The 54,209-nt window shown below is 73.5% G+C and carries 62 protein-coding genes and 1 tRNA gene (1 of these 63 running past the window's edge); 19 read left to right on the top strand and 44 right to left on the bottom strand.

The features are described from left to right. From GA0070562_RS25505 to GA0070562_RS25440, 14 genes are all read right to left on the bottom strand, one after another. Positions 1-499, bottom strand: partial view of a globin domain-containing protein gene (locus tag GA0070562_RS25505; protein ID WP_091426886.1) — the start only. 677 nt of this gene lie to the left of the window's left edge; only the first 499 of its 1,176 coding nucleotides appear in the window; it begins with the start codon at positions 497-499; the stop codon falls past the left edge of the window. Between the two features lie 2 nt (positions 500-501). Next, positions 502-891: a group I truncated hemoglobin gene (locus GA0070562_RS25500; protein ID WP_091426885.1), complete on the bottom strand. Its 390-nt coding sequence runs from the start codon at positions 889-891 to the stop codon at positions 502-504. 435 nt (positions 892-1,326) lie between these two features. After that, a complete protein-coding gene (locus tag GA0070562_RS25495) occupies positions 1,327-1,914 on the bottom strand; it encodes a MerR family transcriptional regulator (protein WP_225853331.1) in 588 nt (195 codons plus the stop codon). A gap of 167 nt (positions 1,915-2,081) precedes the next feature. After that, the gene (locus GA0070562_RS25490) at positions 2,082-2,546 is read right to left on the bottom strand and encodes a bifunctional nuclease family protein (protein WP_091427077.1); all 465 of its coding nucleotides are present in this window, start codon (positions 2,544-2,546) and stop codon (positions 2,082-2,084) included. 209 nt (positions 2,547-2,755) lie between these two features. Further along, positions 2,756-3,457 carry a transcriptional regulator FtsR gene (ftsR, locus tag GA0070562_RS25485; RefSeq protein ID WP_175438873.1) on the bottom strand — a complete coding sequence of 234 codons (702 nt, stop codon included), beginning with the start codon at positions 3,455-3,457 and terminating at the stop codon, positions 2,756-2,758. 50 nt (positions 3,458-3,507) lie between these two features. Next, positions 3,508-3,960: an oxoglutarate dehydrogenase inhibitor Odhl gene (gene odhI, locus GA0070562_RS25480; RefSeq protein ID WP_007071101.1), complete on the bottom strand. Its 453-nt coding sequence runs from the start codon at positions 3,958-3,960 to the stop codon at positions 3,508-3,510. 216 nt (positions 3,961-4,176) lie between these two features. Next, the gene (gene gcvH / locus GA0070562_RS25475) at positions 4,177-4,557 is read right to left on the bottom strand and encodes a glycine cleavage system protein GcvH (RefSeq protein WP_091426882.1); all 381 of its coding nucleotides are present in this window, start codon (positions 4,555-4,557) and stop codon (positions 4,177-4,179) included. A 54-nt stretch (positions 4,558-4,611) separates the two neighbouring features. Continuing rightward, on the bottom strand, positions 4,612-5,559 hold the full coding sequence (locus GA0070562_RS25470) for a DUF881 domain-containing protein (protein ID WP_091426881.1): 948 nt from the start codon (positions 5,557-5,559) through the stop codon (positions 4,612-4,614). A 10-nt stretch (positions 5,560-5,569) separates the two neighbouring features. Beyond that, a complete protein-coding gene (locus tag GA0070562_RS25465; protein WP_091426880.1) occupies positions 5,570-5,902 on the bottom strand; it encodes a small basic family protein in 333 nt (110 codons plus the stop codon). Beyond that, the gene (locus GA0070562_RS25460) at positions 5,899-6,867 is read right to left on the bottom strand and encodes a DUF881 domain-containing protein (protein WP_091426879.1); all 969 of its coding nucleotides are present in this window, start codon (positions 6,865-6,867) and stop codon (positions 5,899-5,901) included. Before GA0070562_RS25460 ends, GA0070562_RS25465 begins: the two co-directional genes overlap by 4 nt. After that, positions 6,864-7,502 (bottom strand): cardiolipin synthase ClsA, encoded by a 639-nt coding sequence (gene clsA, locus GA0070562_RS25455; RefSeq protein ID WP_091426878.1) that lies wholly within the window; start codon positions 7,500-7,502, stop codon positions 6,864-6,866. The genes GA0070562_RS25460 and clsA overlap by 4 nt, the downstream gene beginning before the upstream one ends. Positions 7,503-7,809: 307 nt before the next feature. Beyond that, the gene (locus tag GA0070562_RS25450) at positions 7,810-8,280 is read right to left on the bottom strand and encodes a MarR family transcriptional regulator (protein WP_091426877.1); all 471 of its coding nucleotides are present in this window, start codon (positions 8,278-8,280) and stop codon (positions 7,810-7,812) included. Between the two features lie 48 nt (positions 8,281-8,328). Beyond that, positions 8,329-9,516: a PP2C family protein-serine/threonine phosphatase gene (locus GA0070562_RS25445; RefSeq protein WP_091426876.1), complete on the bottom strand. Its 1,188-nt coding sequence runs from the start codon at positions 9,514-9,516 to the stop codon at positions 8,329-8,331. Positions 9,517-9,614: 98 nt separating this feature from the next. Continuing rightward, positions 9,615-10,361: an SAM-dependent methyltransferase gene (locus tag GA0070562_RS25440; protein WP_091426875.1), complete on the bottom strand. Its 747-nt coding sequence runs from the start codon at positions 10,359-10,361 to the stop codon at positions 9,615-9,617. 128 nt (positions 10,362-10,489) lie between these two features. Between GA0070562_RS25440 and GA0070562_RS25435 the strand changes: the two genes are divergently transcribed. The 3 genes from GA0070562_RS25435 (at position 10,490) to GA0070562_RS25425 (ending at position 12,142) form a co-directional block, all read left to right on the top strand. Continuing rightward, positions 10,490-11,335 (top strand): universal stress protein, encoded by an 846-nt coding sequence (locus tag GA0070562_RS25435; protein WP_091426874.1) that lies wholly within the window; start codon positions 10,490-10,492, stop codon positions 11,333-11,335. Between the two features lie 127 nt (positions 11,336-11,462). After that, positions 11,463-11,672, top strand: a complete 210-nt coding sequence (locus tag GA0070562_RS25430; protein ID WP_013286381.1) for a hypothetical protein — start codon at positions 11,463-11,465, stop codon at positions 11,670-11,672. Then, the gene (locus GA0070562_RS25425; RefSeq protein ID WP_091426873.1) at positions 11,669-12,142 is read left to right on the top strand and encodes a hypothetical protein; all 474 of its coding nucleotides are present in this window, start codon (positions 11,669-11,671) and stop codon (positions 12,140-12,142) included. Before GA0070562_RS25430 ends, GA0070562_RS25425 begins: the two co-directional genes overlap by 4 nt. Here the strand turns inward: GA0070562_RS25425 and GA0070562_RS25420 are convergent. Continuing rightward, positions 12,139-12,345, bottom strand: coding sequence for a hypothetical protein (locus GA0070562_RS25420; protein ID WP_091426872.1), 207 nt, complete (start codon positions 12,343-12,345; stop codon positions 12,139-12,141). The genes GA0070562_RS25425 and GA0070562_RS25420 overlap by 4 nt on opposite strands. Positions 12,346-12,472: 127 nt before the next feature. Between GA0070562_RS25420 and GA0070562_RS25415 the strand changes: the two genes are divergently transcribed. Continuing rightward, positions 12,473-13,129, top strand: coding sequence for a hypothetical protein (locus GA0070562_RS25415; RefSeq protein ID WP_091426871.1), 657 nt, complete (start codon positions 12,473-12,475; stop codon positions 13,127-13,129). Positions 13,130-13,138: 9 nt separating this feature from the next. On the opposite strand, the gene GA0070562_RS25410 is transcribed toward GA0070562_RS25415, so the two are convergent. The 10 genes from GA0070562_RS25410 to GA0070562_RS25365 form a co-directional block, all read right to left on the bottom strand. Further along, the gene (locus tag GA0070562_RS25410) at positions 13,139-13,321 is read right to left on the bottom strand and encodes a hypothetical protein (protein WP_091426870.1); all 183 of its coding nucleotides are present in this window, start codon (positions 13,319-13,321) and stop codon (positions 13,139-13,141) included. A gap of 66 nt (positions 13,322-13,387) precedes the next feature. Continuing rightward, entirely contained in the window at positions 13,388-14,665 is a 1,278-nt protein-coding gene (locus GA0070562_RS25405; protein WP_091426869.1) for a hemolysin family protein, read from the bottom strand. Beyond that, positions 14,665-14,862: a hypothetical protein gene (locus tag GA0070562_RS25400; protein WP_013286387.1), complete on the bottom strand. Its 198-nt coding sequence runs from the start codon at positions 14,860-14,862 to the stop codon at positions 14,665-14,667. Before GA0070562_RS25400 ends, GA0070562_RS25405 begins: the two co-directional genes overlap by 1 nt. A gap of 45 nt (positions 14,863-14,907) precedes the next feature. Beyond that, positions 14,908-16,671, bottom strand: coding sequence for a selenocysteine-specific translation elongation factor (selB, locus tag GA0070562_RS25395; protein WP_091426868.1), 1,764 nt, complete (start codon positions 16,669-16,671; stop codon positions 14,908-14,910). Positions 16,672-16,676: 5 nt separating this feature from the next. Then, the gene (gene selA / locus GA0070562_RS25390) at positions 16,677-17,969 is read right to left on the bottom strand and encodes an L-seryl-tRNA(Sec) selenium transferase (RefSeq protein WP_091426867.1); all 1,293 of its coding nucleotides are present in this window, start codon (positions 17,967-17,969) and stop codon (positions 16,677-16,679) included. A 23-nt stretch (positions 17,970-17,992) separates the two neighbouring features. Beyond that, positions 17,993-18,088 (bottom strand) — tRNA-Sec (locus tag GA0070562_RS30390). Positions 18,089-18,133: 45 nt separating this feature from the next. Further along, positions 18,134-19,339, bottom strand: a complete 1,206-nt coding sequence (gene nrfD, locus GA0070562_RS25385) for an NrfD/PsrC family molybdoenzyme membrane anchor subunit (RefSeq protein ID WP_091426866.1) — start codon at positions 19,337-19,339, stop codon at positions 18,134-18,136. Then, positions 19,336-20,379, bottom strand: coding sequence for a 4Fe-4S dicluster domain-containing protein (locus GA0070562_RS25380; RefSeq protein ID WP_091426865.1), 1,044 nt, complete (start codon positions 20,377-20,379; stop codon positions 19,336-19,338). The genes nrfD and GA0070562_RS25380 overlap by 4 nt, the downstream gene beginning before the upstream one ends. Continuing rightward, on the bottom strand, positions 20,372-23,695 hold the full coding sequence (gene fdh, locus GA0070562_RS25375; protein ID WP_254663870.1) for a formate dehydrogenase: 3,324 nt from the start codon (positions 23,693-23,695) through the stop codon (positions 20,372-20,374). Before fdh ends, GA0070562_RS25380 begins: the two co-directional genes overlap by 8 nt. 299 nt (positions 23,696-23,994) lie before the next feature. Then, positions 23,995-24,576: a hypothetical protein gene (locus GA0070562_RS25365; RefSeq protein WP_091426860.1), complete on the bottom strand. Its 582-nt coding sequence runs from the start codon at positions 24,574-24,576 to the stop codon at positions 23,995-23,997. A gap of 881 nt (positions 24,577-25,457) precedes the next feature. Here GA0070562_RS25365 and GA0070562_RS25360 point away from each other — a divergent pair. Together GA0070562_RS25360 and GA0070562_RS25355 are read left to right on the top strand one after the other, a co-directional pair. After that, a complete protein-coding gene (locus GA0070562_RS25360; protein WP_091426857.1) occupies positions 25,458-25,784 on the top strand; it encodes a hypothetical protein in 327 nt (108 codons plus the stop codon). After that, positions 25,781-26,431, top strand: a complete 651-nt coding sequence (locus tag GA0070562_RS25355) for a nucleotidyl transferase AbiEii/AbiGii toxin family protein (RefSeq protein WP_091426856.1) — start codon at positions 25,781-25,783, stop codon at positions 26,429-26,431. The genes GA0070562_RS25360 and GA0070562_RS25355 overlap by 4 nt, the downstream gene beginning before the upstream one ends. Positions 26,432-26,529: 98 nt before the next feature. Here GA0070562_RS25355 and GA0070562_RS25350 read toward each other — a convergent pair whose 3' ends face one another. Further along, positions 26,530-27,432: an SDR family oxidoreductase gene (locus tag GA0070562_RS25350; RefSeq protein ID WP_091426854.1), complete on the bottom strand. Its 903-nt coding sequence runs from the start codon at positions 27,430-27,432 to the stop codon at positions 26,530-26,532. Between the two features lie 151 nt (positions 27,433-27,583). Here GA0070562_RS25350 and GA0070562_RS25345 point away from each other — a divergent pair, with 151 nt between their 5' ends. Then, positions 27,584-29,371, top strand: a complete 1,788-nt coding sequence (locus tag GA0070562_RS25345) for a bifunctional metallophosphatase/5'-nucleotidase (protein ID WP_091426851.1) — start codon at positions 27,584-27,586, stop codon at positions 29,369-29,371. Positions 29,372-29,410: 39 nt separating this feature from the next. Here GA0070562_RS25345 and GA0070562_RS25340 read toward each other — a convergent pair whose 3' ends face one another. Beyond that, entirely contained in the window at positions 29,411-29,596 is a 186-nt protein-coding gene (locus tag GA0070562_RS25340; RefSeq protein ID WP_244255402.1) for a hypothetical protein, read from the bottom strand. 95 nt (positions 29,597-29,691) lie between these two features. Between GA0070562_RS25340 and GA0070562_RS25335 the strand changes: the two genes are divergently transcribed. Continuing rightward, the gene (locus GA0070562_RS25335) at positions 29,692-30,726 is read left to right on the top strand and encodes an NAD(P)-dependent alcohol dehydrogenase (protein ID WP_091426846.1); all 1,035 of its coding nucleotides are present in this window, start codon (positions 29,692-29,694) and stop codon (positions 30,724-30,726) included. On the opposite strand, the gene GA0070562_RS25330 is transcribed toward GA0070562_RS25335, so the two are convergent. After that, entirely contained in the window at positions 30,713-31,840 is a 1,128-nt protein-coding gene (locus GA0070562_RS25330; RefSeq protein WP_091427076.1) for a geranylgeranyl reductase family protein, read from the bottom strand. The genes GA0070562_RS25335 and GA0070562_RS25330 overlap by 14 nt on opposite strands. Positions 31,841-31,983: 143 nt before the next feature. On the opposite strand from GA0070562_RS25330, the gene GA0070562_RS25325 reads away from it, so the two are divergent. Together GA0070562_RS25325 and GA0070562_RS25320 are read left to right on the top strand one after the other, a co-directional pair. Then, entirely contained in the window at positions 31,984-32,220 is a 237-nt protein-coding gene (locus tag GA0070562_RS25325; protein WP_013286401.1) for a hypothetical protein, read from the top strand. A gap of 71 nt (positions 32,221-32,291) precedes the next feature. Beyond that, entirely contained in the window at positions 32,292-33,746 is a 1,455-nt protein-coding gene (locus GA0070562_RS25320; RefSeq protein ID WP_091426844.1) for an MFS transporter, read from the top strand. On the opposite strand, the gene GA0070562_RS25315 is transcribed toward GA0070562_RS25320, so the two are convergent. Then, entirely contained in the window at positions 33,719-34,276 is a 558-nt protein-coding gene (locus GA0070562_RS25315) for a helix-turn-helix domain-containing protein (protein ID WP_091426842.1), read from the bottom strand. The two genes, GA0070562_RS25320 and GA0070562_RS25315, sit on opposite strands and share 28 nt — an antisense overlap. A 70-nt stretch (positions 34,277-34,346) precedes the next feature. Here GA0070562_RS25315 and GA0070562_RS25310 point away from each other — a divergent pair, with 70 nt between their 5' ends. Continuing rightward, the gene (locus GA0070562_RS25310) at positions 34,347-34,688 is read left to right on the top strand and encodes a hypothetical protein (protein WP_091426840.1); all 342 of its coding nucleotides are present in this window, start codon (positions 34,347-34,349) and stop codon (positions 34,686-34,688) included. Next, entirely contained in the window at positions 34,685-34,927 is a 243-nt protein-coding gene (locus tag GA0070562_RS25305) for a hypothetical protein (protein ID WP_244255400.1), read from the top strand. Before GA0070562_RS25310 ends, GA0070562_RS25305 begins: the two co-directional genes overlap by 4 nt. A gap of 51 nt (positions 34,928-34,978) precedes the next feature. Here GA0070562_RS25305 and GA0070562_RS25300 read toward each other — a convergent pair whose 3' ends face one another. The 5 genes from GA0070562_RS25300 to GA0070562_RS25280 form a co-directional block, all read right to left on the bottom strand. After that, positions 34,979-35,530 carry a hypothetical protein gene (locus tag GA0070562_RS25300; protein ID WP_091426838.1) on the bottom strand — a complete coding sequence of 184 codons (552 nt, stop codon included), beginning with the start codon at positions 35,528-35,530 and terminating at the stop codon, positions 34,979-34,981. A 396-nt stretch (positions 35,531-35,926) separates the two neighbouring features. Continuing rightward, the gene (locus GA0070562_RS25295; protein WP_175438871.1) at positions 35,927-36,652 is read right to left on the bottom strand and encodes a hypothetical protein; all 726 of its coding nucleotides are present in this window, start codon (positions 36,650-36,652) and stop codon (positions 35,927-35,929) included. 211 nt (positions 36,653-36,863) lie between these two features. After that, positions 36,864-37,949 carry a DUF3626 domain-containing protein gene (locus GA0070562_RS25290; protein ID WP_254663869.1) on the bottom strand — a complete coding sequence of 362 codons (1,086 nt, stop codon included), beginning with the start codon at positions 37,947-37,949 and terminating at the stop codon, positions 36,864-36,866. A gap of 133 nt (positions 37,950-38,082) precedes the next feature. Continuing rightward, positions 38,083-38,712: an MBL fold metallo-hydrolase gene (locus GA0070562_RS25285; RefSeq protein WP_091426833.1), complete on the bottom strand. Its 630-nt coding sequence runs from the start codon at positions 38,710-38,712 to the stop codon at positions 38,083-38,085. Beyond that, on the bottom strand, positions 38,709-39,797 hold the full coding sequence (locus tag GA0070562_RS25280; protein ID WP_091426831.1) for an S-(hydroxymethyl)mycothiol dehydrogenase: 1,089 nt from the start codon (positions 39,795-39,797) through the stop codon (positions 38,709-38,711). Before GA0070562_RS25280 ends, GA0070562_RS25285 begins: the two co-directional genes overlap by 4 nt. A gap of 139 nt (positions 39,798-39,936) precedes the next feature. On the opposite strand from GA0070562_RS25280, the gene GA0070562_RS25275 reads away from it, so the two are divergent. Beyond that, positions 39,937-40,350 carry a hypothetical protein gene (locus GA0070562_RS25275; RefSeq protein ID WP_091427075.1) on the top strand — a complete coding sequence of 138 codons (414 nt, stop codon included), beginning with the start codon at positions 39,937-39,939 and terminating at the stop codon, positions 40,348-40,350. Between the two features lie 76 nt (positions 40,351-40,426). On the opposite strand, the gene GA0070562_RS25270 is transcribed toward GA0070562_RS25275, so the two are convergent. From GA0070562_RS25270 to GA0070562_RS25250, 5 genes are all read right to left on the bottom strand, one after another. Continuing rightward, positions 40,427-41,710 (bottom strand): MFS transporter, encoded by a 1,284-nt coding sequence (locus GA0070562_RS25270; RefSeq protein WP_091426829.1) that lies wholly within the window; start codon positions 41,708-41,710, stop codon positions 40,427-40,429. Continuing rightward, entirely contained in the window at positions 41,707-42,357 is a 651-nt protein-coding gene (locus tag GA0070562_RS25265) for a GntR family transcriptional regulator (RefSeq protein WP_091426827.1), read from the bottom strand. The genes GA0070562_RS25270 and GA0070562_RS25265 overlap by 4 nt, the downstream gene beginning before the upstream one ends. Positions 42,358-42,426: 69 nt before the next feature. Continuing rightward, positions 42,427-43,266, bottom strand: a complete 840-nt coding sequence (locus GA0070562_RS25260) for an alpha/beta fold hydrolase (protein WP_091426823.1) — start codon at positions 43,264-43,266, stop codon at positions 42,427-42,429. Continuing rightward, positions 43,263-44,294 carry an SDR family NAD(P)-dependent oxidoreductase gene (locus tag GA0070562_RS25255; protein ID WP_091426821.1) on the bottom strand — a complete coding sequence of 344 codons (1,032 nt, stop codon included), beginning with the start codon at positions 44,292-44,294 and terminating at the stop codon, positions 43,263-43,265. Before GA0070562_RS25255 ends, GA0070562_RS25260 begins: the two co-directional genes overlap by 4 nt. After that, positions 44,287-45,792 carry a flavin-containing monooxygenase gene (locus GA0070562_RS25250; RefSeq protein WP_091426819.1) on the bottom strand — a complete coding sequence of 502 codons (1,506 nt, stop codon included), beginning with the start codon at positions 45,790-45,792 and terminating at the stop codon, positions 44,287-44,289. Before GA0070562_RS25250 ends, GA0070562_RS25255 begins: the two co-directional genes overlap by 8 nt. Before the next feature lie 115 nt (positions 45,793-45,907). On the opposite strand from GA0070562_RS25250, the gene GA0070562_RS25245 reads away from it, so the two are divergent. Further along, positions 45,908-46,588: a TetR/AcrR family transcriptional regulator gene (locus GA0070562_RS25245; RefSeq protein ID WP_091426818.1), complete on the top strand. Its 681-nt coding sequence runs from the start codon at positions 45,908-45,910 to the stop codon at positions 46,586-46,588. Here the strand turns inward: GA0070562_RS25245 and GA0070562_RS25240 are convergent. Then, on the bottom strand, positions 46,563-47,018 hold the full coding sequence (locus tag GA0070562_RS25240) for a hypothetical protein (protein WP_091426816.1): 456 nt from the start codon (positions 47,016-47,018) through the stop codon (positions 46,563-46,565). The two genes, GA0070562_RS25245 and GA0070562_RS25240, sit on opposite strands and share 26 nt — an antisense overlap. After that, positions 47,018-47,494 carry a hypothetical protein gene (locus GA0070562_RS25235; RefSeq protein ID WP_091426813.1) on the bottom strand — a complete coding sequence of 159 codons (477 nt, stop codon included), beginning with the start codon at positions 47,492-47,494 and terminating at the stop codon, positions 47,018-47,020. Before GA0070562_RS25235 ends, GA0070562_RS25240 begins: the two co-directional genes overlap by 1 nt. 44 nt (positions 47,495-47,538) lie before the next feature. Between GA0070562_RS25235 and GA0070562_RS25230 the strand changes: the two genes are divergently transcribed. Further along, the gene (locus GA0070562_RS25230; RefSeq protein ID WP_091426811.1) at positions 47,539-48,552 is read left to right on the top strand and encodes a helix-turn-helix transcriptional regulator; all 1,014 of its coding nucleotides are present in this window, start codon (positions 47,539-47,541) and stop codon (positions 48,550-48,552) included. A gap of 51 nt (positions 48,553-48,603) precedes the next feature. On the opposite strand, the gene pdxR is transcribed toward GA0070562_RS25230, so the two are convergent. Beyond that, a complete protein-coding gene (gene pdxR / locus GA0070562_RS25225) occupies positions 48,604-50,082 on the bottom strand; it encodes a MocR-like pyridoxine biosynthesis transcription factor PdxR (RefSeq protein ID WP_091426808.1) in 1,479 nt (492 codons plus the stop codon). Between the two features lie 29 nt (positions 50,083-50,111). Here pdxR and GA0070562_RS25220 point away from each other — a divergent pair, with 29 nt between their 5' ends. Together GA0070562_RS25220 and GA0070562_RS25215 are read left to right on the top strand one after the other, a co-directional pair. Continuing rightward, on the top strand, positions 50,112-50,720 hold the full coding sequence (locus tag GA0070562_RS25220) for a LysE family translocator (protein ID WP_091426806.1): 609 nt from the start codon (positions 50,112-50,114) through the stop codon (positions 50,718-50,720). Positions 50,721-50,751: 31 nt separating this feature from the next. Further along, positions 50,752-51,459 carry a B3/B4 domain-containing protein gene (locus GA0070562_RS25215; RefSeq protein ID WP_091426803.1) on the top strand — a complete coding sequence of 236 codons (708 nt, stop codon included), beginning with the start codon at positions 50,752-50,754 and terminating at the stop codon, positions 51,457-51,459. A 32-nt stretch (positions 51,460-51,491) separates the two neighbouring features. Here the strand turns inward: GA0070562_RS25215 and GA0070562_RS25210 are convergent, their stop codons facing one another. After that, the gene (locus tag GA0070562_RS25210; RefSeq protein WP_091426801.1) at positions 51,492-51,881 is read right to left on the bottom strand and encodes a hypothetical protein; all 390 of its coding nucleotides are present in this window, start codon (positions 51,879-51,881) and stop codon (positions 51,492-51,494) included. A gap of 93 nt (positions 51,882-51,974) precedes the next feature. On the opposite strand from GA0070562_RS25210, the gene GA0070562_RS25205 reads away from it, so the two are divergent. Together GA0070562_RS25205 and GA0070562_RS25200 are read left to right on the top strand one after the other, a co-directional pair. Next, positions 51,975-52,781 (top strand): SDR family oxidoreductase, encoded by an 807-nt coding sequence (locus GA0070562_RS25205; RefSeq protein ID WP_091426798.1) that lies wholly within the window; start codon positions 51,975-51,977, stop codon positions 52,779-52,781. A gap of 60 nt (positions 52,782-52,841) precedes the next feature. Beyond that, positions 52,842-53,411 carry a GNAT family N-acetyltransferase gene (locus GA0070562_RS25200; protein WP_091426796.1) on the top strand — a complete coding sequence of 190 codons (570 nt, stop codon included), beginning with the start codon at positions 52,842-52,844 and terminating at the stop codon, positions 53,409-53,411. A 61-nt stretch (positions 53,412-53,472) separates the two neighbouring features. On the opposite strand, the gene GA0070562_RS25195 is transcribed toward GA0070562_RS25200, so the two are convergent. After that, positions 53,473-54,209 (bottom strand): ABC transporter ATP-binding protein (locus GA0070562_RS25195; protein WP_091426793.1); only part of this gene is annotated, 737 nt, incomplete at its 5' end.

The following is a 54,209-nucleotide window of genomic DNA, read 5'->3' as shown; positions in this document are numbered from 1 at the left end:
GCAACAGATACTGCGGGCGGACCGTCAGCACCGCCACGTCGAACGTGCGCTGCTCGTGCGTCAGCACCTCCGCCACCCACCACGGCGGCGACTGCGACTCCGCGGTCTGCGCGCCCTCGGTCATCACCTGCGCGACCAGCCCGTACGCCGCGGTCCAGTCGGCGGCCAGCTCGTCGGTCCACGCCTCACCGCAGAAGTGCCGCAACGTCGCCAGCAGCGCCTCACCGACCGCCGGGTAGTGCTCGGCGCGCACCGCGAACTTCCGGTGATCCGCACCGAGATCCCGCAGGAACCCGACCAGCCGGTCCACCTGGTCCACGTGGGACACCACATGCCCCAGCGCGGCCACCAGACGGTCCCGCTGCCCGGCCATGTTCGTGGGGAACATCTGCCGGGTCTCCGGATGCGCCAGGAACAGCGTCGAATAGAAGTAGAGCGGCACCTGGTCGCCGTGCGCGGCGACCAGGGACCAGCTCTGCTTGAGCCGTGCGACGTCCACGCTCAGGCGTCCCCCGCCGACACGACCTGCTCCCGCACCTGCCCGAGCACGACCTGCACATCGGCGATCACGTCCGCCGGCACACCCAGCTCGACCAGCGTCGCCGTCAGGTGCTCACCGACCTTCGCGTAGTGCCCACCGGTGATGCTCAACGACTGGTGCGCCTCGGCCAGCCCACGGCCCGCGTACTCGTTGGGACCGCCGAGCACCACCGCCAGCATCAGAGCCAGGTGCCGCCGCTGCTCCACCATGTCCACGTCGGCGAAGTAGCCGGCCAGATCCGGATCGGCCAGCACCTTGTCGTAGAACAGCTCCACCGCGGCCTTCACCGCGGCCGCGCCGCCGATGCGCTCGTAGTGGGAGATCGGGGTGGTCTCGCTCGTCACCGTCATGCTCGGTCCTTCCACCAGGGGTCCGCGGGCAGCGCCGCGGCAGGGGCTCGCCGTCCGGCGCGGCGTCACACAGCGTTCCGCCGTGACGTCGACACGCCGACGACCGGAACGGACCATAGCGCGCCCGCCACGACACTTCACGCCCACCCTGTGCGGATCCCGAGAACTGTCAATCACGGACAGTCAGCAACACGGCCGCAGTTGGTGAACGCACCGCAGCCGCTCGCACACATGCCGTCAACGCGCACGACGTACCGTCCTTTTCGGACATCGCGTACACACATGCCGTGACCTGCGCCGACTCTCAGCCGGCCCGCTCCACACCGTCCACCCACGTCAGCCACCGGACGGAGACCACACCCCGTCACCAAAACACGAATCGCGCCGCACCCTTTTCGGGCGCGGCGCGATCCCGTCAACGAGACGCGACGCAGGTCACCCGGCCCGGCGGCGCGCCCGGCGCGCCGCCAGCTCGTCACCCACCGACTCCGCCTCCGGCTCCACCGCCGGCACGGCCGGCTCCTGCCCACCCACCGGCTCCGCCGGCAGATGCGACAACGAACCCTGGATCTCCTTGAACGCACCACCGATCGCGATGCCGAACACCCCCTGGCCGCCCTGCAACAGGTCGACCACCTCCTCCGGCGACCGGCACTCGTACACGGTCGTCCCGTCGGAGATCAACGTGATGCCCGCCAGATCGTCCACCCCACGCGAGCGCAACGCCTCAATCGCCTTACGGATGTTCTGCAACGACACCCCGGCGTCCAGCAGCCGCTTCACGACCTTCAACACCACCAGGTCGCGGAACGAGTACAACCGCGACGTCCCCGAACCCGACGCGTCGCGCACACTCGGCACCACCAACGCCGTACGCGCCCAGTAGTCCAACTGCCGGTAACTGATCCCCACCGCCGAACACGCGGTCACACCCCGGTAGCCGACCTCGCCGTCAGCGGCCGGATCGGCCCCCACACCCGCCTGCTGTTCCGCACTCGGACCAGGATCCCGCGGCTCGTGCATCCGGACCAACCTCCCCGCGCCCGTGGCGGTGCCGCGCCGACTCCCCGTACGCGCACCCCTCGACACGGCAACCCTAACGCCGCCCCCCGGACTTCACCCGCAGGAGACACCACGACACGCCGCGCCGGCCACCGCCGCGCCGACCCCGGCCACCCGGCCGGGACACCTCAACCCGCGAAGTCCTCCGGACGCACCTGCTCCAGGAACTCCCGGAACTTCTCCACCTCGTCCTCCTGCTCGTCCGGGATCACGATCCCCGCCTCGCTGAGGACCTGCTCCGCACAACGAATCGGAGCACCCACCCGCAACGCCAACGCGATGGAGTCACTCGGCCGCGCCGACACCCGCACACCGTCACCGAGGAGAAGATCCGCGTAGAACACGTTCTCCTTCAACTCGATGATCTCCACCGCCCGCAACGGCGCCTGCAACGCCGCCAGCACATCCCGCAGAAGATCGTGCGTCAACGGCCGGGCCGGCTTGACCCCCTGCTGCTCGTAAGCGATCGCCGTCGCCTCGACCGCACCGATCCAGATCGGCAGATAGCGGTCCCCTTCGACCTCCCGCAGCAGGACGATCGGCTGGTTGCTGGGCAACTCCACCCGAACTCCGACCACGCTCAGCTCGCGCACCGCCGCCTCCGTGTCGTCGTCACCTTGCACCGCGCCCTTCCCTGCACGGTACACGGACCAGGACACGGGAGTCCCACGCGCTACGTGCACCACGCCTCGCCGGACGGGCATACCCCGGCAAGCCTACGACACGCTCCACCGACCAGATCTTTCCGCGCCCACCCACCACGAAGGGCCGGGCGCCCACAGCACCCGGCCCTTCCACAACCTCACCGGCCCAACGTCGACCGCAGCCCCACCCGCACCAACGCCGCGTGCAACCGCTGCGACAACGCCACCAGCTCCCGCGCCGTCTCCGCCGCCCGAGCCCGCGCCGCCGGATCGCTCTGCCGCGCCAACGGCGCCACCAACTGCGCGAACAACCCGACCTCACGATCCGCCGCCGACCGGTACGCCCGCAGATGCCGAGGCTCCAACCCGTACGCCGCCAGACCCGCCACCGCACTCGCGATGATCAACGCGTCCGCGTCGTACCACCCCGGCGGATCCGACACCAGCACACCCAGCCGCTCCAACTCCGCGAGCGTCGACTCGTCCACACCACTACGAGCGATCAGACCCGCCCGGTCCAGCCGCACCTCCGACGACTCGACCGACTCCGCCGGCTCCCGGCCCGGAATCTCACCACCCGGACCCACAGCCACCAGATTCGGCCGCCCCCGCCCCGGCGACGGACCAGACCCGTCCCACTGGGCCAACTGCTCCCGGATCACCCGCAACGGCAGGTACTGATCCCGCTGCGCGGTCAACACGAACCGCAACCGCGCCACATCGTCCCAGCCGTACTTCCGATAACCCGCCGGCGTCCGCTGCGGCTCCACCAGGCCCTCGGCCTCCAGGAACCGCAACTTCGAGATCGTGACGTCCGGAAACTCCGGCCGCAACTGCGCCAGCACCTCGCCGATACTCATCAGCGCAGGCGCCCGCGCCGCCCCGGACGGCGTCGAAGCCGCAGGCTCGTTCACCCCCGGCCGGCCTCCTCCTCCGGGCGCGGACCGGCGATGAACACCACCCGGAACTTGCCGATCTGCACCTCGTCACCGTTGCTCAGCGTCGCCGCCTCGACCCGCTCACGATTCACGTACGTGCCGTTCAGGCTGCCCACATCCCGCACCGTGAACGTCCCACCGTCACGGTGGAACTCCGCGTGCCGACGCGACACCGTCACGTCGTCCAGGAAGATGTCACTGTCCGGGTGCCGCCCACTCGTCGTCACATCGTGGTCCAACAGGAACCGGGCACCCGCATTCGGGCCCCGGCGAACCACCAGCAACGCCATACCCGGCGGCAACGAGCCAGACATGCGGCTCGGCACCACATCGGTGTCCGGCCCCTCCAGCACTTCGTCGAGCGAACCGAGATTGAGCGTCGAAGTGACGTCGAGCGGGGGGAACTCGTCGTCTGGGCGCGTCATGGGACCACCTCACGGATCTGTTCGGTCGGCGTCAGGGAATGGCGGGTCTGGCCGCCGGGCAACACCACACCCGGCGGCTGGCTCCCCGTGCCCGGGAAGGCGCATTCCGCAACGCTCAAACTATTGGTTCTCGGTCGACTGGGCGAGCCTAGCCAGCGCCGAAATGCAGGGCAACCGGACGCGCGGAACCTCGCCGCCGCCCGGAACAGCACGAACTCAGCTCTCGGTGAGCTCGCGGTACGCATCGGCGGTCAGCAGACCCTCGACCGCCGCCGGATCGTCCGGAGTGATCTCCACCAACCACCCCGCACCGTACGGATCCGTGTTGATCACCTCAGGGGTGTCGGCCAACGCCTCGTTGCGCGCCGCCACCGCGCCGCTCAACGGCGCATAGATCTCCGACACGCTCTTCGTCGACTCGATCTCGCCCAGCGACTCACCCGCGGCCACCACCGCACCGGGCTCCGGCAGCTGCACGAACACGATGTCACCCAGGGCGTCCTGCGCGAAGTGCGTGATACCGACGCGGACGACACCACCGTCACCACCGACCACCCACTCGTGCTCGGCGGTGTACCGCAGATCCTCAGGAATCACCAACTGCGTCCTTCGTCATCGGTGCACCGGAGAAACCGGCGCGGCCGCGACCGGTCACGAGACCGGCCGTGCGTGGTCCAGCTTGATCGGCGCGTGCAGCTGCGAAACCTCCACAACCTCACGATCCTCGGAGGTCACGTTACCGCCGCCGTCCCGCACCGATGCGACCACCCCGCCGGGAATGTTCAACGCCGTACGCATCGTCGCCGGATCACCGATCACCATGATCGTGAACGGACCCGTCAACCGCCGCCCGTCCACCACCAGCGCACCCTCGGCCCCGTCCACGAAATACGTCGACGCGATGATCCGCGCCGCCGTACCGTCCGCGCCCTGGATCTGCATCGCCTCCGCGCCCGCACCCCGCAGCTCCTGCACCGCGTCCAGGATCCGCGTCGACGACACCGCCTTCGCCGGCCCCGAGAACCGCACCTCAAGACCCGGACCCACCGCCGGCAACGTACCCGCCAGGATGCCCAGCTCGTCCGCCCGCCGCGTCGCCTCCTCCAGCGCCGCCTGCCGACCCTGCTCACCCGACCGCAGCTGCCGCTGGCTCTCCTCCAGCAACTCGATCTCCTGGCGTAGCCGCCGCTCCCGCGAATCCAGATCCGACGAGATCCGCACCAGGTCCTCCTCCCGCGTCGCCGCGAGCGTCGGATCCGTCGACGTCGTCTTGAACTGCACCACGAGCGTGAAACCCAGCAGCGCCAGCAACACCGCGATCATCGCGCCCGCCGACGAGAACCGCCGCGCCGCCGACGGCGCCCCGGCACCAGCCGCCGCACCCGGCTCCGGCTCGGACTCCGGCACCGCCTCCCGCTCCGCGGGCTCCGCCACCTCGTCCGGCGCCGGCTCCACCGGCTCCACCGGCGCCAACGGGCTCAACTCGTCCGGATCGGGCGCGTCCGGGCGCGGATCCGGCTCACCCGCCGGACCCGACGGCCGCGCCGGCTCCCCCGGCCGCGGCCACCCGGTACCCGTCTCCCTGTGTTCCTCGCTCATCGCCACAAACCTACGCCCGGAACAGGTGCCGGCGGATCGCCGCCACATTTCCGAAGATGCGCACCCCGAGCACGACCACCACACCCGTGGACAACTGACCGCCCACGCCCAACTGGTCACCCAGGTACACGATCAGAGCCGCCACCAGCACATTCGAGATGAACGACACCACGAACTGCTTGTCGTCGAAGATCCGGTCCAGCTTCGCCCGCACCCCACCGAACACCGCGTCCAACGCGGCCACCACCGCGATCGGCAGATACGGCTGCAACGCCGCCGGCACCGTGGGGTCCAGATACACCCCGAGCACCACACCGGCGAGCAACGCCAGCACCGCGATCATCGGCCACCTCCCGAGGGGCTGGAAGAACCGCCCGGGCCGGACGGCCCGGGACTCGACGAACCGGCGCCACCCGAACCCGACGCACTCGCACTCGCGCTCGGACTGGGGCTCGCCGGAGGCTCGGCGTAGCGTAGCCGCGGCTGCGGCGCCGCCGGCAAGGTGAGGTCGTCGACCCGCTTCACCCCGAACGACAGACCCGTCGTCCGCGCCACCTCACGCATCAACGCCGCCGCCCGGCTCTCGTCGAACCGGTCCCGCATCGACCTCGGCCCGATCGCCTGCACCTCGTACGGACCCGTCACCGGCCGGTAGTCCACCAGGATCGCCTCACCCGCCGACCGGATCGTCGACGTCGCCGTCAACCGCTGGCCGTTCACCGCCACCGCCTCGGCGCCCGCAGCCCACAACGCGTTCGCGACCTTCTGCAGATCCGAGTACAGCACCCGGGACGGGCCCGCGTCGCCGCCGGTCACCCCGTCCTGGTCCGCCGCCGCGTCGGCCAGCCGCACCACCACGCCGTCCCCACGCACCCGGGCCAGGCCGGTCCCCGCCTCCAACGTGCGCAACCGGGACGCCTGCGAACCGCTCAACGCCGCGTCCCGCTGCCGGCTGACCTCCTCACGCAACTGCTCGGCGCGCTCGGTCAACCGGTCGGTCTCCGCCTCTCGCCCCTTGATCTCGGCGACCAGCCCCGCCCGCGCCGTCGCGCGGCTCGGCTCCTCCGCCATCGTCTCCCGGTACGCCACCGCGAACAGGAAACCGATCAGCGCCAGCACCACCAGGCTCACCGGCCGGCCCAGCACCTGCCGCACCCGCGACATCGAGCCCGTCGCCCGGCGCGCCGCCGCGTCCCCGTACCCCGGATCCAGCGGATTGCGGAACAGCTCGGTCAGGAAGTCCGGCGCGTACACCCGGTTCGACGGGTCGCGCTCCTTCTCCCCGTCCCGGGGCGGCGACGTGGTCATGCCGCCGCCCCGGGACGCCCCGCCCGCATGGCCCGCACGAGACGGCTCGCCTGCACCACGTACATCGCGCCGGCGACCCAGTAGAGGACCAGGCCCCACCAGGCCAGCCCCCAGCCGATCGCGCCGGCGGCGGTGCCGATGTCCGGCACCGCGTCGGCGAGCAGCAGGATCGGGAACGCCGCCAGCAGCAGGAACGTCGCGGTCTTGCCCACGTAGTGCACCGGCGGCGGGCCGTAGCCGTAGCGGCGCAGCACCCCGAGGGACACCAGCAGCAGCACTTCCCGGGCCAGCAGCGCGCCGGTGAACTGCCAAGGCACCACCTCGCGGGCGGTGAACGCGAGCAGCGTGGCGAGGATGTAGAGGCGGTCGGCCAGCGGGTCGAGCAGTTCCCCGAGCCGGCTCACCTGGCCCAGGCGGCGGGCGATCCAGCCGTCCACCCAGTCGCTGGTGCCGCCGACGGCGAGCACCGCGATGGCGGCGACGTCGGCCCGGACCACGAGGAACAGGTAGAGGAAGATCGGCACGCCGACGAGCCGGACGAAGCTGATCAGGTTGGGCAGGGTCAGGACGCGGTCTCCCACGACCGTGGCGGTCCCGGAATCCGGTTGCTCCGCTGGAGCCGGCCGACGCGACACCGAACCCTCCCTTCGCAGCACGGTCCGGCAGCCGGATGAGCGGCCGCTGGAGGGACGTGCGCGTTGCCGGCCGGTCAGACGCCGGCGCCCTCTGTGATCCCGGGCTGGGACCTCCCCGACGCGGCCCGCCATCGTCGTGATCACGGGCCGCCCAGTTGCGCTGCCACTATATCGGGCTCGCCGCTCTCCTCCGGGTGCCCGCTGCGCCGTTGCTTAGCGGTGTCACGGTGGTGACCGTCACAGCCGCTAAGGCATCCTAGGATACTAGTTGAGCGGTCGCCGGCAGGGCAGACACCGGCGCGCGAAATCAGGCGGTGCGGGCGGTCGAGTCCGACTCTGCCTGCGGGGCGGTGGTCGTCGCGGCCTGACTGAACGCCACCAGCGCCAGCAGCAGCTCGTGCTGCACCCGGTTGGGCATCCGGTCGAGCACGGCCTGCACCGCCCGGTGCCGTCTCTCCTGGAGGTCGCGCAGCAACGTATCCGCCGCCGCGGTCGGGATCAGCCGCACCTCCCGCCGGTCGCGCGGGTCGGCGACCCGACGCAGTAGGCCGACCGCCTCGAGGCGGTCGCACAGCCGGCTCGCCGACGACGGGACCACGTCCAGCAGCTCGGCCAGCCGGTTCACGTTGGTGTCCGGATGGGACACGATCAGTGACAGCACCCGCAGCTGGGTGGGCGAGACGCTGACGGTGTGCCGGGATGTGGCGGAGTCGAGCACACCGATGAGCGCCTCCGCAGCCGTTTCGATGGCCGCGGCAAGATTCGGAGGTCGCTCCACTCGCTGTCCCCTGCGATCGTCCCGCTCGTGTTCGCTCCGCCGCCCCGGTCACTGCCCCGTCACGTCGCCGGACCGGCTGGAGCCGCGCCAGTCCAGGCAGACGACGACCGCGTCGTCACGGAGATCCGCGTCGGCATGGTACGCATGCAGTTCGCGCATCACCGTACCAACTGCCTCGGTCGCCGGCTGCAGCCGAGTCGACCGCATCGCGCGCGCCATCGCCCGCACACCGTACGGCTCCTGCTCGTCGGGCTCCGCCCCGTACACCCCGTCGCTGACGACGAAGAGGCGATCGCCCGGCTCCAGAGTGAACTCCTGCACGTCGTAGCGGGTCTCGGCGAACATGCCCAGCGGCAGTTGCTGCTCCAGCGCGATCGGCGTGACCCGGCCCCCGCGCAGCCGCAGCAGTTGCGGTGAGCCGGCGTCGACCGCTCGCATCACGCCCCGGCGGCTGTCCAGCTCCAGCAGCAGCGTGGCCACGTGCCGGCTGCCCCGGTGCTGGTAGTAGATGGTGTCCGAGGCCAGCTCCGCCTGCTCCACGAGGCTGCCGCCGGACCGCCTTGCGTTGCGCATGGCGTTCACCGTCATCGCCGTGAGCATCGACGCGGCCAGCCCGCTGCCGGTGCCGTTGAGCACGGTGAGGGTGAGCCGGTCCCCGTCCACCGACCAGTCGAAGTGGTCACCGCCCACCGTGTACGCCGGTTCGAGCTGACCGGCGAGCAGCGCGTCACCGAGCCGTACGCTGCGCCCCGGCAGCAGGTCCCACTGCATCTCGGCGGCCATGCTCAGCCGCTCCCGGCGCCGGGCACGCCGGTAACGGTCGGTCTCCCGGTCGGCCGCCCGGATCGCGACGGCCAGCTCCCCCGCGGCGTCCCGGGCGGCCTCCACAGTGGCCGCGTCCGGGTCGCCGGGCAGCTCCACCATCAGCACGCCGAGCCGCTCCCCCCACACCGACAGCGGCAGGTAGGCCCGGCAACGGCCGTCCTCGACGATGTCCAGCACCGGCTCCTGGCTGCTGAAACAGCGCTGTGCGACGGTGTGGGCCAGCAGCGGGCCGCCGTCGGGCACGTCCGGGTCGAGCACCGGCCAGAGTCCGCTGGCGCGGTAGTCGGCGACGAACACCTCCGCCCGCGCGGCCCCGAGCGTCTGGCGGAGCACCGCGTCCGCGGTCTCCGCCAGCTGGTCGGGTGGCGCCGTGCGCAGGGCACGCGACACCGATCCGGACCCCTCCGGCATGCTCATCCTCCGATGACGACTATTGCTACAGGGCAAACATCATACGAAGGCCGCCCGAGGGCGAACGCCCCGCCTCGGCCGGGCGTGACGGGAGCGGCTCAGCCGGCCGGGCGGACCGCCAGCGCGCCGTGGAACGCGTCCGGCACCGGCTCGGGCTCACCCGCCGGCCGCCACCGCGCGACCGGCACGATGCCGTCCCCGGTCGGCTGCCAGCGGCCCAGCAGCGGCGCGAACCGCTCGGGCGCCCGCATCCGGAACGCCGGGCCCATCATGGCCAGCGCCTCGGGGTGCCCGGCCAGCTCCTCGGTGTCGAAGTCGATCGCCAGCCGGCTGCCGGGCGCCACCGCCTGGTACAGCTCGTCGAGCGTACGGGCGAGCGTGTCGTCGTCCAGGAACGCCGCCAGCCCGAGGAAGACCACCCCCACCGGCCGTCTCCCCCAGCCCGGCACGAACCGGTGCAACTGTGCCCGGTCGACGGTCCCGACGTCGGTGGCGTCGCCGTAGCCGTACCCGGCCCGGTCGCTGCCGGCGAGCAGGCTCCGGCCCAGCCGGACCGTCTCCGGGTCGACGTCGGTGTAGAGCACTGTCGCCTCCGGCGCGACCTCGTGCACGTTGCCGCAGGTGGGCACGCCCGCGCCGAAGACCAGGAAGCCGTCGACCCCGTCGGCGGCCATGGCCTGTACGGTGCGGCCGAGGAAACCGCGCAGCGACCGGAAGATCGCCGCGCAGGGCCCGTACGCCGCCTCGAACGCGGCGGCCGCTGCGACGTCCACCGGGCGGTGGTGCCGGCCGCCGAGCCAGTAGTCGATCATGCGGGCGGTGCTCGGTCCGTCCGGCTGATCCATCGACGGGGCTCCCTCCCCTGGGCGCTGCACGCCAGCGTACCCACCGGGCGACCCCGGCGGTATCGGCCCCGGCCCGCCCGCCCGGGCCGCGATACTGGCCGCGGAGCGCCGGCCACGAGGAGGTACGGGTGAACTCGGCGAACGGGGCCGCGGTGGTGGTCGGGGTGGACGGCTCCGAGCCCGCGACGCGGGCGGTGCGCCTGGCCGCCCGGGAGGCGCGGCGGCGCAACCGCCCGCTGCGGGTGGTGCACGGCTTCATCTGGCCGCTGCTGCGCGTACCGGTCTCCGCGCCGGCCGGGTCGCCACCCGGCGCCGGGCTGCGCAACCAGGCCGAGCAACTGGTCTCCGACGCGGTCGCGGTGGCCGAGGCGGAGTCACCCGGGCTGCGCATCACCGGCGAGATCATCGACGGGGAGGCGGCAGCGGTGCTGCTCGGCGAGTCCCCCACCGCCGCCGTGATCGTGCTCGGCGACCGGGGCCTGGGCGGATTCGCCGCGCTCGTGGTCGGCTCGGTCGCGGTCCAGGTCGCCTCGTACGCCGACTGCCCGGTGCTGATCGCGCGCGGCACCGCCCGGGCGGACGGCCCGGTCGTGGCCGGCGTGGACGGCTCCACGCTGTCACGCGCCGCCGTCGAGTTCGCCGCCGAGACCGCGTCCACGCGGGGCGCGCCGCTGCACATGGTGCACGCCCGTCCGGCCCCGCGCGGGCGGGACGACGGGGCCGAGGAGGACGAGCGGGTACTCACCGAGGCGCTGGCCGGGATCGGCGAACGGTGGCCGGACCTCACGGTGCACGCCGAGGCGGTACGCGCCAAACCGGTCGCGGCGCTGACCACGGCGTCGGCCGGCGCCCAGCTGCTCGTGGTGGGCCGGCAGGGCCGGGGCGCCCTGGGCGGGCTGCTTCTCGGCTCGGTGAGCCAGGGGATCCTGCACCGCTCCGCCTGCCCGGTCGCGGTGGTCCGAACCCTGGACTGAGTCGCCGTGGTCCGAGCCCCGGACCGAGCGGCGGCCCGGCCCGGCGGGGACCCGCCCGCAACGGTTGGTCCCGGCCCGGACGGGTAGACGCCTACGGTCAGCCGACAGCGATCCGGAGGAGGCAGAGATGCCAGGACCACGGCCGGGCAGCAACGCGTACGACAAGCAGCGGGCACGCCTTCGCGACCTCGTCGAGCAGTCCGGACGGGCGTCCGACAAGGAGGCCAACCAGGTCGCGAACCGGATCCTGCAGGACGACCGGGGGCAACGGGGTGTGGTCCGGGGCGAACGGACCTACGGCCCCAAGGGCAACCGGGAACCGGGTGACCCGAAGTGAGGACGGCAGCGGCTGTCGACGGCGCCATCGCGGGCGCCGTCGGCAGCGCCGTCCTCAACGCGGTCTCCTACCTGGACGTGGCGTTGCGGGCCCGGCCGGCCAGCAGCACCCCGGAATCGGTCGCCGGACGGCTGGCCGACGTGACGCACGTCGACCTGGGCCCCGGCGACGAGGCGGCGAACCGCCGCTCCGGTCTGGGGCCGTTCCTGGGGTACGCCATGGGCATCGCCGCCGGGGCCGGGTTCGGCGTCCTCGCCGCACGCCGGCGGATTCCGCTGCCGCTGGCCACGGTGCTGCTCGGCGGCGGCGTGATGGCCACCTCCGACGGCTCGATGACGGTGCTCGGCGTGACCGACCCGCGTACCTGGCGGCGCAGCGACTGGGTCTCCGACCTGATCCCGCACCTGGCGTACGGCCTGTCGGCCGCAGCCACCTGGCGGCGACTGCGGCCGACGTCGGCTCGCGGCTAGCTGTCGCTCTCGTCGTCGGCCACCGGCTCACCGGCCGGGCCGTACGGCGACACCTGCCCCTTGGGGACGGGACGTCCCGCGTCGGCGTTGGACGTGCCCCCGCCTCGCGAACGGCTGCCCGCCTGGGTGGCCGTCTTGCGGCTGTCCTGGCTGGTGGCGCCGAGATCGTTCCGGCGCAGTTCCTCCTGCTGCGGCTTGACCACGGGTCTCTCCTTCCCGGTGGAGCACACGGCCGTCGACCGCGCACCCGGCCCGCGTACCCGTCGCCGCCCCGCGCATTCCGCATCGGCCCGGAGGTCTGGCCGGGGCCGGGGCGGGTAACCCGGACGGATGCCAGACGATCGCAACGTCGCGCGTGCCCTGCTGGACCGGCAGTCCCGCACGTACGCGGAGGAGGCCGGCATCGCCCTCGCGGACCGGCCCGGCCCGCTCTACCAGTTGCTGGTGCTCACCACGCTGCTGAGCACCCGGATCCGGGCCTCGGTGGCGGTGGCCGCCGCCCGGGAGTTGTTCGCCGCCGGCTACCGCACCCCGCAGGCGATGGAGGCGGCGAGCTGGCAGGACCGGGTCGACGCGCTGGGCCGGGGCCACTACCGGCGCTACGACGAGCGGACGGCCACCATGCTCGGCACCGGCGCCCGGCTGTGCCTCGACCGCTGGCACGGCGACCTGCGCCGGCTGCACAACGAGGCCGGCTCCGAACCGGCCGTGCTGCGCCGGCTGCTCACCGAGTTCCCCGGCATCGGCCCCACCGGTGCGGACATCTTCCTGCGGGAGGCGCAGTCGGTGTGGCCGGACGTGTGCCCGTACGCCGACCGGCGCACGCTCGCCGGGGCGCGGCGGCTGGGCCTGCCGGCGAGCCCCGGTGACCTGGTCGGGCTGGTCGGCGAGGGCGACTTCGGCCGGCTGGCGTCGGCGCTGGTGCGGGTGGCCCTGGGCGAGGAGTCGGCGGGCGAGGTGAGCCGCAGCGCCGCGACGGCACACTGAGCCGGGCGGCTACTTGGCCGGGCCGGGCTTGGTCAGGTTCCAGGCCAGCAGCGACGCGAGCAGCGCCAGCAGCACCACGCCACCGGAGACGCCGCCCTCCCCGCCGCTGTCGCGGCTGCCGCTGAAGCCGAAGTAGATCACGGCCAGTCCGGCCAGCACGGTGACGAACGTACGCATTCCTCGGTCCTTCACGCCCGCACCGTACGACCGGCGGCGGGGCCGGGGACGGGGATCGGGCGGTTGTCCCCCGTCCGGGTGTCAGTCCGGCGTACGGCCGACAGCGGGGCCGCGCAGCCGGACCCGGCGGATCGCCCGTCCCGCCACCTCGACCACTTCGACGGTGAGGCCGGGCAGCCGCACCCGCTCCCCCGTGCCCTCGGGCAGCCGGCCCAGCCCGGCCAGCACCAGCCCGGCCACCGTGGTGTACTCGCGCGACAGCGGAAACGTCACGCGGACGCCCACGTCGGGTAGGTCGTGCAGCGGGAAGTCGCCGGGCAGCAGCAGCGCCCCGTCGGGTTCCCGGACGGCGCGGTGCACATCCCGGTCGGTCTCGTCGTACAGCTCACCGACGACCTCCTCGAGCAGGTCCTCCATGGTGACCAGGCCGTCCACGCCGCCGTACTCGTCGACCACCAGGGCGAGCTGCTCGTGCCGCTGGCGTAGCTGCCGCATCGCGTCGGCCACCGGCAACGTGCCGGGCAGCAGCAACGGCGGGCGGGCGAGGTCGCCGACACGCGCGCCGTCGGCGTCCACCAGGTCGCGGATGTGCACGGTGCCGCACACGTCGTCGAGCCCGCCGGGGCCGATCACCGGTGCCCGGGACCGGCCGGTAGCGGCCAGCCGGCGCATCGCCTCGGCCGCCGGCAGGTCGGCGGGCAACGTGGTCACGTCGCGGCGCGCGACGATGATCTCCCGCAGCGTACGGCCGGCGATGTCGAACGCCCCGGCGAGGATCTCGCGCTGCTGGGCGGACAGGCCGCGCTGGCTGACCAGCATCTCCCGCAGCTCCTCCTCGGTCACCTCCTGCCGGCTGGCGCGCGGGTCGCCGCCGGCGAGCCGGACCAGCAGGTCGGTGGAGCGGCCGAGCAGCCACACCGCCGGCCGGGACAGCCGGGCGAGCAGGTCCAGCGGCCCGGCGCTGATCAGCGCCCACCGCTCCGCCGTCTGCATGGCCAGCCGCTTGGGCGCCAGCTCCCCCACCACGAGCGTGAGGAACGTCAGCAGCAGCGTCACCAGGAACACCGCCACCGGGCGGGCGGCCCCGCCGAGGAAGCCCAGCGGGCCGACCAGCGGCTCGGCCAGCGTCACCGCGGCGGCGGCCGAGGCGAGGAACCCGGCGAGTGTGATGCCGAGCTGGATGGTGGCCAGATAGCGGTTCGGTTCGCGGGTGAGGCGGCTCAGCCGCGCCCCGGCCCGCCCGGAACGCGCCAGCCGCCGCAGCTGCCCCTCCCGCAGGCTCACCAGCGCCATCTCGCTGCCAGACAGGGCGGCGTTGACGAGGATCAGCACCAGCACCAGCGCGACCTGCACGCCCATCAGTCGGTCTCCAGGTCGTCCAGCGAGATCGCGTGGGTCATCAGCCAGCGGGCCAGCGCGGCCATCCCGAACAGCCACAGCGGCGCCGACTCGGTGGGGCCGTTCGTGGCGAAGATGGCGAATCGCAGGTCCGGGGCGCGGTACGCCTCGATCCGCCACTTGTGGTTCTTGTCCCGCCAGACCGCGGAAGGGTCCATGGCGTCACGGTAGGTGACCGGGACGGGCGGGCGACGCCGGTTGACTCAGCCCGGCGGGCGGACCACCTCGCGGGCGTCGTCGGGCAGCCGCCGGGTGGCCCCGCGCCGGTCCAGCAGTTCCAGCAGCGGCACCGCCACCCGCCGGGTGGTGCCGAGCGCCTGTCGGGCGGCGCTGAGCGTGAACGGCTGCGGCAGCGCGGCGAGCACGCGCACCGCGTCGTCCGGGGCGCCGGGCAGCAGCACCACGTTCTCGGCCAGCTTCAGCAACGCGCCGGCCCGTACCGCGGCGCCGATCTCGCGGGGGCCGAGCCCGAGGTCGGCCAGGTGGTGCGCCTCGGGGGCCTGGAACGGCCGGTCGCCGTACTCGGCCCGGACCCGGTCCACCGCCCGGGCCACCGGGTCCGGCAGGGTCCGCTCGGGGGCGGCGGTGACCAGGCCGTCGCGCAGCCGCAGCGGCGGGCGCAGCAACGCCGTGACCAGGGCACGGTCGGGCAGGTCGAGCCGGTGGCGCAGCACGTCGGCGGGTACGCCCGCGGCGAGCGGATGCTCGGCGGCGTACCGGGTCACCTCCTCGGTGAGGCGGCGGCCCAGATCCCGCCAGTGATCCGGGTCGGCCAGCCACTGCCCGGCCACCGGCGTCGCGGTCGGCGGCACGCCCATCCGGGTCAGGTCACCGGCCCGGGCGAGCCGTCGGCGGCGCAGCTCCCCGGCCAGGTCCGGCCGCCCGTCCAGGCCGGCGAGCACGGCCGCGCGGGCGGCCGCCGCGCCCCGGCGGCGCAGCGGCGGCGGGTCCACGTCCAGCACCGTCACGCCGCCCGCCACGTGGTGCCGGCCGGGGTCGCGCAGCAGCGCACGGTCCCCGATCAGCAGCGGCAACGGGCGGGCCAGGCGCAGCCGTACCGTGTCCGGGCCCAGCGGCCGGACCTGGGCGGGCACCGCCGCGGAGCCCACGTGCAGGGTGAGCGTGGCCGGCAGGTCGGCGGCCGGATCGCCGGACAGCCGCACGTCGAGCAGGTCGGTACGCCCGAACCGGCCGGGCGTGAGCAGCGCGTCGCCGCGCCCGACCCGGTCGCGGGACAGCCCGCGCAGGTTCACCGCGACCCGGGCCACCGCCTCGACCTCGGTCCGGGCCGTGCCGAGCGAGTGCAGTCCGCGTACCCGCACCGCCTCGCCGTCGGCGGCCAGCTCCAGCTCGTCGCCGGTGCGAAGCCGGCCACCGCCGAGTGTGCCGGTGACCACCGTGCCGCTGCCTCGGACGGTGAACGCCCGGTCCACCCAGAGCCGCACCGGCGCGTCCCGCGCCGGGTCGGGCAGCCGGGCGGTCAGGCGGTCCAGTGCGGCGCGCAGCTCGGGGAGCCCGGCGCCGGTGACCGCGGAGACCGGCACCGCCTCCACCTCACCCAGCGAGGTCGCGGCGATCTCCGTCCGGGCCCGCGCCGCCGCCGGCCCCGGGTCGGCCAGGTCCGCGCGGGTGACAACGAGCAGCCCGTACGACACGCCCAGCGCGTCCAGCGCGGCCAGGTGCTCGGCGGACTGCGGCATCCAGCCCTCGTCGGCTGCCACGACGATCAGCGCGGCCGGGACCGGGCCGACACCGGCCAGCATGTTCGGCACGAACCGCTCGTGTCCCGGTACGTCGACGAAGGCGATCGTGCCGCCCGACGGCAGTGTGGTCCAGGCGAAGCCGAGGTCGATGGTCATGCCGCGGCGGCGTTCCTCCGCCCACCGGTCCGGTTCCATCCCGGTCAGCGCCCGCACCAGCGTGGACTTGCCGTGGTCGACGTGCCCGGCGGTCGCCACCACCCACATGCCGGTCAGTCCCCCACGCTCAGCACGGCCGCGCGGACCCGGTCGTCGGCGTCCTCCGGCACGGCGCGCAGGTCCAGCAGGAGCCGGCCGTGCAGCACCCGGCCGAGGACCGCCGGGTCGCCGGTGCGCAGCGGCTCGGCGTACCGCTCGGGCAGGCTCAGCGCCCACGAGTCCAGCTCCACGCCGGGTGCCCCGCCGCCGCCGACGACCGCAGCCGACGGCACCACCTCGGCCTTGCAGCCGTCCTCGCCGAGCCGGTCCCGTAGCCGTTCCAGCCGCTCCCGCAGCCGGGCCGGGTCGGCGTGCAGCGCGTCCCGGGTGGGCGTGGTCGGCGCGTACAGGGTGGCGGCGAGCGCGGCGAGGGTGAGCTTGTCGACCCGCAGCGCCCGCGCCAGCGGGTGCCGGCGCAGCCGGTGCACCAGGTCGGCGTCGCCGAGCAGCAGGCCGGCCTGCGGGCCGCCGAGCAGCTTGTCGCCGCTCGCGGTGACCAGGTGCGCGCCCGCGCGCAGCGTGGTGGCCGCGTCCGGCTCGGCGGGCAGCAGCGGATCAGGCGCGAGCAGGCCCGACCCGATGTCGACCACCACCGGTACGCCGAGCGTCGCCAGCTCGGCCACCGGCACCGCCGAGGTGAAGCCGGTGACCACGAAGTTCGACGGATGCACCTTGAGCACGAACCCGGTCCGCTCGCCGATCGCCGCTTCGTAGTCGGCGCGGGTGGTTCGGTTGGTGGTGCCCACCTCGCGCAGCCGCGCACCGGTGCTGGCCAGCAGGTCGGGCAGGCGGAACCCGTCGCCGATCTCGACCAGCTCACCGCGACTCACCACGATCTCCCGGCCGGCGGCCAGCGCGGTCGCGGCGAGCGCCAGCGCGGCGGCGCCGTTGTTCACCACGTGCACCGCCCCGGCGTCGGGCACGGCCGCGGCGAGCGCGTCGAGCGCCTCCCGGCCGCGCCGGGCCCGCAGCCCGGTACGCAGGTCCAGCTCCACGTCGGTGTGCCCGGCGGCGGCGACCAGCGCGTCCACGGCGGACGGGGCGAGCGGGGCGCGACCCAGGTTGGTGTGCAGCACGACGCCGGTGGCGTTGAGCACCGCCCGTGGCGTACGGCCGGGCAGGTCGGCCAGCGCCGCGCCGCGTACCTGATCGGGGGTCAGCTCGCCGCGGCGGGCGCGGTCCTGCGCGCGGACGATCGCGGCCTTGACCCGGTCGCGGCCGAGAGTGCCGGCGGCGGCGGCCAGCGCGGGATCGGCGAGCAGCGCGTCGGTGCGCGGCACCCGCCGTCGCGGGTCGACCTCACGCATCGGCGCACTCCCGGGGAACGGTTTGGCGGAGACGGACGGGAATCGAACCCGCCTGGCCCGGGTCCCGGACCACACCGGTTTTGAAGACCGGGAGGGGCACCAGCCGCCTGAACGCCTCCACGAAGCAGTCAACCACAGCGGACGGAAGGCCGCCCGGGGAGGTGTCAGTCCTGGTCGGCGGCCCGCCGGTCGGCGCGTTCGCGCTGCGGCACCACCGTGTACCGCGGATCCCGGGCGGACGCGACCCCGCCGTGGAAGATGCCGAACCGGGTGCACGCCGACGCGGCGATCAGCGCGCCGCCGGACAGCGCGGACAGCACCCGGCTGCGCCGGCCGATCAGCGCGCCCGCCACACCGGCGGCGGTCAGCGCCCGGCCCGCGCGAAGCAGCTTCCCCGGCGTGCCCTGCGTGTAGGGCTCACTGAGCAGGCCGAGCCGGTTCTCCACCCGGTGCGAACCCCACAACTCCATCGCCGCGCCCGCGACCGCCATGCGCCGCGCCGGGCCGGCCTGCGCGCAGGGCGCGGCCACCAGCCCGACACCGGCGCCGCTGGCCAGCGCGCTGCCCGCGAAGATGGCGGGCAGTTCCGGGTACGCCTCGTGCCACGACGGCACCGCCGTGTCCGCCAGCAGCACCCCGGTGTACGTGGCCAGCGCAGGCGCGGTGACGGCGGCGACCACACCGGCGGCGTGCCCGGCCGGGGGCAGCAGCCGGCGGCCGAGCCCCAGCACGCCGCGCCCGGGCAGCAGCGGGGCCGCCTCGGCGACCGCGGCGACCCCGGCGGCCGGGCCGAACACGCTGAGGATCCAGGTGCCCACCGACATCGGCGAGGTCACCTTCGCCACCCGCAGCATGTGGTGGAAACGCGACGGCCGGCCCAGGTCGTTGACCAGGAAGTACGTGCTGGCGCCGACGCCCGCGAGCGCGGCGACCCGGCCGGCGCGGCGCAGCGCGGGGCGGCCGGTGAACTGGCCGCCCGCGGCGAGCAGCGACGACCCGGCGGCGAGACCGCCGGTGAACAGGTACGCGGCGATGTCCCACCGCCACACGGGCGGCTTGAGGATGGGCCGGCCGTAGTAGGAGGTGAACTCGGCCGGCGGGACGTTCAGCTGCTCCCCGCCGCCCTTGCCGCCCTTGCCGCGGCGCCGGCGCGGTGCCGCGTCGCGGGGCGGGTGCGGGGCCAGCCCGGCGTCGCGGGAGCCCGCGTCGGTGCGGCCCACCCCGGGACCGGCGGCGGTGGCCCGGCTGCCGCTCTCCCGCCCGGCGGCGCTGCGGCTCTCCCGCCCGGCGGCGCTGCCGTTCTCGCGTTCCGCGGACAGGCGCTCGCGGAAACGGCGGAACAGGTCACCGACCGGTCGGTCCGGGCTCACGACGATCCTCCGGCGAACGCGGCGACGGCAGCCGCCGCCATGGCCAGCGCGGCCAGCCCGGCCCGCTTCCACATCTTCGGCAGGTCCCGGGTGGTGACCACCGGGTCCGGCGGCAACCCGTACACCTCGGGTTCGTCCAGCAGCAGGAAGAACGCGCCGTCGCCGCCGACGCCGTCGGTCGGGTCATGGCCGTACAGTCGTGCCTCCGGCACCCCCCGCTCGTGCAGCGCGGCGACCCGCGTGGCGGCGCGTTCCCGCAGCTCGTCGAGCGGGCCGTACTGGATCGACTCGGTCGGGCAGGCCTGCGCGCAGGCGGGTGTCATGCCCGCGCCGATCCGGTCGTAGCAGAGCGTGCACTTCCACGCCCGGCCGTCGCCCTTGCGCTGGTCGATCACGCCGTACGGGCAGGCGGAGATGCAGTAGCCGCAGCCGTTGCAGATGTCCTCCTGCACCACCACCGTGCCGAACTCGGTGCGGAACAGCGAACCGGTCGGGCACACGTCCAGGCAGGCCGCGTGCGTGCAGTGCTTGCACACGTCGGACATCATCAGCCAGCGGAAGTCGGTGCGGCTCTCCACGCCGGTGCCCCGCCCGGGCGGGGCAGTGCCGGGCATGCCGAGGAACTCCGGCCCGGCAGCCATCCGCGCCGCCGCCTCCGGCTGCCCCGGTGGCAGGCCGGGGTTCGTACCGGTGTCGGGTGCCGTCACCGCGCCGACGGCCGCGGACGCCGGGCTGGTCGCCGGGCCGGTCGGGTCACCCGCGAACGGCGGCGTGCGGTGCCCGGCCGGGCGGGGCTGCTCGATGAACGCCACGTGCCGCCACGAGTTCGCGGTGAGCGCGCCGGTGTTGTCGTACGACATGCCGAGCAGGTCGAAGCCCGAGTCGGGGACGTCGTTCCACTCCTTGCAGGCGACCTCGCACGCCTTGCAGCCGATGCAGACGCTGGTGTCGGTGAAGAAGCCCATCCGGGGCGGCGCGTCGACCCAGCCCGCGTCCGGGGCCGGGTCGAGCGGGCCGTACAGGCTGTTGGCGTCAGGCATGCGGTTCCCCGTCCTGGTGCGCGGCGGGCGACTGCTCGTCGGTGCTGCCGGCGGCGTCGTCCCCGCCGGCCGCGTCGGTGGTCACCATCGGCACCTTGCGGTCCGCCGTCATGGCGGCCCGCCGCTGGTAGTCGCCGACCAGATCGAGCAACGGAGGGCCGGTGGGGCGACGGCCGGGCCGGATGTCGCAGGTGCCGACCTTGCTCTCCTGGATGAGGACGTTCGGGTCCAGCGTGATGCCGAACAGGTCGTTCGCCGAGTCGCCGGTGACCAGACCCTCGGTGCCGAAGTGGTACGGCAGCCAGACCTGGTGGATGATCCGGCCGTCCACCCGCAGCGGGGTGAGCCGGTCGGTGACGAGAACCCGCGCCTCGATCACCGCCCGGCCGCTGATCAGGTGCGCCCAGCCCAGATGCGCCAGCCCGACCTCGCCGGCCAGCTCCGGGGACACCTCGACGAACATCTCCGGTTGCAGCTCGGCCAGGCGCGACACGGTACGGCTCATCCCGCCGGCGGTGTGGTGCTCGGTGAGGCGGCTGACCGTGAACACGTACGGGAAGACCTGGCTGTGCGGCTCCGGCGGACTCGGGTTCATCCGGTTGATCGGGTGCTCGTAGATCTTACGGGTCGGGTTGGCCTGCTGACCGTAGAGCGGGTTGCGCATCGGCGACTCGGCCGGCTCGTAGTGCGTCGGCAGCGGCCCGTCGAGGACGCCGCTCGGCGCGTACAGCCACGCCTTGCCGTCGCCCTGCATGACGAACGGGTCGTCACCGGCGAGCGCGGCCGGGCCCGAGGCGCCCTCGGGCGGCCGGTACGACGGCGGCTTCGTCTTCTCGAAGTCCGGCACGTCGTACCCGGTCCACTCGCCGGCGTCCGCATCCCACCAGACGTACTTCTTGCGCTCGCTCCACGGGCGGCCGTCCGGGTCGGCGGAGGCGCGGTTGTAGAGCGTGCGGCGGTTCGCCGGCCACGCCCAGCCCCACTCGGCCGCCACCCAGTCCTGCTCGTGCCGGGACCGGCGGCGGGCCGCCTGGTTCACCCCGTCGGCGTAGACGCCGGAGTAGATCCAGCAGCCGATCGCCGTGGAGCCGTCGTCGCGGGCCTCGCCGAAGGCGTTGAGCGGGCGGCCGGTGGCCACCTCGTACCCGTTGATCTCCTTGAGCACCGCCTCGGCGCTCGGCTCCGCGTGCGGACCGTGCGTCGGGTAGTCCCAGGCCAGGTCCAGCAGCGCGCGGTCGCGGCGCTCGGTGGAGGCGGCCAGCTTCTCCCGCAGCACCCGGCCCAGGTGGTAGAAGAACCACAGCTCGGAGCGGGCGTCGCCCGGCGGGTCGACGGCCTTCTCCCGCCACTGCAGCAGCCGCTGCGTCTGGGTGAACGTGCCCTCCTTCTCCACGTGCGAGGCCGCCGGCAGGAAGAACACCTCGGTGCGGCACTCCTCCGGCACGATCTCGCCGGTGGCGACCTCCGGGCTGTTCTTCCAGAACGTGGCGCTCTCGATCATGAACAGGTCGCGGACGACGAGCCAGTCCAGGTTGGCCATGCCCAGGCGCTGGGCCCGGCCGTGCGCCGACCCGACCGCCGGGTTCTGGCCGAGCAGGAAGTAGCCCTTCACCCTGCCGTCGATCATGTTCAGGACCTGCTGGTACGTGCCGTGGTCGCCGGTCATCCGGGGCATGTACCCGTAGCAGAAGTCGTTCTCCGGCGTCGCCGCGTCACCCCAGTACGCCTTGAGCAGGCTCGCCGCGAAAGCCCGCGAGTTGCCCCAGAAGCCCTTCTGGCCCGGGTGCCGGATGCTGTCCACCCACTCGTCGAACGTCGGGTGGTCGGCGTGGTGCGGCATCGGCAGGTAGCCGGGCAGCAGGTTGAACAGCGTCGGGATGTCGGTGGAGCCCTGGATGCTGGCGTGGCCGCGCAGCGCCAGGATGCCACCGCCCGGCCGGCCCATGTTGCCCAGCAGCGTCTGGATGATCGAGCCGGTCCGGATGTACTGCACGCCGACGCTGTGCTGCGTCCAGCCGACCGAGTAGACGAGCGCTCCGGTGCGCTCCCGCCCCGAGTTCTCCGTCCAGGCGCGGGCCAGCTCGAGGAACTTCTCCTCCGGGATGCCGCACACGCGGGCCACCATCTCCGGGGTGTAGCGGGAGAAGTGGCGCTTCAGGATCTGGTAGACGCAGCGCGGGTGCTGCAACGTCTCGTCCCGTGGCGCCTGCGCCGGCACCGGCTCGCCGTGCGACTCGTGCTCCAGCCCGGAGGCCGAGTCGCGTTCCTTACCGGTGCCCCGGATCTTGGCGTTGTCCTCCTGCCCCTCGTACTGCCAGCTCGCGTGGTCGTACGAGCCGGTGTCCGGGTTGTAGCCGGAGAACAGGCCGTCCAGGTCCTCGGTGTCGACGAACTGCTCGCTGACGATGTTGGCCGCGTTGGTGTACGCCAGCACGTACTCCCGGAAGTCGAGCTCGTTCTCCAGGATGTAGCGCACCACGCCGCCGAGCAGCGCGATGTCCGTGCCCGCCCGGATCGGCAGGTACGTGTCGGCGAGCGCGCTGGTACGCGTGAACCGCGGGTCGACGTGGAAGACCTTCGCGCCGCGCTTCTTCGCCTCCATCACCCACTGGAAGCCCACCGGGTGAGCCTCGGCCATGTTCGAGCCCTGGATGACGATGACGTCAGCGTTGACGAGGTCCTGCTGGAAGTCCGTGGCGCCGCCACGACCGAAGCTGGTCCCCAGACCGGGGACGGTGGCGGAGTGTCAAATACGGGCCTGGTTCTCGATCTGGAGTGCCCCCATCGCCGTGAACAGCTTCTTGATGAGGTAGTTCTCCTCGTTGTCCAGCGTCGCGCCGCCGAGGCTGGAGATGCCGAGCGTCCGGTTCAGCGGGCGGCCCTCGTCGTCGACGTCCTCCCAGGTCTCCGCGCGGGCGGCGAGGATCCGGTCGGCGATCATGTCGAGCGCGACGTCGAGATCCAGGTCTTCCCACTCGGTCGCGTACGGCCGGCGGTAGCGGACCTTGGTCTGGCGCAGCGGGCTGGTCACCAGGCTCTTGCTGGCCGAGCCCTTCGGGCAGAGCCGGCCGCGCGAGATCGGGCTGTCCGGGTCGCCCTCGATCTGGGTGACCTTGCCGTCGGAGTGGAAGACGCGCTGCCCGCAGCCGACCGCGCAGTACGGGCAGACGGAGCGGGCCATGCCGTCGGCGGTCTCGGTGCGGGGAGCCAGCTCGGCGGAGCGCGCCGACTGGGCGGCGGCGCCGCGACCGAGCGGGTCGGTGCCGGTGAGTTGCCGGTAGACCGGCCACCCCTGGATGAACGTCTTGAAACCCATCCGGGCACCCCCTCTCCGTCGAGAACGGCTCACCTCTGCCTGTAACCCTAGGCCAGCGGTGCGGGGCGTGCGACTCGAGCCCGAAGACAGAGCCGCCCCGGCCGGATGGCCGGGGCGGCTCTGGGCGTCGGTGTGCATGTCGCCTCTCGGCGAGTGGCGCGACGCGGCTCCAGCCGAACGGTATTCCGCGAAGGCAATTTAGGTGAGGCCCGGGGACACTGGACACACCGACGCTCTGCACAACGGTACCGGGGTCACGGTTCTTCCGCTCGTTCGTCGTGACCCCGGTCACCGCCGGGTCAGCTGTTCCAGTGCTCGGCCACCAGGTCGGCGGCCTGCTGCTCCCACTGGGCGTAGTGGTCGGGGTAGGCGCTCACCTGGACGGTCTGGGCGGCGACGGTCAGCGGCATGTCCTGCCAGCCGTCGACCTGCTTCAGACCCTTCAGGAACGCGGTCGTGGAGTACTCGGGGTCGGTGATCTGCTCGACCGTGCCCCACCCGCTGGACGGACGCTGCTGGAACAGGCCCTGCGAGTCGTGGTCGTTGCGGTCGCCGAGGTGGCCGAGGTTCTCCAGCTTCGACTCCTGCAACGCCGTCGCGATCGACACGACCGCGGCACGCTCGTCCATGCCGGCCTTCTTCGTGGCGGCGATGATGGCCTTCACGTTCTTGGTCTGCTCGTCGTCGAGGTCGATGTGGGACTGGGTGCCCTGCACGCCGTGCGGGATGAGCGCGGCGGTGTCGAGCTTCGCGGCCTGGGTGGTGACGGCCGTGTCCCGTACCGGGGTGGTGGTGTCGTGGTTGAGGGGGCCGGCGGCGAGGCCACCGGCGACGGTCAGACCGGCGATACCGAGGATGCTCTTACGCAGGATGCTGTTCATGGTGGGCTCCGTTCGGGGGTCGACGCACCCGGGGGTGGGCGCGTGGGCACCGTCAGGCGCACAGAAGTCTTCGGGGGATCCGGCGCCTGCTCACGCGGCCCGCGGACGCCGGGGGTGGCGTTTCGGGGCTCACTGGTCGCGCCGGAGACATGTCCAACGACCGCCGGCCCGGGATCATTCCCGGACGCTGCCGCCCGCGTTCTCGAGGTGCGGGGGGCGCTGCTGCGGTCGTTCACCAGGTATAACGCCCCGACCCCGCCACCGATTCCGCCGCCCGGGTGTCGCCGACCACCCCGAAACCGGACACCGACGCATCCCCGGACACGCCGCGTCGATCATGAGGTTGACCGCACACGATGTCCGGTTCGTCACCGTCAACCTCATGGTCAGTTGGGAGGTCGGGCCGCCGACGGCAGACCCGCCCGCAAAGCAGGTCCCCAAGCGGATGTCGCCGGAGTCGGTGGAGCGCCCCGCGAGAGTCTTGGTGCCGAACGGCCCCCATAAGGGCGGGGACGCACCAAGATCGCCATCCGGCGGCGGCAAAGAGCAAGCACAGGGCGGACCCCGGCGCGAGGGGCGCCCGGCGAACCTCCCAGGTCCCGCGCACGCGCCACCACGCGGAGATCTTGGAAGGAAACGGCCCTCATGGGGGCCGACATCTTCCAAGATCTCCGGTGGGTGCCGCCCGAGGTGAACAAGGCGAGCGATTGCGACGGGCGATCATGAAGTTGGCGCCACAAGCTGACCGGTTTGTCCGGTCCAACTTCATGATCGACGGGGCGGGGGTGGGGCGGGTGGGTGGGTGGGGTCGGGCGGGTGCTGGGGGGCGCTGGGCGGGACGGTTGGGGGGAAAGGGGCCGGGTTGGGGTTACCCTGATGCCATGTCGGTCACCGCGCACGCGTACCTCGCCCGCCCCGGGCGACCCGCCGTGGTGGCGCGCACCCTCGACGAGCTGACCGGCCCCACCACCGGCATCGTCGAACTGCCGGTACGCCTGATGTGGAGCAGCGAACGCGCGTTCGACCTGGGCGATCCGGACGAGTTGCTCTGGATGTACGAGAACGTGCTGCGCGAGACCTCCCGGGTGGAGGACCTGCGCGAGCTGATCCACGCGGGCACGCTGCGCCGGTTGTGGCCCCTGCTCAACCTGCCCCGGGGCGTACGCCTGGCCTGGGAGGGCCGGCACCGGAGCCTGCGCCCGGCGTGACCCACCCGCACGACTTCTACCGGCAGGTGGCCCGGGTGGCGCTGACCGCCGCCGGCCCGCACCGCTTCGTGCTCGGCGGCGGGGTGGCGTGGGCCGCGCACGGTCTGGTCACCCGCCCCACCGAGGACGTCGACCTGTTCGCCGACGTGGAGGGCGCCGCCGCGGCGGCGGCCGACGGGGTACGCGCGGCGCTGGAACGGGCCGGCTACCGGGTGGCCGAGGTGGACCCGGGCGGGCTGGGCGAGGTGTTCGACGGATTCGACCGGGACCTGCGGGACTTCGTGGTGAGCCGGGACGGCCGGCAGATCCGGCTCAGCCTGGCCCGCCTGGACCGGCACCGCAGCCCGGTGGTGATGGACCTCGGCCCGGTCATGGACGTCCGCGACCTGATCGCCAACAAGACCGCCGCGCTGGTGAACCGGCGGGAGGTACGCGACTACATCGACGTGTCCGCCGCGCTGGACCGGTACACGGTCGCGGAGCTGCTGGAGCTGGCCCAGCAGGTCGACCCGGCCCTCGACGACGAGGACGTGCGCGCGGCGGGCCGCTACCTCGACGGGCTGGCCGACCGCCGGTTCACCCGCTACGGCCTGGACGCGCCGCGGATCGCCGAGGTACGCCGCCGGATGGCCGCCTGGCCCCGCTGACCGGGGTCGCCCACGAATCGGAACGACCCCGGCAGGTGCCGGGGACCAGACGGACAGCGGCCAGAACGGACGGCGGCCAGCAGGGACCGGGCGGCCCCTCACTTCGTCGGGCGGCCACCCGTGACGCCGAGGATCTCGCCGGTGACGTAGCTGGACTCCTGCGAGGCGAAGTAGACGTACGCGGGCGCCAGCTCGGCCGGCTGACCGGGACGGCCCAGCGGCGTGTCGGTGCCGAACTGCTTGACCTTCTCCTGCGGCATGGTGGCCGGGATCAGCGGAGTCCAGATCGGGCCGGGCGCGACCGCGTTGACCCGGATGCCGCGCTCGGCCAGGTTCTGCGCGAGCGCCTTGGTGAAGTTGGCGATGGCGGCCTTGGTGGTGGCGTAGTCGAGCAGTTGCGGCGACGGGTCGAACGCCTGGATCGACGAGGTGTTGATGATCGTCGAGCCTTCCTTCATGTGCGGCACCGCGAACTTGCAGAGCCAGAACATGGCGTACACGTTGGTCTTGAAGACCCGGTCGAACTGCTCGGTGGTGATGTCGAGCAGACCGTTGTCCTGCGACATCTGGAAGGCCGCGTTGTTGACCAGGATGTCGACGCCGCCGAGGTCGCGTACCGCCTGGTCGACGAGCGCGCGGCAGTTGGCCTCCTCGCGCAGGTCGTACTGGACGGCGACGCCCTTGCGTCCGGCCTGCTCGATCTGGCTGACCGTCTCCCGCGCGTCCTTCTCCTCCTCGTCGCCGAGGTAGGTGACGAGGACGTCGGCGCCCTCGCGGGCGAAGGCGATCGCGACGGCCCGGCCGATGCCGGAGTCGCCGCCGGTGATGATCGCCCGCTTGCCGGTGAGCCGGTCGCTGCCCCGGTACGACTCCTCGCCGTGATCGGGCTTCGGCCCCATCTCCTGCTCGCTGCCGGGCGGCGTCTGCTGCTGCGCCGGCTGTCCCTCGCTCTGTCCGTACTGCTCGGCCGGGTGCTGCTGGGTGAACTGGTCCTCGCTCATGGATGCGCCCCTACCCCGGTGACCGGCGCGAAAACAGCAGCCTGTGACCGGAAGGGAAACAATTCGGGCCGGTGTGGCGCACGCGACATCTGGTGGTTATGGTGCGCAACGGCGCCCACGAGGCGCGTACCCCCATTCGGAAAGGCACCTCATGACCTCCTCCTCCGGCGCCTCCCGGCGCCAGGTGCTGGCAGTTGCGGCCGCCGCCGCAACCGCTCCCCTGCTGGCCGGCGCGCCCGCCGAGGCGAAGCCGAAGCCGAAGACCTGGGACCTGACGATCCTCGGCACGTCGGACACCCACGGCAACGTCTACAACTGGGACTACTACAAAGACGCCGAGTTCGACGACAGCAAGCACAACGACGTCGGCGTCGCGAAGCTCGCCACCCTCGTCAACCAGATCCGCGCCGAGCGCAAGGGCAGGGCCACGCTGGTCCTGGACGCCGGCGACACGATCCAGGGCACGCCGCTGGCCACCTACTACGCCAAGCAGGAGCCGATCACCAGCACCGGTGAGACGCACCCGATGGCCCGCGCCATGAACGTGCTCAGGTACGACGCCGTGACGCTCGGCAACCACGAGTTCAACTACGGCCTGCCGCTGCTGGCGACCTGGATCGAGCAGCTCGGCTTCCCGGCGCTGGCCGCGAACGCGCTCAACGCCAGGACCGGCAAGCCGGCGTTCCTCCCGTACGTGATCAAGGAGGTCAAGCTCGGCGGGCACGGCGCGCCGAAGCTGCGCGTGGGCATCCTCGGCCTGACCAACCCCGGCGTGGCCATCTGGGACAAGGGCAACGTCGAGGGCCGCCTGGTCTTCGCCGACATGGTCGCCACCGCCGCGAAGTGGGTGCCGGAGATGCGCCGCCGCGGTGCCGACCTGGTCGTCATCTCCGCCCACGGCGGGGACAGCGGCACCTCCAGCTACGGCCCGGAGCTGCCGAACGAGAACCCGACCGCGCTGATCGCCGAGCAGGTGCCCGGCATCGACGCGATCCTGTTCGGCCACGCGCACAACGAGGTGCCGGAGAAGTTCGTCACCAACCTCACCACCGGCGAGCGGGTCCTCACCTCCGAGCCGTCGAAGTGGGGCCAGCGGCTGACCCGGATGGACTTCACGCTGGCCCGGGAGAAGGGCCGCTGGACGGTCACCGCCAAGTCGGCCACCACGCTCAACACCAACACTGTGGTCGAGGACCCGGCGGTGCTCGCGGCCGTGCGCGGCCAGCACGCCAAGACCGTCGAGTACGTCAACCGGGTCGTCGCCCGGTCCAGCGTGGAGCTGTCCGCCGCCGAGTCGCGGTACAAGGACACGCCGATCCTGGACTTCATCAACCACGTCCAGACCGAGGTGGTCACCGAGGCCCTCGCGGGCGGCGAGTACGCGGGCCTGCCGGTGCTGTCCATCGCCGCGCCGTTCAGCCGTACCGCGGTGTTCCCGCAGGGCGACGTGCGGATCCGCGACGTGGCGGGCCTCTACGTGTACGACAACACGCTGGAGGCGGTCGTGCTGACCGGCGCCGAGGTGAAGGCGTACCTGGAGTACTCCGCGAAGTACTTCGTCACGCTGCCGGCGGGCGCGCCGGTGAACCCGGAGACGATCAGCGACCCGGCGGTGCCGGACTACAACTATGACGTGTTCTCCGGCGTCGACTACGACATCGACATCGCCAAGCCGGTCGGCCAGCGGATCACCCGCCTGGTGCTGGCCGGCACCGACACCCCGGTCGCGGCGGACGCCCGGTTCGTGGTGGCGGTGAACAACTACCGGCGCAGCGGCGGCGGCAACTTCCCGGGCATCGTGAAGACCCAGGTCTACAACGCCCAGCAGGAGATCCGCCAGCTGCTCATCGACTGGGCGCAGGCCAAGGGCGTCATCGACCCGGCCGACTTCTTCGTGCCCAACTGGAAGCTGGTACGCGAGGGCGTGCCGGTCTTCTGACCGTGACGCGACGGGGTCCGGGCCGGTGTCCGGGCCCCGTCAGCCGCCGGCGCGCAGGTGCCACTCCGACTCCCCGCCGACCGGATCCGGGCGGTCCGGCGGGAACTCGGTCTCGGCGGCCTCGATCCGCTCCTCCGGGCGTACCCGGGCCGGCAGTTCGCCGAAGCGGACGTGCCGCAGGAACGCGTACTCCTGGTCGGTGAACGACTCTGCCGGTTCGCTCATGACCGCATTGTGCGCCTGCCCGGCCCGTCTCCGCATCAACCGCCAGGGCACGGGTATGCCGCCGCGACGACCGTCGGCGACGAGGTGGAGGAGACATGCGCGCAGTACGGATGACCGCACCCGGTGTGCTGGAGCACGCGGAGGTGCCCACGCCGCAGGCCGGCCCCGGTGAGGTGCTGCTGCGCGTCGGCGCGGTCGGCGCCTGCCACTCCGACCTGCACATCCTCGACGCGCCGGAGGGCGTGTTCCCGATTCCGATGACGCTCGGGCACGAGATCGCCGGCACCGTCGACACGGTCGGCGCCGGGGTGGACGGCTGGTCGCCCGGGGACCGGGCCGCGGTCTACGGCATCATCGGCTGCGGCCGTTGCCGGGCCTGCCTGCGGGGTGAGGAGAACCGCTGCCGGGTCATCCCGGTCGGCGGCATCGGGCTCAGCCGTGACGGCGGGCTGGCCGAGTACGTGGTGGTGCCCGCGTCCCGGCTGCTGCCGGTCGGCGACATGGACATGACCCAGGCGGCGCCGCTGACCGACGCCGGGCTGACCCCGTACCACGCGGTGGAGCTGGCCCGGCCCCGGCTGCGACCCGGCACCTCCTGCGTGGTGATCGGCATCGGCGGGCTGGGGCACATGGGGTTGCAGATCCTGCTCGCCACCACCGCGGTCCGGATCATCGCGGTGGACACGAACACCGCCGCGCTGGACCTGGCCGGGCGCCTCGGCGCCCACCACGTGGTGCAGGCCGGCCCGGACGCGGTGGACAAGATCCGCGAGCTGGTCGGGCCGGCGCCGGACGGCGCGGACGTGGTGCTCGACTTCGTCGGCGCGCAGCCCACGCTGGACACCGCCCGGCAGGTGGTCGCCACCGGCGGTCAGATCCTGCTGGTGGGCCTGGCCGGCGGCACGCTGCCGGTGCGGCCGGTCGCCGACGAGCCGCCGCCGGTGCCGCTGGAGACCGGTGTGGTGGTGCCGTTCTGGGGCACCCGGGCCGAACTGCACGAGGTGATCGCGCTGGCCCGCGCCGGCCGGCTGCACGCCGACGTGCAGACGTTCCCCCTCGCGGAGGCGCCGCAGGCGTACGAGGCGCTGCGCCGGGGCGACGTACGGGGGCGGGCCGTCATCGTCCCCTGAGCGGGGGCAGCCGGTCGAGCATCGCCAGGCCGGCGCGTACGGGCCGCCGGTCGAGCACCTCGGCGAAGCTCGCCCGGCCCTGGCAGAACCGGACGAACATCCGCCAGCCGGGCGGGCTCGCGAGCATCGCGTGGAACACGTCGGGCCGCCGCTCGAACGTCTCCAGCAGCCGGTGCCCGGCGCGCATCTCCGGTACGAGCCGCCGGTCGACCTCCCGGGCGTACGCGTCGAGGTCACCGGCGGCCACCGCCTCCCCGGCCAGCCGGCCCGAGCGCAGCGCGTAGCTGATCCCCTCCCGGCTCCACGGTTCCAGCAGCCCGGCGGCGTCCCCGGCGACCAGCACCCGGCCGTGCCGCAGCGGGGAGTCCCCGGTGCGGCAGCGGGTCAGGTGACCGGAGTCGTGCTCCGGGGTCACCCCGGACAGGCCGAGCCGGTCGGTGAAATCGCGCAGGTAGGCGCGGGTCCGCTCGCCGTCCCCTCGGGCGGAGATGACACCGACGGTGAGGCGGTCGCCCTTGGGGAAGACCCACGCGTAGGAGCCGGGCAGCGGCCCCCAGTCGAGCAGCACCCGGCCGCGCCAGCGGTCCCGTTCGGCGCCGTCCACCGGCAGTTCCAGTTCCAGGCCGAGGTCGACCTGGCGGAAGCGGACACCGACGTGCCGTGCCGTCACGCCGGACGAGCCGTCCGCGCCGATCACGGCCCGGGCGCGTACCGTCTCACCGCCGGCCAGGCGCAGGCGTACCTCGTCGGGGTCCTGCTCGATCGCGCGGACCGCGACGCCCTCGCGGACCTGCGCCCCGGCGGCGACGGCGGCGGCGCGCAGCCGGTCGTCGAACTCCTCCCGGCGGATCATGGTGACCAGCGGCGCCGGGTGCCGCCGGGTGAACGCGCGTCGCCCGTCGCGGGTGAACGTGACCCGGTCGACCCGGTCGTGGGCGGGCACCTCCACGCGGTCGTCGATCTCGGCCAACGAGGCGCCGATCAGGCCGCCGCCGCAGGTCTTGTACCGGGGATGGGTGGCCCGTTCGACCACGAGCGTGCGCACACCGGCCCGGGCCGCGGCATGGGCGGCGGAGAGTCCGGCGGGCCCGCCGCCGACCACGACGAGATCCATGATCACGGGTGCAGCCTAGGGCACCGCCGTGCCGCACCGCCCGGTACGACAGTCGTTCGGGTGAGCATCATCGCCGGCCGTCCGGGTAACCGCGGATCGTCGGCCGTCCGCGGGTCGGGCGGTCCACGCCGAGGAGGGAAGCGATGCCTCAGGTCCAGCTGTCTGCGGTCGAGGAACGGGTCTACCAGGCGGTGTCCGCGCTGGAGGTGCAGGGGCACGTCCCCTACCCGGACCTGATCGCCCAGGAGACCGGGATGACCGAGGAGGAGCTGCGCGAGCCGCTGCACTCGCTGACCGAGCGGGGGCTGCTGCACCGCGAGGACTCCCCGATGTCCGGCCTGGACTTCGGACCCCGCTGGTGCGCGCGCCAGATGGCGTGATCGGGTCGTTTGCCCCACCGGGCACCGGGTAGCGATCGGAGTCGGGTGATCGACGGTCAGTGGGGGGCACGATGAGCGAGGGCCGGTCGTCGACGCCGGTGCAGGACACCGGGTACGACGGCCGGCGCCGCTGGCGCGCGCTGAGCGTCGGCCTGATCGCGGCGTTCATGACGCTGCTGGACGTCAGCATCGTCAACGTCGCGGTGCCGTCGATCGACCGTGCGTTGCAGGCCACGCCGAGCGACCTGCAGTGGGTGCTGTCCGGGTACGCGCTGACGTTCGGTCTGGTGCTCGTGCCGGCCGGGCGGTTCGGCGACGCGCGCGGGCGGCGTACGGCGTTCGTGGTCGGGGTGGGCCTGTTCACGCTCACCAGCGCGCTCGCCGGGCTGGCCCGTTCGCCGGAGTGGCTGGTCGTCGCCCGGCTCGTCCAGGGTGCCGCCGCAGGTGTGGTGAACCCCCAGGTCAGCGGCATGATCCAGGAGTTGTTCCGGGGCGCGGACCGGGGCCGGGCGTTCGGGCTGCTGGGCGCGACGATCGGCATCTCCACCGCCGTGGGTCCGCTGCTCGGCGGGCTGCTCATCCAGCTCGGCGGCGCCGAGCACGGCTGGCGGTGGGTGTTCTTCGTGAACATCCCGGTCGGGATCGTGGCGATGCTGCTCGGCTGGCGGCTGATGCCGACCCGGCCGACCAACCCCGCCGGACGCGGCCGGCTCGACCCGCTCGGCGTGCTGCTGCTCGGCGCCGGGGTGACGGTGATCCTGCTGCCCCTGGTGCAGCGGGAGCAGTGGCGGGGCCCGGGCAAGTGGCTGCTGATCCCCGCCGGCCTGCTGCTGCTCGCCGGGTTCGCGCTCTGGGAGCACCGGTACGCCCGGCGCGCCCAGCCCTTGTTCGACCTGCGGCTGTTCACGGTGCGCTCGTACACGCTGGGCGCGCTGATCGGCCTGATCTACTTCGCCGGGTTCACCGCGATCTTCTTCATCTTCACGCTCTATCTCCAGATGGGGCTCGGCTACAGCGCGCTCGTGGCGGGCCTGGCGATCACCCCGTTCGCGCTCGGTTCGGCGCTCGCCTCCGCGCTCGGCGGCCGGGTGGTCACCCGCTACGGCCGTCCGCTCGTCGCGATCGGGCTGCTGGCCGTGGTGGCCGGGCTGGTCGCGACAGACCTGGTGCTGGCCGGCGGGCCGCACGAGAACGTACCGCTGCGGACCGCGCTGCCGTTGCTCGTCGCCGGGCTGGGCAGCGGCCTGGTGATCGCGCCGAACCAGACGCTCACGCTGTCCGAGGTGCCGGTGCCGATGGCCGGCAGCGGCGCCGGGATGCTCCAGACCGGCCAGCGCATCGGGTCGGCCGCCGGCATCGCCGCGGTGGGCGCGCTGTTCTTCTCGACGCTCGCCGCCGACCGCGGCGACTGGAGTACGGCATTCCGCCACTCACTGCTGCTCGCCGCCGGGATCGTCGTGCTGGCGCTCGGCGCCGCCGTGGCGGACATCGCGCTCGGTCACCGGCGCTCTGCGGGCCGCTCCTGATCGGCGGCGGGCAGCAGGACGGTGGTGAGCAGCCGCCGGGTGCGGCCGGGGCCGGGGCCGAGCGCCGCGTACTCGGCGAACAGGTCGCGGAACCGGGTGACGAACTCGGCGGTCTCGGCGCCGGTGGCGTGGAACGCGTTCTGCCGGTAGCCGGCCACGTCGCGGGCCAGGTCGGTGTCGCCGCGGTCGAGGTAGCCGTCGAAGTCGGCAAGCAGGCCCGCCACGAAGGTGAGGAACGCCTGGCGGTGCCGCTGCGGACTCATGGCCCGGGCCTCGTCCGGGTCCACCGACGCGGCGGCCTCGTGGAGCCGGTAGCTGCGCTCGACGGCGCCGCGGGCCCGCCGCTCCCCCACCGTGTGCAGCACGCCGTGGTCGGCGAGCGTGGCGACCTGCCGGTAGAGCGTGGCCGGTGGCACGTCGCTCAGCTCGGTGCGCAGGTCGGTGGTGGTGAGCGTGCGGCCGCCCAGGAACGCCTGGACGATGCGCAGCCGGACCGGGTGCATCAGCAGCTCCACGGTGTCGAGTGCCACTGTGGCTCCCCTTTTGTTATCGCCCCCGGTAATGTTCTCAGCAACGATAACAGAACTGAGGAGTTCGCCGATGGCCACCATCGACCTCACCCCCGACCGCATCGACGTCCGGCTCACCACCGCCGAGAAGGTCTGGGCCCTGCGCGGCGACCTGTCGTTCCCCCGCTCCGCCGTCAGCGGCGCCGTCGTCGTACCGGACGGCGCCCGCGCCACCCGCGGCATCCGGGCGCCCGGACTCGGCGTGCCCCGCACGCGCAACGTCGGCACCTGGCGCGGCAAGGCCGGCAAGGAGTTCGTCAGCGTCCGCGGCGGCCAGCCGGCCGTCCGCATCACCCTCACCGGCCAGGCGTACGACTCCCTGCTCATCGGCGCCGACGACGCAACCGCCCTGGCCGCCGCGGTGCTGCGGTGACCGTCGACCGCGCGCTCACCGTCGACAAGGACCTCCAGACCGACCCGGCGGACCTGCCGGTCGTCGCCGCGCACGCGGGCGGACCGGTACATACCCGGGTGCTGCCGGATGTCACCCACGTGCTGCGCCGCCAGCCCGGCCCGCCGTCGCTGCGGGCGTGCCGGGACGAGGCGAAGCAGCCGCTGGACCCGTCGGTGGTCGAACCGGCGCTGTCGTGGCTCGCCGGGCACCGCGGCTGAGGGCACACGAGAGGCCGGCACCCGATCCGGGTGCCGGCCTCTCGTCAGGTCTTACTTGTTCCAGTGCTCGGCGACGATCTCGGCGGCCTGCTTCTCCCACTGCGCGTACGCGTCGGGGTAGGCGCTGACCTGCACGGTCTGCGCGGCCTCGGTCAGCGGCATGTCCTGCCAGCCGTCGACCTGCTTGAGGCCCTTGAGGAACGCCAGCGTCGAGTACTCGGGGTCGGTGATCTGCTCCGGCGTGCCCCAGCCGCTGGACGGCCGCTGCTGGAACAGGCCCAGCGAGTCGTGGTCGTTGCGGTCACCCAGGTGACCCAGGTTCTCCAGCTTCGACTCCTGGAGCGCGGTGGCGATCGAGACGACCGCGGCGCGCTCGGGCAGGCCCGCCTTCTTGGTGGCCGCGATGATCGCCTTGGCGTTGGCGAGCTGCTCGTCGTTCAGGTCCACGTGCGACTGCGCGCCCTGCGGGCTCACGCCCTGGACCGCGACGGCGGCCGGCACGGCGGTGTCCGCCGCGTGGGCGGCGACCGGACCGGCGAACATGCCACCGGTGAAGGCGAGACCGGCGATACCGAGGATGCTCTTGCGCAGGATCGTGTTCATGATGGGCTCCGTTCGGGGGTCGACGCATCCGGGGGTGGACGCGTGGGCACCGTCAGGCGCTCAAGGGGATCTCGGGGGTCCGGCAGCGCGGAGCGTGCCGGGTGCATCTGCAACGACCGGCCGCCGGGGGTTGTTCCCTCCGGGGCGCTCGGCGGCGCCGCTCCGGTCGCGCACCGGGTTACAACGCCACCCGCCCGGCCCCGATTCCGCCTACGGAGTGCCGCCGACCACTGCCGGACCGGACACCGCGCCCACACTCCCCACCGCCCCGCCGATCTCGGCGTTGCGGCGTCCCCGGATGTCCGGTACACGAGGTCTGCGAGGTGCCATCACCCCAAGATCGACGAGAACGGCCGACCCCCGGGAAAGGGGCCGGCCGGTTCTGCTGGTGTCGGATTACCAGACCTGCTGGACGATGTCCGCCGCCTGCTCCTCCCACTGCGCGTACGCGTACGGGTAGGCGGACACCTGGACCGTCTGCGCGGCGGTGGTCAGCGGCAGCTCGTGCCAGCCGCCGACGTTCTTCAGCGCGTTGAAGAACGCCTTGCTGGAGTAGTCCGGGTCGGTGATCTGCTCGGACGTGCCCCAACCGGACGACGGGCGCTGCTGGAACAGGCCCTCCGAGTCGTGGTCGTTGTACGTCCCGAGGTGACCCAGGTTGTACAGCTTCGACTCCTGGAGCGAGGTCGCGACGCCGATCACGGCGCCCCGTTCCCCCACACCCGTCTCCTTGGCCGCCTCGACGATGGCCTTGGCGTTGTCGAGCTGCGCGTCGTCGAGCGGGATGCGCGACTGCGCGCCCTCGACGCCGTGCGGCACGAGCTTCTCCTTGGCCGGCCGGTCGGCCCTGGTCGGCACCTTGTCCAGGCCGGTGGTCTGTCCGGGCTTCACCGTCTCGGTGGAGGTCTTCTTACCGGTGGCCAGGTCGATGGCGGCCTTGGCACCGGCGTGCGGCCCGCTGGTGACCGGCGCGGCCACGGCGACGGGGCCGACGGCCAGGCCGCCCAGTACGGCCACCCCCGCCACGCTCAGCGCGGCACGGCGGTTACGGGAGACGGCGGCGGTCTTCGCGACGGCGGTCTTCGCGATGGCGGGGAGCCATCGAGTGAAGTGCTGCTTCACGATGGTTGCCCTTTCGATCGTTACGACGCGCTCCGGGGTGAGCGCCCCTCGAGGGACTACCGCCGGGTAGGTGTTTGGGTTCCGGCGGTACGGGGGACACAACGAGCCCACTGTGTCGGTCATTCCGGAAATGCCGGGCAGAGCCGAGGCTGCGGTCCAGGTCACACGGGATTCCGGACAGCAGGGTCGTGCCTACGGCGGACCGGGACGATCAGGCCGGAACGCCGAACCGGACCAGCACGTGCCAGAGCTGCTTGAGGTGCTGGAGCGTCACCGCGGACGGTCCCCGGTCGGCCCAGCGCTGCGGGTCGCGAACCACCGAGGCGGCGGCGCGGCCGACGAGCGCCGCGTGCAGCGGCTCCCCCGGGCGGGCGAACTCGGCGGCCACCCGTACGGCGAGCGGCGGGATGTCGGGGCCGCGGAAATCGGCGTCCACGCCGTCGACAGGCAGCACGAAGCCGGGGTGGAAGCGCAGCGTCAGGCCGTGCCGCCCGGCGATGCCCTCCAGGCGCCGCCCCACATCGGTGCCGCGGAACGACGGGTCCACCACGAGCGCCTCGACGTCGCGGGCGAGGCTGATCTCGCCGTGCACCTGCGCCTCGATGTAGTCGTCCAGCGCCCGGCCGACCCGCCCGGACTCCCGTTCCCGGCGGCGCAGCAGCGTCCGCAGCAGCGCGCCGGTGTCCATGCCGGCCACGCCCAGGGCGACGCCGGTGCCGGCGGTGGCGGTCAGCAGCGCCGCGAACACCGGCTCGAAGACGTCGACGGTGCCGAACTCGGTGGGCTCGACGTGGCTGTCACCGAAGCTGAACGTGGCCCGGGCCAGCACCTCCGGGCGCAGCCGCAGGTGGCAGGAACCGAACCGGGGGCACGCGCCGTCGGCGTGGTCGAGCAGGTTCAGGCCGCCGTACTTCGGGCGCTCCGCCGGGGGCACGCCGGGACGCTGGTACGCGCCGCCGAACATCGCCTGCTCCCAGACGTCCCGGTCGCCGCCCGGGTACGCGGTCAGTCCGCCGTTGGAGATGCCGGTCTCGAACTGGCTGCGGTAGACGCCCTCCTCGTCCAGCGCCTCGACCACGGTGCGGCCGTCCCGCAGCAGCCGGTCGGGGTGGAAGTTGAGCGTCAGGCACCCGTACCCGGTCACCGCGGCGACGACCTCCTCGTACCGGTACGTGGCGTCCGAGGGGGCGAGGTGACCGGCGATGACGGCGAGCGCCGCCGGGCGGTCGCGCAGCGCGACGTCGCGGACGTGGCGCAGCGCGGCGGACTGGGCGTCGGTGAGGGTGGCGACGGGCATGGGCCCGAGTATCACCGGACGGGAGGCCGCCCGGCCACGCGGTTTTCTTCGCCTGCGACGGGTCCGGCCGCGACCAGACGCGCGAGCGGGCCCGGACCGGATCATCCGGCCGGGCCCGCTCGGGCGGGTGTCCTCAGTGGCCCCGGGCGATCCACTCGTCCAGGTGCGGCGCCTCGGCCCCGATCGTGGTGTCGTCGCCGTGCCCGGTGTGCACCACCGTCTCCGGCGGCAGCGTGAGCAGCCGGGTACGGATCGACTCGACGATGGTGCCGAAGTCGCTGTACGACCGCCCGGTCGCGCCCGGCCCACCGGCGAACAGCGTGTCGCCGGTGAAGACCGCGCCCAGGTCGGGGGCGTACAGGCTGCATGCGCCGGGGCTGTGGCCGGGCGTGTGAAGCACCCGCAGCGTGGTCCCGCCGACGGTGAACGTCTGCCCGTCGGTCAGCTCGCCGTCCGGTGCCGTGTCCGGGTGCACCATGTCCCACAGCACCCGGTCGGCCGGGTGCAGCAGCACCGGCGCGCCGGTGGCCCGGGCCAGCTCGGGCGCGATCCGGACGTGGTCGTCGTGGGCGTGGGTGGCGATGATCGCCACCACCCGCCGGTCACCGATCACCTCGCGGATGGCCGCCACGTCGTGCGGCGCGTCGAGGACGACGCACTCGGCGTCGTCGCCGATCACCCAGACGTTGTTGTCCACGTCGAACGTCTGGCCGTCGAGCGAGAACGTGCCGGAGGTGACGGCGTGGTCGACGCGGGCGGTCACGGGAAGACCACCACCGAGCGCAGCACGTCGCCGTGGTGCATCCGCGCGAACGCCTCCTCGACCTGGTCGAGGGCGATCTCCTCGGTGACGAACGCGTCCAGGTCCAGCCGGCCCTGCCGGTACAGCTCGGTCAGCATCGGGAAGTCGCGGCTGGGCAGGCAGTCGCCGTACCAGCTGGACTTGAGCGCGCCGCCGCGGCCGAAGACGTCGAGCAGCGGCAGGTCGACAGTCATCTCCGGGGTCGGCACGCCGACCAGCACGACGGTGCCGGCCAGGTCGCGCGCGTAGAACGCCTGCTTCCACGTCTCCGGACGGCCGACCGCGTCGATCACCACGTCGGCGCCGAAGCCGCCGGTGGCCTCCCGGATGGCCTCCACCGCGTCGGCCTCGGAGACGTTGACGGTGTGGGTGGCGCCGAACTTGCGCGCCCAGTCGAGCTTGCGGGAGTCGGTGTCCACCGCGATGATCGTGGTCGCGCCGGCCAGGGCCGCGCCGGCCACCGCCGCGTCGCCGACGCCGCCGCAGCCGATCACCGCCACCGAGTCGCCCCGGGTCACGTTGCCGGTGTTCATGGCCGCGCCGAGACCGGCCATCACGCCGCAGCCGAGCAGGCCGACCGCCGCCGGCCGGGCCGACGGGTCGACCTTCGTGCACTGCCCGGCGTGCACGAGCGTCTTCTCGGCGAACGCGCCGATACCCAGTGCGGGGGTCAGCTCGGTGCCGTCGGTGAGGGTCATCTTCTGCGTCGCGTTGTGGGTGGCGAAGCAGTACCACGGTCGGCCGCGCCGGCAGGCCCGGCACTGCCCGCAGACCGCGCGCCAGTTGAGCACCACGAAGTCGCCGGGCGCCACGTCGGTGACCCCGTCGCCGACCTGCTCCACGATGCCGGCGGCCTCGTGGCCGAGCAGGAACGGGTAGTCGTCGTTGATGCCGCCCTCGCGGTAGTGCAGGTCGGTGTGGCAGACGCCGCACGACTGGATGCGGACCACCGCCTCGCCCGGCCCCGGGTCCGGCACCACGATGGTGGTGACCTCCACGGGCGCGCCCTTGCGCCGCGACACGACTCCCCGGACTTCCTGGCTCACGGTGCCTCCTTCGTTGCATGCGTCTGCACCCAGAACCTACCGCTGATCATGACCCCCGAACCAATGAAGCCCGGCGGATTGTCCTGGTCATGACCGGGTACCCGGTGTGCCGGTTCTACCAGGTGGGACGGGAGTGATCATGAGGCTGTCGCATGCGCCGCTGCGGGTCGCCATCGGCGCGTACATCCTGAACTCGGGGCTGGGCAAGCGGACCCTGGAGGGCGAGGCCGCCGCGGGCATGCACGGCATGGCGGCCGGCGCGATGCCGCAGCTGCGGCAGATCCCGCCGGACCGGTTCGCCGTGCTGCTGTCCCGGGGCGAGATGGCGCTCGGCGCGGCGTTGCTCGCCCCGTTCGTCCCGTCGCTGCTGGCCGGCGCGGCGCTCACCGCGTTCGGGGCCGGGCTGGTGCAGCTCTACCTGAAGACGCCGGGCATGCGCGAGGGCAGCAGCCTGCGGCCGAGCCAGGCGGGCATCGGCCTGGCCAAGGACGTGTGGCTGGTCGGTGCGGGGCTGACGCTGGTGCTCGACTCGCTGGTCCGCCACCGGCACTGAGCCGCCCGAGCCGAAGCCGCGCCGGACCGCCCGCCCACCGCCGGGCCATCCGCGCGCCGCCGGACTGCCCGCGTACTCAGGCGGGTGCCGCGACCGTCGCGGCGGCCCGCTCGTCGGCGAGCCGGCGGCGGGCGGCGTTGCGGTAGCGCAGCACCTGCGCCGCGCCGAGCGCCCAGAGCAGGAACTGCACCGCGAACGCCCAGCGGAACGCGGACAGCGGCGGCGCGTCGTGCCCGGCCGGGGTGGCCAGGTCGAGCACCAGGCCGACGGCCAGGATCAGCACGATCGAGGCGGCGAAACCGCCCACGTTGACGATGCCGGTGGCGCTGCCGATGCGGTGCACCGGGTTGAACGAGCGGGCGTAGTCGAACCCGATCATCGAGCCGGGGCCGTTGACCGCGAGCACCACCACGAGCGCCACCAGCAGCGCGTGCGGCGCCCGGCCGGGCCAGACGAGCACCACCGCCCACATCCCGGCGGTGGCGGCGGTGATGGCGAAGACCAGCACCGAGCGGTGGAAGGGGTAGCGGGCGCACAGGTGCGCGAGCACCGGCCCGCACACGAGCGTCACCATCGTCATGACGGTGAGCAGCCCGGCCGCCGCGGTAGGCGAGAAGCCCTGTCCCTGCACCAGGAACGGGTAGCCCCACAGCAGCGCGAACACCGAGCCGGAGAACTGGGTGACGAAGTGCGTCCACAGGCCCAGCCGGGTGCCCGGCTGGGCCCACGCCTCGGCGAGCCGGCGGCGCACGGTGGCCAGGTCGGGGGCGAGTGCGGTGGCGTGCTCGGCGTGCGGGGTGTCGCGCACCGCGACGAGGATCAGCAGCACCACTGTCGCGCCGAGCGCCGCAGCGGTCAGGAACGCCGGGGTCCAGCCCGCGCGGTGCAGCAGCAGCACCAGGGGTACGGCGCCGAGCACCGCGCCGAGCTGGCCGACGGTGCCGGTGAGCTGCACCAGCAGCGGATTGCGCCGGCCGGGGAACCAGAACGCGACGATGCGCAGCACGCTGATGAACGTCATCGCGTCACCGAGGCCGACGAGCACCCGGGCGGCGACCGCGAGCGGCACGTCGCCGGCGACGGCGAACATGAGCTGCCCGGCCACCATCAGCGCGCCGCCGGCCAGCAGCAGCCGGCGCGAGCCGTAGCGGTCCAGCAGCACCCCGACCGGGATCTGCATGACGGCGTAGACGGCGAGCTGGGCGACGGAGAACGTGGCGAGCGCGGCGGCGTTGATGTGGAAGCGCTCCGCCGCGTCGACCCCTGTCACGCCGAGCGAGCTGCGATGGAACACGGCGGTCAGGTACGCGGTCAGCGCCACCGCGTACACCAGGGCGGCGGGCCGGCGAGCCACGCTCACCGCAGCGTTCCGAGCATCCGCGCGGCGGTGTCGATGTGCGCGGCGACCGCGTCGTGCCACGCCTGCGGGTCGTCGCCGTCGAGCGCGGCGAGCTGACCGGCGTGCTCGGTGAGAGCGACCTCGGCCCAGCCGGGCGAGAGCCGGAAGCTCGCCTCGCCCATACGCAGCTGCCGGTCACGCAGCCGGTGGTACAGCTCGGCGAGGATCTCGTTGCCGGCCGCCTCGACCACGGCAGCGTGGAACGAGCGGTCGGCGGACATCAGCGCGGTGAGGTCACCGGCGGCGTGCGCGCGGCGCATCTCGTCCAGCCAGCGGGCCAGGTCGGCGCGCAGCTCGGCGCGGCGCGACCAGACCCGGTCGGCGGCGTGCAGCTCGACCAGGCGGCGGGCCTCGATGACGTCGGCGATCTCCCGGGCCGACACCGGCCGGATCAGCGCGCCGCGCTTCGGGTATAGCTTGACCAGCCCTTCGGTCTCCAACCGCAGCAGCGCCTCCCGGACCGGGGTCCGGGACACGCCCGTCGCCTCGGCGATCTCGCCCTCGCTGACGAGCTGGCCGCCCGGGTAGACCTGTTCCAGGATGGCCTGCTTGAGGTGCCGGTACGCCCGCTCGGCGGCGGACGGCGCGACCCGGCTGGGATGCGTCATGTATCTAAGCTTGCTCCCCGGGCCGCCCGGACGGTCCGGCGCGGGCCGGGACAGTGGCGCAGGCCACGGTCAGGCCCACAGCTCCCGCAGCAGCGCCTCCACCTCGGCGGTCCGCTCGATCTGCGGCATGTGCCCGGTGTCGCGGAACAGGTGGCTGCGCGCGTCCGGCAGCCGGGCGCGGGCGTACGCCAGGTGCGCGGCGGGCAGGACCAGGTCGCGCTCGCCCCAGACGAGCAGCGTGGGCAGGTCGAGCGCGGCCACCGCGTCGAGCAGCTCGGCGCGCCACTGCGGACGTACGCCACGCCAGGTGCCCAGGTCACGGACCAGCTCCAGCATCACCCGGGCGGCGTGCGGCTGCCCGGCCACGGCCAGCGCGAGGGCGATCCGCTCGTCGGTGACGTAGGCCGGGTCGAAGAAGATGGCCCGCTCGGTCCGGCGGATGATCCTCGGATCGGGGCGCAGCAGCAGGCGGGCCAGCGGGCGTACCGCCAGCAGCCGCAGCGCCACCGTCACCTCGCGGCCGAAGCCGGCGCTGTTGAGCAACGCCAGGCTGGCGACGCGCTGCGGCACGTCGGCGGCCAGCCGCATGGCCACGGCCCCGCCGAGGGAGTTGCCGACCAGGTGCGCCGGGCCGGTCACCCCGGCCGCGTCCAGGAACCGGGCCACCGCGGCGGCCAGGGCCGGGAGCGTGTGCGGGCCGTCCAGCGGCGCGGAGCCACCGTGCCCGGGCAGGTCCACCGCGAGCACCAGGTGGTCGCGGGCCAGCGCGGCGTGCAGGGCGGTGAAGTCGTCGAGGGTGCGGCCGATGCCGTGCAGCAGCACCACGGGCGGCCCGTCGCCGCTGATCCGGCACCGGGTACGCCGTCCGTCGACGGTGCGCTCGTCGGCCGGGGGCAGGGCGAGCGTCACGCCCGGCGTCCGGGCTCCGGCGCAACTTCCTCGCCGGTACGGGGAGACGGCACCGGCACGTCGGCGTCGGTCGCGACGGCGGGCGCCTCGGCGGCCGGGCCGGCGGCGGGCCGGGCCGGGGTGGCGGGCTGCGTCGCGGGCGCGGCGGCGGGCCGGGCCGGGGTGGCGGGCTGCGTCGCGGACGTCTCGGCGGGCCGGGCCGGGCGCTGGCGCATGCCCAGGGCCAGCACCTTGCCGTAGCCGGCGGGGGCGACGCGGGCGAGCAGGTCGGGCACCTTCGCCGACCAGCCGATCAGCACCCGGCCGCGGCGGCGCTGCGCGCCGCGCAGGATCACCTCGGCGGCGGTCGCCGGGTCGATGGTGAGCAGCTTCTCGAACTGCTTGCGCCCGGCCTCGTACTCCTCGAGTGAGACGCCGCTGCCGACGCGGGCGCTGGCCGCGATCCGGGTGCGGATGCCGCCCGGGTGCACCGATGTGACACCGATGCCGTCGTCGACGAGTTCGTGGCGCAGCGCCTCGGTGAAGCCGCGTACGGCGAACTTGCTCGCCGAGTACGCGGCCTGCCCGGCGGGCGCGATCAGGCCGAACAGGCTGGACACGTTCACCAGGTGGGCGCCGGGCTCGGCCTTGAGCGCGGGCAGCAGCGCGTGGGTCAGGCGTACCACCGACCGGAAGTTGATCTCGATGACCCAGAGGAACTCGTCCAGGGTGACCTGGTCGAAGCGCCCGCCCAGCGCCACCCCGGCGTTGTTGATCAGCAGCCGGATCCGGGGGTGCGCGCGGTGGATCTCGGCGGCGACCCGGTCGGTGGCGTCGGCGTCGGCCAGGTCGACCACGTGGGTCTCCACCTGCCGGTCCGGGTACGCCGCCTGCATCGCGGCGACAGTGGCGGCCAGGCCGTCGGCGTCCCGGTCGAGCAGCACCAGGTCGGCGCCGCGCCGGGCCACCCCGTGGGCCAGCGCCGCGCCGATCCCGCTTGCCGCGCCGGTGAGCACCGCCGTGCCGCCGGGGAAGACGAGGTCACGCATCGGTTCCTCCGGAGCTGGTCGTGGCGGCCGGGGCGGTGGCGGGCGCGCCGGCGCGGTCGAACCGCACGCCGTCGGTGAGCGGGCCGTGCCGCATCAGGCGTACGTCGCGGGGGTAGTTCTGGTGCAGCCGCCACGGCGCCTGCGGCCCCTGCTTGGGCAGCTGGTCGACCGCGCGCAGCACGTAGCCGGACTGCAGGTCGATGATCGGCACCAGGTCGTCGGTGTCGGGCGCGAGCGGCGTGACGATCTGCCGGCCGGTCTCGTCGAGGTGGCGCAGCAGCCGGCAGACGTACGTGGCGACGAGGTCGGCCTTGAGCGTCCAGGAGGCGTTGGTGTAGCCGATGGTCATGGCGAAGTTCGGCACGCCGGAGAGCATCATGCCCTTGTAGGCCACCGTCGAGGCGAGGTCGACCCCGGCGCCGTCCACCGTCAGGGTCATGCCGCCGAGCGCGAGCAGGTTGAGGCCGGTGGCGGTGACCACCACGTCGGCGGGCAGCTCCTCGCCGGAGGCGAGCCGGATGCCCCGCTCGGTGAACGTGTCGATGGTGTCGGTCACCACCGACGCGCGGCCGGCGCTCAGCGCGGCGAACAGGTCCCCGTCCGGCACCACACAGAGCCGCTGATCCCACGGGTTGTAGCGGGGCGAGAAGTGCCTGTCGACGTCGTACCCGGACGGGAGCCGGCCCTTCGCGGCCCGGCGCAGGAACCGCTTCACCACGCCGGGGGCGCGGCGGCTGAGCTGGAAGTTGGCCACGCCGAGCGTGACGTTCTTCCACCGGGCCACCGCATAAGCGGCCTTCGGGGGCAGCCAGCGCCGCGCGGCGTCGGCGAACGGGTCACGCGAGGGCAGCGCGATCACGTACGTGGGTGAGCGCTGGAGCATGGTGACGTGGGCGGCCCGCTCGGCCATGGCCGGGACCAGGGTGACAGCTGTGGCGCCGCTGCCGATCACCACGACCCGCTTGCCGGTGCAGTCCAGGTCCTCGGGCCAGTGCTGCGGGTGCACGAGCGTGCCGGCGTACCGCTCGACGCCGGGCAACTGCGGCGTGTAGCCCTCGTCGTAGCGGTAGTAGCCGGAGTTGGTGAACAGGAACCCGCAGGTGATGGTGACGTCCTCGCCGGTGTCGTCGCGGTGGGCGTGCACGGTCCAGCGCGCGGTGGCGCTGTCCCACTCGGCGCGTACCGCCCGGTGGTGGAAGCGGATGTGCCGCTCCACGTCGTACTCGCGGGCGGTCTGGCGCACGTACGCCCGGATGGAGTCGCCGTCGGCGATGGCCTTCGGGTCGGTCCACGGCTTGAACGAGTAGCCGAGGGTGTACATGTCGGAGTCGGAGCGGATGCCCGGGTAGCGGAACAGGTCCCAGGTGCCGCCGATGGCGCCCCGGGCCTCCAGCACCGCGTAGGTCTTGCCGGGGCACTCCCGTCCGAGGTGGACGGCGGCGCCGATGCCGGACAGGCCGGCCCCGACGATGAGGACGTCGACGTGGTCTGCGGCCATCGCTTCTCCCGTTCGCACCGGCGGTGGATCGGACACTATCCATCGCCCTCGACCGCAGTCAACACCGTGTCGAGTCGAATCGACACGGTGTCGAGCGGGTGTAGCATCAGCCGACATGACGACCGCCCGTACGCCGACCGGCACCGCGCCGACGCGCGGGCGGCGGGCCGGGCGGTCCACCGGCGACGAGCGGGAGACCGCGATCCTGGCCACGGCCGAGCGGTTGCTGACCCAGCGCCCCTTCGCCGACATCTCCATCGACGACCTGGCTCGCGGCGCGGGGATCTCCCGGCCCACGTTCTACTTCTACTTCCCGTCCAAGAACGCGGTACTGCTCACACTGCTCGACCGCGTCACCGAGGAGGCCGACGCCGCCGCCGGGGGCGTGTTCGAACGGCTCGCCGAGGATCCGCGCGCCCACTGGCGGGAGCTGATCGCCCGGTTCCACGCCACGTTCGGCGGGCACCGGGACGTGGTGCTGGCCTGCGCCCAGGTGCGCGGCACCAACGCCGAGGTGCGGCGGCTCTGGGCCGAGGTGCTGGAACGGTGGGTCCGCGCGGTGCAGGCCGCGATCGAGGCCGAACGCGCCCGCGGCGCGGCCCCGGACGGGCTGCCCGCCCGGGACCTCGCCATCGCGCTGAACTCGATGAACGAACGCGTCTGGTACGCCACGTTCGCCGGGGACGGCCCGGCGGTGGCCGAGCGCGACGTGGTCGACGTGCTGCTCGACGTGTGGCTGACCGCGATCTACCGGACCACCACGCCGCCGGTCACGCCGCCCGGCGGAACTCCATGACCCAGTTGGTCTCCCAGGTGCGCTCGCCGTCGGTGGAGAACGCCTGTTCCCACCGGCAGGAGACCGGGGTGACCGCCGACCAGAGGAACCGGCAGCGCACCGGCCGCCCCTCGTCGGTGTCGTCGGCGTAGAACTCACCGACGCCGTCGGTGAACCGGCCCACCACCGGTGGCTGCTCCAGCACGCCCCGCGCGCTGTGCATCCAGTAGATCGACCACAGCCCGGTCGCCGGGTTCAGGACGCGCACCGAGGAGCCGGAGAAACCCCGGCTCGGGCAGCGCATCTCGTCGAAGCTGCCCGCGCCGTCGAAGAACGAGCGCGCCTCGCTGACGCCGGCGAACTCGTCCCAGTCGTCGCCGCCGACGTGGCGCTGCCGCAGGCGCCGGTTGGTCACGTCCCAGGTGCCGACGAGGAAGTCGAAGTCGCCCATCAGAACCCCACCGGTCCCTCGGCCCGGGTGTCGGCCAGGTAGCCGGCCAGGTCCGGCCGGTCCGGCGCGAGCACGTGCCGGATCCAGGCGGTGCGTTCGTGTTCCAGCACGCCCAGTTCCCAGACGCAGCCGACGCCGGGGCGGGTCAGGTCGACGAAGTGCGCGGGGTCGTCGTCCGGGCAGTCCAGCGCGGGCTGCCCGGCGATCGCGATGCGGCACTCGACCACGTTGTCGAAGAACCAGCTGTACGCCAGCAGGTATGCCCCGGTGTCCGCGCCCCGGTGCAGCACCACCCAGCTGGCCGGCGGGGTGGAGCCGTCCGGGCCGGGCAGCAGCTTCGGAAGGTACGCGTACGCGGCGTCGACCACGCGCGGTTCGAGGCGACGGTCCGGCTGGTCCATGTGGTAGCGCTTGACGTGCCGGCCGCCGACCTCGACGGTCCCCGGAACGGTCAGCTCCTTGTCGTGAAAAGCCATGCGGGCACGGTAGGACCGCTCCCCTGACAGTTAGTGTCAGTGGAATGCGGGCCAGTCGACTCCTGTCCATCCTGCTGCTCCTCCAGGCGCACGGCCGGCTCACCGCCGCCGACCTGGCCGCCCGCCTCCAGGTGTCGGCGCGCACCGTCTACCGGGACGTGGAGGCGCTGCACGCCGCCGGCATCCCGCTGTACGGCGAGGCCGGACACGACGGCGGCTACCGGCTCGTGGAGGGCTGGCGGACCCGGCTGACCGGGCTGACCGCCGAGGAGGCCGACCGGCTGCTCTTCGCCGGGCTCCCCGGACCGGCCGCCGAGCTGGGCTACCAGTCGGTCGTCACCGCCGTACAGCTCAAGTTGCGGGCCGCGCTGCCCGCGCCGCTGGCCGACCGGGCGGCCCGGCTGGAGCAGCGGTTCCACCTGGACACACCGGGCTGGTACTCCGACGGCGACCCGTCGCCGCACCTGGCCGAGGCCGCCGAGGCGGTGTGGCGGCAGCACCGGGTCCGGGTGCGCTACCGGGGCTGGCGGGGCGAGACGACCCGGGTCCTCGAACCGTACGGGCTGGTGCTCAAGGGCGGGCGCTGGTATCTGGTCGCCGCCCGGCCGGACCGCGCCGACCCGGCCACCTACCGGGTCAACCAGATCCTCGACCTGACCCCGCTGGACGAGCCGTTCGAGCGGCCGGAGTTCGACCTGCCGGCCTGGTGGCGCGCGCACGTGGTGGAGTTCCGGGCCGGTCTGCACCGCGACGAGGCGCGCATCCGGCTGTCGCCGCGCGGGTTCGCCCGGCTGCGCGAGGTCGGCAGCGACGTGGTGGTGGCCGCCGCGGAGGCGAGCGCCGGCCCGCCCGACAGCGCCGGATGGGTGCACGCGGTCGTCCCGATCGAGTCGCTCACCCACGCCCACGGCGACCTGCTCCGGCTCGGCGCCGAGGTGGAGGTCCTCTCCCCCGCCCCGCTGCGCGCCCGCCTGTCCGAAACCGCCGCCGCCCTGGCCGCCCTCTACTCCCCGCCGTCCCCGCCCGCCCCGCTGCCCGCCCCGCCTCTCCCCGGTTGATCAAGGAGTTTGTGTCCTTCGGGGAGATCGACTCGGACACGAACTCCTTGATCAACCAGGCAGGGTTCGGTGTGCGTCGGCCACCGTCGCGAGGGCTCGGTCGATGTCGGAGGGTGGGGTCGCCGCGTACCCGAGGACCAGGCCGGGTGGCTGCGGGCGCTGGCCGTGCCAGGACAGCGGGTGGACCTTGACGCCGCGGCGCAGCGCCGCCGCCGCCAACGCCCGGTCGTCGACGTCGCCGGGCAGCGTGACCATCAGGTGCAGCCCGGCCGCCGCGCCGTGCACCACAGCCCCCGGCAGGTACGCGCGGACCGCCCGGATCATCGCGTCCCGTCGGCGTACGTGCCGGTGGCGCAGCAGCCGCAGGTGCCGTTCCAGCGCGCCGGACTCCATCAGCTCGGCCAGCACGAGCTGCGGCAACGCCGCGTTGCCGAGGTCGGCCGCCCGCTTCGCGGCCACCACGCCGGCGTGCAGCGCGGGCGGCACCAGCATCCAGCCGATCCGCAGCGCCGGCGCGAGCAGCTTGGAGATGCTGCCGACGTAGCAGACCCGGTCCGGCGCCATGGCACGCAGCGCCGGCACCGGCGGACGGTCGTAGCGGTGCTCGGCGTCGTAGTCGTCCTCCACCACCAGGCCACCGTCGTGTGCCCACCGCAGCAGCCGCCGGCGCCGGTCGCCGTCGAGCACCACACCGGTCGGGAACTGGTGCGCCGGGGTGAGCAGCACGGCCGGCGCGCCGGAGCGCTCCAGCTCGTCGACGCACAGTCCCCGGTCGTCCACCGGCACCGGCGGTGTCGCCAGCCCGGAGTAGGCCAGGTGCTGCCGTACGCCGAGGGAGCCGGGATCCTCCACCGCCACGGTGTGCGTACCCCGGTCGTGCAGCACGCGCGCGAGCAGGCCGAGCGCCTGGGACACCCCGGCCACGATCACCACCTCCGCCGGGTCCGCGCGGACGCCCCGGCTGCGGGCCAGCCAGTTCGCGACCGCCAGTCGCAGCGCGGGCGTCCCGATCGGGTCGCCGTAGCCGAACGCGGCGGGCGTCATCCGGTGCAGCACGGCCCGCTCGGCCCGCAACCAGGCCGCGCGGGGAAAGACCGCCAGATCGGGTACGCCGGGAGTCAGGTCCACCTGCGCGGGTACGGCGCGCAACGCGTCGAAGGCGTCGAAGCCGGGCCGGGTGGCGAACACCTCCGGTGCTCTCCTCGGCTCGGACGGCCGGGTGACCACGGCGGCCGGCGTGGCGACCACCACCGTCCCGGCCCGGCCGCGCCCGGCCACCTGCCCGTCCTCGGCCAGCCGCTGGTACGCCTCGGTCACCACGCCCCGCGAGACGCCCAGCTCGGCGGCGAGCACCCGGCTCGCCGGCAGGCGGGTGCCCACCGGCGCCCGGCCGTCGGCGATCGCGGACCGCAGCCGGGCGGCCAGCCAGTCCGCGCGGCCACCGGGCGGCGCCTCGCCGACGTCGAGCTGGAGGAAATCCGCGCCGGCCGCTTTGGACTCCTCGACGACGATGACTTTGGCCCTGTCCATCGGACCATTATGGTCACAGGCTGGACCGCATGACAGTCGCGTTCCTGCTGACCTCGCTCGTCGTCGCGATCACTCCGGGCACCGGGATGATGCACACGCTCGCCACCGCCGTGACCGCCGGACGCCGGGCCGGCCTGGCCGCTGCCGCCGGGGGCACGCTCAGCCTCGTCCCGCACGTGATCGCCGCGGTGACCGGCCTGGCCGCCCTGCTGCGCGCCGGCACCCCGGCGTTCCGCGTGGTGACCTGGCTGGGTGTGGCGTACCTGCTCTGGATGGCCTGGTCGGCGCTGCGCGACCGGGGCGCGTTCGCCCTCGACGGTGACCGGCCCCCGCGTCCGGCGGCGGCCGTGTTCCGGGACGGGGTGCTGCTGAACCTGCTGAACCCCAAGGTGACGGTGTTCTTCGTGGCGTTCCTGCCGCAGTTCGTACCCCCGGACACGCCCGCCGCCCCGGTGCGCATGCTCGCCTGCGGCCTGGTGTTCATGGGCGTCACGCTGCTGGTGTTCGCCGGGTACGCGCTCCTGGCCGGCGCGTTGCGCCGCCGGGTGCTGTCCCGGCCCCGGCTGACCGGGCTGCTGCGGCACGCCTTCGCCGGCAGCTTCCTCGTCCTGGGCCTCGGCCTCGCGTTCACCGCCTGACCCGTCCTCACCACCTGCAAGGAGTCCTCCCGTGCGTTTCCGTCACTCCCCCGAGACCTGGTCGGCCTTCCCCGAACTGACCTGCGGTGTCCTGGATGCCACGGGCGTCACGCCCGACGTCGACGTGACGCCACGGCTGGCCGGGTATCTGGGCACCGCCCGGGACCGGCTCGCCGCCGGGCCGGAGGGTGGCTTCCCGGAGATCCAGGCGTGGCGTCGCGCGTTCACCCGGATGGGCTGCCCGCCGACCCGCTACCGCTGCGCGGCCGAGTCGCTGCTGCGCCGGTTGCGGCGGGACGGGGATCTGCCCCGGCTGCATCCGCTCGTGGACCTCGGCAACGCGCTGTCCACCCGGTACGCGGTGCCGGTCGCGGTGCTCGACCTGGCCCGCATCGACGGCGACCTGACCGTGCGCCCGGCCGACGGCACGGAGCACTACCTGGGGCTCGGCGGCGAGAGCGAGCGCCCCGCACCCGGCGAGGTGATCTTCGCCGACCAGGGTGGACACGCGCACGCCCGGCGCTGGTGCCACCGGCAGAGCGGCGCGTCGGCGGTACGAGCCGGCACCACCGAGGTGCTGGTGGTGGTCGAGGCGATGCACGAGGGCGCGGCGCCGACCGTACGCCGGATGCTGGACGACCTGGCGGCGGCGCTGGACGAACTGTGGCGCGTGCCGTCACGGACGGCGCTGCTCACCGCGGAGGCGCCGGAGTTCGCCGTGCCGGTCCGGACGGGCTGACCCGCCGACGTGATGCGCCGACCGCCTCGTGGTCAGGCGTCTGGGTCGGTGCGGTCGCGCGCCATCAGCTCGTCGAACTCGGCCGGGGTGATCTCGCCCGTGCGCAGCCGGCGAGCGTTGGCGGCGAACCGGGCAATCGCCGCGCCGCGCGGGTCCGGCTCGGTGAGCAGACCGCCGTCGGCGGTCAGAGCACTCGCGGCACCCGCCACGTCGTGTGGATCGGCCAGGTCGACCGGCTCGCCGTGCAGCTCCCGCAGCGCGTCGGCGAGTCGCGCGTCGGCGGCGTCGCCGGTGCCCCACCAGCGCCGGGCCAGGTCGACGGTGCGGCCGAGCGAATCCTCCCCCACCCGTTCGGCGCCTATCTCGGCACGCATCATGCGCAGGAAGCGGAATGTCACGGCATCGGAGTCATCGGCGATCACGCCCGTACCCTAGCGAGCGGGCCCGACGAAACCGCCGGGCGAGCCTGGGTCGTCCGGCCGGTTGAGGTCGCCACCCACGGGTAGTGCGCGGACATGCCCGAACGATACGAGGACTACGACCGCGTCGCGGTCGTCACCGGCGCGGACTCCGGCATCGGCAAGGCGTGCGCGGTGGCGCTCGCCGACGCCGGTTACGACATCGGCATCACCTGGCACGGCGACGCGGCGGGCGCCGAACGCACCGCCACCGAGGTACGCGCCACCGGCCGCCGCTGCGAGACCGCCGAGCTGGACCTGACCCGGCTCCCCGAGGCGGCGGCGGTGGTCGACGAGCTGGCCGACCGGCTCGGCGGTCTGGGCGTGCTCGTCAACAACGCCGGCACCGGCCTGTCCGAGCCGTTCGTGGACGTGAGCTGGGAGACGTGGCGGGAGGTGCTGGCGGTCGACCTGGACGGCCCGTTCCTGTGCTCGCAGCGGGCCGCCCGGCGGATGCGCGCGGCCGGGCGGGGCGGCCGGATCATCAACATCACCAGCGTGCACGAGCACGCGCCCCGGGTCGGCTCGTCGGCGTACTGCGCCGCGAAGGGCGGGCTCGGCCTGCTCACGAAGGTGATGGCGCAGGAACTGGCGGCCGACTGGATCACCGTCAACGCGGTGGCCCCGGGTGAGATCGCCACGCCCATGACCGGGCAGGAGGACGTCGACCCGTTCACGCAGGAGCGTCCCGGCGTGCCGGTGGGACGGCCCGGTGACGCCCGGGAGGTGGCGGCGGTGGTGGCGATGCTCGCCTCGCCGGCTGCGGCGTACGTGACGGGGGCGTCGTGGGCGGTGGACGGAGGGATGCTGTTGATGGGTCCGCAGGCCTCGGCGCTGCCTTCGGATTCGTGGCGTTCCGTCTAGGCGGTCGGCCGCCCGGCGCGCGGGCAGCGGGCGGCCCGGCCCGTCACTACGGTTCGGAGGATGCACAGTTCTCATCCGCTGGTGGCCGGCATCGTGCACGAGGCGCCCGGCTCGACCGTACGACTGCGCCCAGTGGCCGAGGACGATCTGGCGATGCTACGCCGTTTCGCTGTCGAACCCGGGCTGATCGGGCTCGACTGGGCCGGCTTCCGGGACGCCGCCGCGCCGGCCCGCCGCTTCGCCGAGGACGGCTATCTCGGCGAGCAGGTGGGCGGCCTGATCGTCCAGGTCGAGCCCTCCGACGTCGCCGCCGGATTCCTCAGCTATCGCCAGGGCCAGTACGGCGGGCGGGCACCGTACTGGGAGATCGGCATCGTGCTGCTGCCCGAGTGGCGCGGCCGGGGTCTCGGCTGGCGGGCCCAGGCGCTGCTCTGCGACTACCTGTTCAGCCACACCCCGGCGCAGCGCATCCAGGCCGGCACCCATGCCGAGAACGTTGCCGAGCAGCGATCGCTGGAGAAGGCCGGCTTCCAACTGGAGGGGGTATTGCGGGCCTGTGAGTTCCGGGCCGGCGCCTGGCGTGACGGCTGGCTCTACAGCCGGCTGCGCGACGACCCGTCACCGCTGTGACCGCTCGACGTCCCCTGGTCAAGGTCGAGCCGTTGCAAGGATGCCCTCGGCCCGTCGTGGGTCAGGGGGGTTCGTTGCCGACGGGCTCGGCTCCGCTGACCGCATCGAGTGGTGTTTGCTTCTCGGGGTAGTGGCAGGCGGTGAGCTGCCCGCCGCTGTCGCGGGTGACGAGTGCGGGTTCTTCGGTGGCGCAGTGGTCGGTGGCTTTCCAGCAGCGGGTGCGGAAGCGGCAGCCTGATGGTGGGTTGAGTGGGGTGGGGACGTCGCCGGTGAGGCGGATGCGTCCGGCGGGGCCGAGGGCGGTGACGTCGGGGATGGCGGACAGCAGTGCTCGGGTGTAGGGGTGCTGAGGGCGGGTGTAGATGGTGTCGCGGTCGCCGATCTCGACGATCTTGCCGAGGTACATGACGGCGACGCGGTGGCAGAAGTGCCGGACGACGGCGAGGTCGTGGGCGATGAACACGAACGCCAGGTCCAGATCTTTTTGCAGGTCGCGTAGCAGGTTGATGACCTGCGCCTGGATGGACACGTCCAGCGCGGAGACGGGTTCGTCGGCCACGATCAGTTTCGGTTTCAATGCCAGGGCGCGGGCGATGCCGATGCGCTGGCGTTGCCCGCCGGAGAACTCGTGCGGGTACCTGTTGTAGTGCTCCGGGTTCAGGCCGACCAGTTCCAGCAGTTCCTGGACGCGGTGTTTGACGCCGCCGGGCGGGGTGATCCCGTTGACCTGCAACGGCATCGCCACGATCCGCCCGACCGTGTGCCGCGGGTTCAACGACGCGTACGGGTCCTGGAAGA

The organism is Micromonospora tulbaghiae (assembly GCF_900091605.1).
Classification (GTDB): domain Bacteria; phylum Actinomycetota; class Actinomycetes; order Mycobacteriales; family Micromonosporaceae; genus Micromonospora; species Micromonospora tulbaghiae.
Note: the sequence above shows the minus strand (reverse complement) of the source record. Positions and strands in the feature narration are given on the sequence as shown.

Coding starts and splice junctions, on each gene's coding strand:
- GA0070562_RS25275 (WP_091427075.1), top strand. CDS start 39,937: ATGAGGCTGTCGCATGCGCCGCTGCGGGTCGCCATCGGCGCGTACATC.
- GA0070562_RS25250 (WP_091426819.1), bottom strand. CDS start 45,792: ATGGCCGCAGACCACGTCGACGTCCTCATCGTCGGGGCCGGCCTGTCC.
- GA0070562_RS25320 (WP_091426844.1), top strand. CDS start 32,292: ATGAGCGAGGGCCGGTCGTCGACGCCGGTGCAGGACACCGGGTACGAC.
- GA0070562_RS25405 (WP_091426869.1), bottom strand. CDS start 14,665: ATGGGCGTGCAGGTCGCGCTGGTGCTGGTGCTGATCCTCGTCAACGCC.
- GA0070562_RS25495 (WP_225853331.1), bottom strand. CDS start 1,914: ATGCACGAGCCGCGGGATCCTGGTCCGAGTGCGGAACAGCAGGCGGGT.
- GA0070562_RS25415 (WP_091426871.1), top strand. CDS start 12,473: ATGCCAGACGATCGCAACGTCGCGCGTGCCCTGCTGGACCGGCAGTCC.
- GA0070562_RS25460 (WP_091426879.1), bottom strand. CDS start 6,867: ATGACCACGTCGCCGCCCCGGGACGGGGAGAAGGAGCGCGACCCGTCG.
- GA0070562_RS25350 (WP_091426854.1), bottom strand. CDS start 27,432: ATGAGCGAGGACCAGTTCACCCAGCAGCACCCGGCCGAGCAGTACGGA.
- GA0070562_RS25220 (WP_091426806.1), top strand. CDS start 50,112: ATGACAGTCGCGTTCCTGCTGACCTCGCTCGTCGTCGCGATCACTCCG.
- GA0070562_RS25245 (WP_091426818.1), top strand. CDS start 45,908: ATGACGACCGCCCGTACGCCGACCGGCACCGCGCCGACGCGCGGGCGG.
- GA0070562_RS25400 (WP_013286387.1), bottom strand. CDS start 14,862: ATGGACCCTTCCGCGGTCTGGCGGGACAAGAACCACAAGTGGCGGATC.
- GA0070562_RS25230 (WP_091426811.1), top strand. CDS start 47,539: ATGCGGGCCAGTCGACTCCTGTCCATCCTGCTGCTCCTCCAGGCGCAC.
- odhI (WP_007071101.1), bottom strand. CDS start 3,960: ATGACGCGCCCAGACGACGAGTTCCCCCCGCTCGACGTCACTTCGACG.
- GA0070562_RS25300 (WP_091426838.1), bottom strand. CDS start 35,530: ATGAACACGATCCTGCGCAAGAGCATCCTCGGTATCGCCGGTCTCGCC.
- GA0070562_RS25340 (WP_244255402.1), bottom strand. CDS start 29,596: ATGAGCGAACCGGCAGAGTCGTTCACCGACCAGGAGTACGCGTTCCTG.
- GA0070562_RS25465 (WP_091426880.1), bottom strand. CDS start 5,902: ATGATCGCGGTGCTGGCGTTGCTCGCCGGTGTGGTGCTCGGGGTGTAT.
- ftsR (WP_175438873.1), bottom strand. CDS start 3,457: ATGAGTATCGGCGAGGTGCTGGCGCAGTTGCGGCCGGAGTTTCCGGAC.
- GA0070562_RS25310 (WP_091426840.1), top strand. CDS start 34,347: ATGGCCACCATCGACCTCACCCCCGACCGCATCGACGTCCGGCTCACC.
- GA0070562_RS25445 (WP_091426876.1), bottom strand. CDS start 9,516: ATGCCGGAGGGGTCCGGATCGGTGTCGCGTGCCCTGCGCACGGCGCCA.
- GA0070562_RS25205 (WP_091426798.1), top strand. CDS start 51,975: ATGCCCGAACGATACGAGGACTACGACCGCGTCGCGGTCGTCACCGGC.
- GA0070562_RS25470 (WP_091426881.1), bottom strand. CDS start 5,559: ATGAGCGAGGAACACAGGGAGACGGGTACCGGGTGGCCGCGGCCGGGG.
- GA0070562_RS25440 (WP_091426875.1), bottom strand. CDS start 10,361: ATGGATCAGCCGGACGGACCGAGCACCGCCCGCATGATCGACTACTGG.
- selA (WP_091426867.1), bottom strand. CDS start 17,969: ATGCGTGAGGTCGACCCGCGACGGCGGGTGCCGCGCACCGACGCGCTG.
- GA0070562_RS25240 (WP_091426816.1), bottom strand. CDS start 47,018: ATGGGCGACTTCGACTTCCTCGTCGGCACCTGGGACGTGACCAACCGG.
- selB (WP_091426868.1), bottom strand. CDS start 16,671: ATGTGGGTGGTGGCGACCGCCGGGCACGTCGACCACGGCAAGTCCACG.
- GA0070562_RS25365 (WP_091426860.1), bottom strand. CDS start 24,576: ATGAACAGCATCCTGCGTAAGAGCATCCTCGGTATCGCCGGTCTGACC.
- GA0070562_RS25345 (WP_091426851.1), top strand. CDS start 27,584: ATGACCTCCTCCTCCGGCGCCTCCCGGCGCCAGGTGCTGGCAGTTGCG.
- GA0070562_RS25200 (WP_091426796.1), top strand. CDS start 52,842: ATGCACAGTTCTCATCCGCTGGTGGCCGGCATCGTGCACGAGGCGCCC.
- GA0070562_RS25335 (WP_091426846.1), top strand. CDS start 29,692: ATGCGCGCAGTACGGATGACCGCACCCGGTGTGCTGGAGCACGCGGAG.
- GA0070562_RS25360 (WP_091426857.1), top strand. CDS start 25,458: ATGTCGGTCACCGCGCACGCGTACCTCGCCCGCCCCGGGCGACCCGCC.
- GA0070562_RS25325 (WP_013286401.1), top strand. CDS start 31,984: ATGCCTCAGGTCCAGCTGTCTGCGGTCGAGGAACGGGTCTACCAGGCG.
- GA0070562_RS25380 (WP_091426865.1), bottom strand. CDS start 20,379: ATGCCTGACGCCAACAGCCTGTACGGCCCGCTCGACCCGGCCCCGGAC.
- pdxR (WP_091426808.1), bottom strand. CDS start 50,082: ATGGACAGGGCCAAAGTCATCGTCGTCGAGGAGTCCAAAGCGGCCGGC.
- GA0070562_RS25265 (WP_091426827.1), bottom strand. CDS start 42,357: ATGACGCATCCCAGCCGGGTCGCGCCGTCCGCCGCCGAGCGGGCGTAC.
- GA0070562_RS25330 (WP_091427076.1), bottom strand. CDS start 31,840: ATGGATCTCGTCGTGGTCGGCGGCGGGCCCGCCGGACTCTCCGCCGCC.
- GA0070562_RS25235 (WP_091426813.1), bottom strand. CDS start 47,494: ATGGCTTTTCACGACAAGGAGCTGACCGTTCCGGGGACCGTCGAGGTC.
- GA0070562_RS25430 (WP_013286381.1), top strand. CDS start 11,463: ATGCCAGGACCACGGCCGGGCAGCAACGCGTACGACAAGCAGCGGGCA.
- GA0070562_RS25290 (WP_254663869.1), bottom strand. CDS start 37,949: ATGCCCGTCGCCACCCTCACCGACGCCCAGTCCGCCGCGCTGCGCCAC.
- GA0070562_RS25255 (WP_091426821.1), bottom strand. CDS start 44,294: ATGCGTGACCTCGTCTTCCCCGGCGGCACGGCGGTGCTCACCGGCGCG.
- GA0070562_RS25500 (WP_091426885.1), bottom strand. CDS start 891: ATGACGGTGACGAGCGAGACCACCCCGATCTCCCACTACGAGCGCATC.